Annotated in this window: 52 protein-coding genes and 1 pseudogene (1 of these 53 only partly in view); 31 read left to right on the top strand and 22 right to left on the bottom strand. The window is 72.8% G+C overall.

All coding sequences use genetic code 11. The features are described 5' to 3' along the window. Positions 1-404: the 3' portion of a TerD family protein gene (locus AC3ET4_RS07215; protein WP_431947126.1), read on the top strand. It extends 328 nt beyond the left edge of the window; only the last 404 of its 732 coding nucleotides appear in the window; its start codon lies off the left edge, out of view; its stop codon occupies positions 402-404. A gap of 27 nt (positions 405-431) precedes the next feature. Here AC3ET4_RS07215 and AC3ET4_RS07210 read toward each other — a convergent pair whose 3' ends face one another. Further along, positions 432-1,346, bottom strand: coding sequence for a TerD family protein (locus AC3ET4_RS07210; protein ID WP_431947124.1), 915 nt, complete (start codon positions 1,344-1,346; stop codon positions 432-434). 223 nt (positions 1,347-1,569) lie between these two features. On the opposite strand from AC3ET4_RS07210, the gene AC3ET4_RS07205 reads away from it, so the two are divergent. From AC3ET4_RS07205 to AC3ET4_RS07195, 3 genes are read left to right on the top strand one after another with little or no spacing between them, the layout of a single operon-like run. After that, a complete protein-coding gene (locus tag AC3ET4_RS07205) occupies positions 1,570-2,736 on the top strand; it encodes an HpcH/HpaI aldolase/citrate lyase family protein (RefSeq protein ID WP_431947122.1) in 1,167 nt (388 codons plus the stop codon). After that, positions 2,733-5,222, top strand: a complete 2,490-nt coding sequence (locus AC3ET4_RS07200; protein ID WP_431947120.1) for a phosphoribosyltransferase — start codon at positions 2,733-2,735, stop codon at positions 5,220-5,222. Before AC3ET4_RS07205 ends, AC3ET4_RS07200 begins: the two co-directional genes overlap by 4 nt. Beyond that, positions 5,219-6,046: an HAD family hydrolase gene (locus AC3ET4_RS07195; protein WP_431947118.1), complete on the top strand. Its 828-nt coding sequence runs from the start codon at positions 5,219-5,221 to the stop codon at positions 6,044-6,046. The genes AC3ET4_RS07200 and AC3ET4_RS07195 overlap by 4 nt, the downstream gene beginning before the upstream one ends. Here AC3ET4_RS07195 and AC3ET4_RS07190 read toward each other — a convergent pair. Beyond that, on the bottom strand, positions 6,027-6,671 hold the full coding sequence (locus AC3ET4_RS07190) for a nucleoside/nucleotide kinase family protein (protein WP_431947116.1): 645 nt from the start codon (positions 6,669-6,671) through the stop codon (positions 6,027-6,029). The genes AC3ET4_RS07195 and AC3ET4_RS07190 overlap by 20 nt on opposite strands. Before the next feature lie 22 nt (positions 6,672-6,693). Between AC3ET4_RS07190 and AC3ET4_RS07185 the strand changes: the two genes are divergently transcribed. Together AC3ET4_RS07185 and AC3ET4_RS07180 are read left to right on the top strand one after the other, a co-directional pair. Then, positions 6,694-7,353 (top strand): O-methyltransferase, encoded by a 660-nt coding sequence (locus tag AC3ET4_RS07185; protein WP_431947114.1) that lies wholly within the window; start codon positions 6,694-6,696, stop codon positions 7,351-7,353. A gap of 20 nt (positions 7,354-7,373) precedes the next feature. After that, positions 7,374-7,595 carry an FmdB family zinc ribbon protein gene (locus AC3ET4_RS07180; RefSeq protein WP_431947112.1) on the top strand — a complete coding sequence of 74 codons (222 nt, stop codon included), beginning with the start codon at positions 7,374-7,376 and terminating at the stop codon, positions 7,593-7,595. 92 nt (positions 7,596-7,687) lie between these two features. Here AC3ET4_RS07180 and AC3ET4_RS07175 read toward each other — a convergent pair whose 3' ends face one another. From AC3ET4_RS07175 to AC3ET4_RS07165, 3 genes are all read right to left on the bottom strand, one after another. Then, positions 7,688-8,932 carry a hypothetical protein gene (locus AC3ET4_RS07175; RefSeq protein ID WP_431947110.1) on the bottom strand — a complete coding sequence of 415 codons (1,245 nt, stop codon included), beginning with the start codon at positions 8,930-8,932 and terminating at the stop codon, positions 7,688-7,690. Between the two features lie 90 nt (positions 8,933-9,022). After that, complete coding sequence (locus tag AC3ET4_RS07170) at positions 9,023-9,790, bottom strand: DUF4097 family beta strand repeat-containing protein (RefSeq protein ID WP_431947108.1); 768 nt, start codon at positions 9,788-9,790, stop codon at positions 9,023-9,025. Between the two features lie 136 nt (positions 9,791-9,926). Continuing rightward, positions 9,927-11,348, bottom strand: coding sequence for a family 2B encapsulin nanocompartment shell protein (locus AC3ET4_RS07165; protein WP_431947106.1), 1,422 nt, complete (start codon positions 11,346-11,348; stop codon positions 9,927-9,929). 531 nt (positions 11,349-11,879) lie between these two features. Between AC3ET4_RS07165 and AC3ET4_RS07160 the strand changes: the two genes are divergently transcribed. Together AC3ET4_RS07160 and AC3ET4_RS07155 are read left to right on the top strand one after the other, a co-directional pair. After that, a complete protein-coding gene (locus AC3ET4_RS07160; protein ID WP_431947105.1) occupies positions 11,880-12,551 on the top strand; it encodes a DedA family protein in 672 nt (223 codons plus the stop codon). A 117-nt stretch (positions 12,552-12,668) separates the two neighbouring features. Next, positions 12,669-13,331 carry a hypothetical protein gene (locus AC3ET4_RS07155; protein ID WP_431947103.1) on the top strand — a complete coding sequence of 221 codons (663 nt, stop codon included), beginning with the start codon at positions 12,669-12,671 and terminating at the stop codon, positions 13,329-13,331. A 142-nt stretch (positions 13,332-13,473) separates the two neighbouring features. Here AC3ET4_RS07155 and AC3ET4_RS07150 read toward each other — a convergent pair whose 3' ends face one another. Then, entirely contained in the window at positions 13,474-13,740 is a 267-nt protein-coding gene (locus tag AC3ET4_RS07150) for a DUF2087 domain-containing protein (RefSeq protein WP_431947101.1), read from the bottom strand. A 97-nt stretch (positions 13,741-13,837) separates the two neighbouring features. On the opposite strand from AC3ET4_RS07150, the gene AC3ET4_RS07145 reads away from it, so the two are divergent. Continuing rightward, positions 13,838-14,167, top strand: a complete 330-nt coding sequence (locus tag AC3ET4_RS07145; protein WP_431947099.1) for an antibiotic biosynthesis monooxygenase family protein — start codon at positions 13,838-13,840, stop codon at positions 14,165-14,167. A gap of 95 nt (positions 14,168-14,262) precedes the next feature. Next, positions 14,263-14,778 (top strand): HAD domain-containing protein, encoded by a 516-nt coding sequence (locus tag AC3ET4_RS07140; protein WP_431947097.1) that lies wholly within the window; start codon positions 14,263-14,265, stop codon positions 14,776-14,778. Between the two features lie 24 nt (positions 14,779-14,802). Here AC3ET4_RS07140 and AC3ET4_RS07135 read toward each other — a convergent pair whose 3' ends face one another. Beyond that, positions 14,803-16,848, bottom strand: coding sequence for an MFS transporter (locus AC3ET4_RS07135; protein WP_431947095.1), 2,046 nt, complete (start codon positions 16,846-16,848; stop codon positions 14,803-14,805). A gap of 185 nt (positions 16,849-17,033) precedes the next feature. Between AC3ET4_RS07135 and AC3ET4_RS07130 the strand changes: the two genes are divergently transcribed. The 3 genes from AC3ET4_RS07130 to AC3ET4_RS07120 all read left to right on the top strand — a co-directional run bounded on the left by AC3ET4_RS07130 (position 17,034) and on the right by AC3ET4_RS07120 (position 19,672). Beyond that, positions 17,034-18,140 carry a peptidoglycan-binding domain-containing protein gene (locus AC3ET4_RS07130; protein WP_431947093.1) on the top strand — a complete coding sequence of 369 codons (1,107 nt, stop codon included), beginning with the start codon at positions 17,034-17,036 and terminating at the stop codon, positions 18,138-18,140. 94 nt (positions 18,141-18,234) lie between these two features. Beyond that, positions 18,235-18,837: a hypothetical protein gene (locus AC3ET4_RS07125; protein ID WP_431947089.1), complete on the top strand. Its 603-nt coding sequence runs from the start codon at positions 18,235-18,237 to the stop codon at positions 18,835-18,837. 169 nt (positions 18,838-19,006) lie between these two features. Beyond that, positions 19,007-19,672 (top strand): HAD-IA family hydrolase, encoded by a 666-nt coding sequence (locus AC3ET4_RS07120; RefSeq protein WP_431947087.1) that lies wholly within the window; start codon positions 19,007-19,009, stop codon positions 19,670-19,672. A gap of 125 nt (positions 19,673-19,797) precedes the next feature. On the opposite strand, the gene AC3ET4_RS07115 is transcribed toward AC3ET4_RS07120, so the two are convergent. Next, positions 19,798-20,583, bottom strand: a complete 786-nt coding sequence (locus AC3ET4_RS07115) for an alpha/beta fold hydrolase (protein ID WP_431947085.1) — start codon at positions 20,581-20,583, stop codon at positions 19,798-19,800. 303 nt (positions 20,584-20,886) lie between these two features. On the opposite strand from AC3ET4_RS07115, the gene AC3ET4_RS07110 reads away from it, so the two are divergent. From AC3ET4_RS07110 to AC3ET4_RS07100, 3 genes are all read left to right on the top strand, one after another. Beyond that, positions 20,887-21,633: a Mut7-C RNAse domain-containing protein gene (locus AC3ET4_RS07110; RefSeq protein ID WP_431947222.1), complete on the top strand. Its 747-nt coding sequence runs from the start codon at positions 20,887-20,889 to the stop codon at positions 21,631-21,633. Between the two features lie 265 nt (positions 21,634-21,898). Further along, positions 21,899-23,572, top strand: coding sequence for an alkaline phosphatase D family protein (locus tag AC3ET4_RS07105; RefSeq protein WP_431947083.1), 1,674 nt, complete (start codon positions 21,899-21,901; stop codon positions 23,570-23,572). Between the two features lie 320 nt (positions 23,573-23,892). After that, the gene (locus AC3ET4_RS07100; RefSeq protein ID WP_431947081.1) at positions 23,893-24,525 is read left to right on the top strand and encodes a GNAT family N-acetyltransferase; all 633 of its coding nucleotides are present in this window, start codon (positions 23,893-23,895) and stop codon (positions 24,523-24,525) included. 135 nt (positions 24,526-24,660) lie between these two features. Here AC3ET4_RS07100 and AC3ET4_RS07095 read toward each other — a convergent pair whose 3' ends face one another. From AC3ET4_RS07095 to AC3ET4_RS07060, 8 genes are all read right to left on the bottom strand, one after another. After that, on the bottom strand, positions 24,661-25,914 hold the full coding sequence (locus tag AC3ET4_RS07095; protein ID WP_431947079.1) for a Tn3 family transposase: 1,254 nt from the start codon (positions 25,912-25,914) through the stop codon (positions 24,661-24,663). Next, the gene (locus AC3ET4_RS07090; protein ID WP_431947077.1) at positions 25,830-26,519 is read right to left on the bottom strand and encodes a hypothetical protein; all 690 of its coding nucleotides are present in this window, start codon (positions 26,517-26,519) and stop codon (positions 25,830-25,832) included. The genes AC3ET4_RS07095 and AC3ET4_RS07090 overlap by 85 nt, the downstream gene beginning before the upstream one ends. 148 nt (positions 26,520-26,667) lie before the next feature. Beyond that, positions 26,668-27,726 carry a DUF4158 domain-containing protein gene (locus AC3ET4_RS07085; protein ID WP_431947076.1) on the bottom strand — a complete coding sequence of 353 codons (1,059 nt, stop codon included), beginning with the start codon at positions 27,724-27,726 and terminating at the stop codon, positions 26,668-26,670. Positions 27,727-27,958: 232 nt separating this feature from the next. Beyond that, a complete protein-coding gene (locus AC3ET4_RS07080; protein ID WP_431947074.1) occupies positions 27,959-28,759 on the bottom strand; it encodes an ABC transporter permease in 801 nt (266 codons plus the stop codon). Next, positions 28,756-29,757, bottom strand: coding sequence for an ATP-binding cassette domain-containing protein (locus AC3ET4_RS07075; RefSeq protein ID WP_431947072.1), 1,002 nt, complete (start codon positions 29,755-29,757; stop codon positions 28,756-28,758). Before AC3ET4_RS07075 ends, AC3ET4_RS07080 begins: the two co-directional genes overlap by 4 nt. A 66-nt stretch (positions 29,758-29,823) precedes the next feature. Continuing rightward, positions 29,824-30,666, bottom strand: a complete 843-nt coding sequence (locus tag AC3ET4_RS07070; RefSeq protein ID WP_431947070.1) for a DUF4097 family beta strand repeat-containing protein — start codon at positions 30,664-30,666, stop codon at positions 29,824-29,826. Positions 30,667-30,749: 83 nt separating this feature from the next. Then, the gene (locus AC3ET4_RS07065; RefSeq protein ID WP_431947068.1) at positions 30,750-31,268 is read right to left on the bottom strand and encodes a hypothetical protein; all 519 of its coding nucleotides are present in this window, start codon (positions 31,266-31,268) and stop codon (positions 30,750-30,752) included. A gap of 245 nt (positions 31,269-31,513) precedes the next feature. Continuing rightward, a complete protein-coding gene (locus tag AC3ET4_RS07060) occupies positions 31,514-32,191 on the bottom strand; it encodes a type 1 periplasmic-binding domain-containing protein (RefSeq protein WP_431947066.1) in 678 nt (225 codons plus the stop codon). A gap of 173 nt (positions 32,192-32,364) precedes the next feature. Here AC3ET4_RS07060 and AC3ET4_RS07055 point away from each other — a divergent pair, with 173 nt between their 5' ends. Together AC3ET4_RS07055 and AC3ET4_RS07050 are read left to right on the top strand one after the other, a co-directional pair. Then, positions 32,365-33,573 carry a HupE/UreJ family protein gene (locus AC3ET4_RS07055; RefSeq protein WP_431947064.1) on the top strand — a complete coding sequence of 403 codons (1,209 nt, stop codon included), beginning with the start codon at positions 32,365-32,367 and terminating at the stop codon, positions 33,571-33,573. A 130-nt stretch (positions 33,574-33,703) separates the two neighbouring features. Continuing rightward, positions 33,704-35,677, top strand: coding sequence for a purple acid phosphatase family protein (locus tag AC3ET4_RS07050; protein ID WP_431947062.1), 1,974 nt, complete (start codon positions 33,704-33,706; stop codon positions 35,675-35,677). A gap of 271 nt (positions 35,678-35,948) precedes the next feature. Here the strand turns inward: AC3ET4_RS07050 and AC3ET4_RS07045 are convergent, their stop codons facing one another. Next, positions 35,949-36,395, bottom strand: coding sequence for a lamin tail domain-containing protein (locus tag AC3ET4_RS07045; RefSeq protein ID WP_431947060.1), 447 nt, complete (start codon positions 36,393-36,395; stop codon positions 35,949-35,951). Between the two features lie 999 nt (positions 36,396-37,394). Between AC3ET4_RS07045 and AC3ET4_RS07040 the strand changes: the two genes are divergently transcribed. Both AC3ET4_RS07040 and AC3ET4_RS07035 read left to right on the top strand, forming a co-directional pair. Further along, positions 37,395-39,830, top strand: a complete 2,436-nt coding sequence (locus tag AC3ET4_RS07040; RefSeq protein WP_431947058.1) for a SpoIIE family protein phosphatase — start codon at positions 37,395-37,397, stop codon at positions 39,828-39,830. Positions 39,831-40,026: 196 nt separating this feature from the next. Then, positions 40,027-40,257 (top strand): hypothetical protein, encoded by a 231-nt coding sequence (locus AC3ET4_RS07035; RefSeq protein WP_431947057.1) that lies wholly within the window; start codon positions 40,027-40,029, stop codon positions 40,255-40,257. Positions 40,258-40,301: 44 nt separating this feature from the next. Here AC3ET4_RS07035 and AC3ET4_RS07030 read toward each other — a convergent pair whose 3' ends face one another. Beyond that, positions 40,302-42,491 (bottom strand): protein kinase domain-containing protein, encoded by a 2,190-nt coding sequence (locus tag AC3ET4_RS07030; protein WP_431947055.1) that lies wholly within the window; start codon positions 42,489-42,491, stop codon positions 40,302-40,304. 473 nt (positions 42,492-42,964) lie between these two features. On the opposite strand from AC3ET4_RS07030, the gene AC3ET4_RS07025 reads away from it, so the two are divergent. Both AC3ET4_RS07025 and AC3ET4_RS07020 read left to right on the top strand, forming a co-directional pair. Continuing rightward, the gene (locus AC3ET4_RS07025) at positions 42,965-43,702 is read left to right on the top strand and encodes a dienelactone hydrolase family protein (RefSeq protein WP_431947053.1); all 738 of its coding nucleotides are present in this window, start codon (positions 42,965-42,967) and stop codon (positions 43,700-43,702) included. Continuing rightward, positions 43,702-43,989, top strand: coding sequence for a DUF6295 family protein (locus tag AC3ET4_RS07020; RefSeq protein WP_431947051.1), 288 nt, complete (start codon positions 43,702-43,704; stop codon positions 43,987-43,989). Before AC3ET4_RS07025 ends, AC3ET4_RS07020 begins: the two co-directional genes overlap by 1 nt. A gap of 60 nt (positions 43,990-44,049) precedes the next feature. Here the strand turns inward: AC3ET4_RS07020 and AC3ET4_RS07015 are convergent, their stop codons facing one another. Together AC3ET4_RS07015 and AC3ET4_RS07010 are read right to left on the bottom strand one after the other, a co-directional pair. Further along, positions 44,050-45,240, bottom strand: a complete 1,191-nt coding sequence (locus tag AC3ET4_RS07015) for a damage-control phosphatase ARMT1 family protein (protein ID WP_431947049.1) — start codon at positions 45,238-45,240, stop codon at positions 44,050-44,052. Between the two features lie 281 nt (positions 45,241-45,521). Further along, positions 45,522-45,845, bottom strand: a complete 324-nt coding sequence (locus tag AC3ET4_RS07010; protein ID WP_431947047.1) for a DUF3040 domain-containing protein — start codon at positions 45,843-45,845, stop codon at positions 45,522-45,524. 911 nt (positions 45,846-46,756) lie between these two features. Here AC3ET4_RS07010 and AC3ET4_RS07005 point away from each other — a divergent pair. From AC3ET4_RS07005 to AC3ET4_RS06995, 3 genes are all read left to right on the top strand, one after another. Next, positions 46,757-47,248: a GNAT family N-acetyltransferase gene (locus AC3ET4_RS07005; protein ID WP_431947045.1), complete on the top strand. Its 492-nt coding sequence runs from the start codon at positions 46,757-46,759 to the stop codon at positions 47,246-47,248. Between the two features lie 195 nt (positions 47,249-47,443). Next, the gene (locus AC3ET4_RS07000) at positions 47,444-48,010 is read left to right on the top strand and encodes an isochorismatase family protein (protein WP_431947043.1); all 567 of its coding nucleotides are present in this window, start codon (positions 47,444-47,446) and stop codon (positions 48,008-48,010) included. Positions 48,011-48,273: 263 nt separating this feature from the next. Then, a complete protein-coding gene (locus AC3ET4_RS06995) occupies positions 48,274-49,164 on the top strand; it encodes an FAD binding domain-containing protein (protein WP_431947041.1) in 891 nt (296 codons plus the stop codon). A 560-nt stretch (positions 49,165-49,724) separates the two neighbouring features. On the opposite strand, the gene AC3ET4_RS06990 is transcribed toward AC3ET4_RS06995, so the two are convergent. Then, the gene (locus AC3ET4_RS06990) at positions 49,725-50,936 is read right to left on the bottom strand and encodes a PP2C family protein-serine/threonine phosphatase (protein WP_431947039.1); all 1,212 of its coding nucleotides are present in this window, start codon (positions 50,934-50,936) and stop codon (positions 49,725-49,727) included. Positions 50,937-51,205: 269 nt separating this feature from the next. Between AC3ET4_RS06990 and AC3ET4_RS06985 the strand changes: the two genes are divergently transcribed. From AC3ET4_RS06985 to AC3ET4_RS06960, 6 genes are all read left to right on the top strand, one after another. Further along, positions 51,206-51,439: a hypothetical protein gene (locus AC3ET4_RS06985; RefSeq protein ID WP_431947037.1), complete on the top strand. Its 234-nt coding sequence runs from the start codon at positions 51,206-51,208 to the stop codon at positions 51,437-51,439. Between the two features lie 201 nt (positions 51,440-51,640). Beyond that, positions 51,641-51,763 carry a type B 50S ribosomal protein L36 gene (gene ykgO / locus AC3ET4_RS06980; protein ID WP_319140616.1) on the top strand — a complete coding sequence of 41 codons (123 nt, stop codon included), beginning with the start codon at positions 51,641-51,643 and terminating at the stop codon, positions 51,761-51,763. Positions 51,764-52,106: 343 nt separating this feature from the next. Further along, positions 52,107-52,886, top strand: a complete 780-nt coding sequence (locus AC3ET4_RS06975; RefSeq protein WP_431947220.1) for a chitosanase — start codon at positions 52,107-52,109, stop codon at positions 52,884-52,886. Between the two features lie 242 nt (positions 52,887-53,128). Next, positions 53,129-54,520 carry an L-lactate MFS transporter gene (locus AC3ET4_RS06970; protein WP_431947035.1) on the top strand — a complete coding sequence of 464 codons (1,392 nt, stop codon included), beginning with the start codon at positions 53,129-53,131 and terminating at the stop codon, positions 54,518-54,520. Beyond that, positions 54,517-54,666 carry an MFS transporter small subunit gene (locus AC3ET4_RS06965; protein ID WP_431947033.1) on the top strand — a complete coding sequence of 50 codons (150 nt, stop codon included), beginning with the start codon at positions 54,517-54,519 and terminating at the stop codon, positions 54,664-54,666. Before AC3ET4_RS06970 ends, AC3ET4_RS06965 begins: the two co-directional genes overlap by 4 nt. 174 nt (positions 54,667-54,840) lie before the next feature. Next, positions 54,841-55,107, top strand: a complete 267-nt coding sequence (locus AC3ET4_RS06960; protein ID WP_431947031.1) for a hypothetical protein — start codon at positions 54,841-54,843, stop codon at positions 55,105-55,107. Positions 55,108-55,141: 34 nt separating this feature from the next. Here AC3ET4_RS06960 and AC3ET4_RS06955 read toward each other — a convergent pair. Then, a pseudogene (locus AC3ET4_RS06955) lies at positions 55,142-55,308 on the bottom strand (RNA-guided endonuclease TnpB family protein); the annotation flags it as partial.

The raw sequence follows: 55,308 nt of genomic DNA, 5'->3' as shown, positions 1-55,308 counted from the left end.
CGCTCGGCGGCTTCCTCGGCGACCTCGACGCCCCGCCGTACATCCAGATGACCGGGGACGACCGCTTCGGCGGCTCATCCGGCGAGACGCTCTACATCAACCTCGACAAGCACGACGAGTTCAAGCGCATGCTCGTCTTCGTCTACATCTACGACGGCACGCCCGCCTTTGATCGGACCCACGCCAAGGTGGAGATCTTCCCCAGTTCCGGCCCGCGGATCGAGATCCTGCTCGACGAGCGCGAGCCGCAGGCCCGCTCCTGTGCCGTGGTGCTCATCGAGAACAAGAAGGGCGACCTGACCGTGCGCCGCGAGGTGAAGTACGTCTACGGCTTCCAGGCCGAGATCGACCGGCTCTACGGCTGGGGCCTGCAGTGGGGCCGCGGCTACAAGACCAAGGCCTGAGGAGCGCGCGGCCCCCGTCGGGCAGGCTCAGCGGCCTTCCTGGAACTGCGGGCCCATCGGCGGCAGCCGGAACGCCTGCACCGGCTGCGGGTAGCCGTAGCCGTAGGCGGGGGCCGGCTGCTCGTGCGGGTAGCCGTACGCGGGGGCGGGAGCCGGGGCCGGGGCGGCCACGGTGGGCTGCGGCTCCTGCGGGTAGCCGTAGGCGGGGGCGGCCACGGTGGGCTGCGGCTCCTGCGGGTAGCCGTAGGCGGGCGGCGCGGCGGGCTGCGGCGGCACCGGCGCCGGGGCCTGCAGGGTGTACTCGTCCGGCTCGGCGGCCAGGACGGTCGGCGGCACGGGCTGCGGGGGCGGGGCCGACTCGTCCTCCGTTCGCTGCGGAGGCGCCTCGTCGAGGTCGCCCTCCTCCACGGTGACGCCGAACTCGGTGGCCAGCGCCTCCAGCCCCGAGGCGTAGCCCTGTCCCAGCGCGCGGAACTTCCAGCCGCCCGCCCTGCGGTACAGCTCGCCGCAGATCAGCGCGGACTCGTCGCCGGTGTCCGGGACGACGTGGAAGAGCGCCAAGGGCTCCCCCTCGGGCTCCGCGGCCGTGTCGTAGAGCAGCACCGTCAGGTCGGAGACCAGGGCGAAGGGGCCGCCGTCCGAGGAGGCCGCGACGACCACCCGTTCCACGCCCTCGTCGAGAGCGGTGAGGTCCACCTCGACGGCGTCCGTCAGCCCGGCTGGTTCGCTGCGCTTGGGCAGGTGCCGGGCGGCGCCCCCGGGGTGCCGCGGCTGGTTGTAGAAGACGAAGTCCTCGTCCGAGCGCACGCGGTCGTCCGCGCCCAGCAGCAGCGCCGAGGCGTCGACGTCCGGCACACCCGCCCCCGGGCTCCAGCGGAGCACCGCCCGCACGCCCGAAGCCGTCACCGGGATGTTGGAGCCCTTCACCATCGCCTGCGTCATGCGCGTAATCCTGCCCTCCCGACGCCCGTGCCCACAACGCGGGGGCTGCGGTGGGCGGGCCGTGCGGGAGCGGCACGGCGGACCGGCGGTCACACGCCGGACCGGAAGCGGTTACCTGATTTTCACGTACGCCGGGAACGTCCGCGCGACCCCGCACGTACGATAATCGGCCACGGCGTCGGGGGACGCTTCCCACCTTTCCACCAACAGCCACGGGGGACGCATGCGCCACTTCGGGCACCTCGCACCCGACGTACGGAACGAGCTCTTCCACCGGGAGCCCGCCGAGTTCTCGGCGGCCTCACCTGCCGCCACGCTGGCCGTCGCGCTCGGCGCCACCCTCTACTGCCCGGCCACCCGGCCGAGGCTCGCCGACGACGTGCTCAAGCAGGGCGCGCGCGGCGTCGTGTCGATGGTGCTCTGCCTGGAGGACTCCATCGACGACCGCGAGGTCGAGGCCGGGGAGGAGAACCTCGTCCGCCAGCTCGGCGAACTCTCCCACCGGCTCCAGGACGGTGACCCCCCGCTGCTCTTCATACGCGTCCGCACCCCCGAGCAGATCACCGACCTCGTGCGCCGGCTCGGCGCCGCCGCCTCCCTGCTCTCCGGGTTCGTGCTCCCCAAGTTCACCGAGGAGTCCGGGGTCCCCTTCCTGGAGGCCCTCGCCGCCGCCGAGGCGGACTGCGGGCAGCGGCTGTTCGCGATGCCGGTCCTGGAGTCCCCGCAGCTGCTCCACCTCGAGACCCGCACCGAGACCCTGTACGGCATCTCCCGCACCGTCGACAAGTACCGCGACCGCGTCCTCGCGCTGCGGCTCGGCGTCACCGACTTCTGCTCCGCCTACGGGCTGCGCCGCTCACCCGACATGACGGCCTACGACGTCCGCATCGTCGCCTCGGTCATCGCCGACGTCGTCAACGTCCTCGGGCGCGCCGACGGCACCGGCTTCACCATCACCGGACCGGTCTGGGAGTACTTCAAGCACTCCGAGCGCATGTTCAAGCCACTGCTGCGGCAGAGCCCCTTCGTCCCCGAGGCCGTCGACCTGCGCGACGCCCTCATCCAGCGGGACATGGACGGACTGCTGCGCGAGATCGAACTGGACCGGACCAACGGCCTGCAGGGCAAGACCTGCATCCACCCCTCCCACGTCCAGCCCGTGCACGCGCTCAGCGTTGTCAGCCACGAGGAGTGGAGCGACGCCGTCGACATCCTCCACGAGGACCGCAGCGGCGGAGGCGTGCTGCGCTCGGCCTACACCAACAAGATGAACGAGGTGAAGCCGCACCGCGCCTGGGCCGAGCGCACCGTACGGCGCGCCGAGGTCTTCGGCGTGGCGCGGGAGGAGATCGGCTTCGTCGAGCTGCTCGCCGCGTGCGTGCCGTCATGACCCGCGGCGAGAGGGAGAGTGCCCCGCACGTGGCGGACGGGCATGTCTGGTCCGGGCAGTGGGTCGCCGACCGGCTCGGCGTCACCCTGCGGGGCGACGGGCTGAGGGATCTGCTCGGCCTCGCTCTGCGCCGCAACCCCAAGCGGGCGCACCTGCTGGTCTCCAACGTGCTGGGCAAGCATGTGCCCCAGCGCCCCCGGATCGTCTACGAGGCCGGATACGGCCTCGGGGCGCGCGTGCAGGAGCTGCTGGGCGAGGAGGAGGCGGCCCGGGCCGTGGTGCTCGGCTACGCCGAGACCGCGACCGGTCTCGGGCACGCCGTCGCCGACGGTATGGGGACCGCCCCCTACCTGCACTCCACGCGGCGCCCGGTCCCCGGGGTCGAGCCGGTCGGCGGCTTCGAGGAGGAGCACAGCCACGCGACCTCGCACCTGCTGCTGCCCGAAAACCCCGGCCTGCTGGCCGGGGACGGGCCGCTGGTGCTGGTCGACGACGAGTTCTCCACCGGCCGGACGGTGCTCAACACGGTGCGGGCGCTGCACACCCGCTATCCGCGCCGCCGCTACGTGGTGGTCGCCCTGGTCGACATGCGCTCGGAGGCCGACCGCGCGCTGCTCGCCGGATTCGCGGCCGAGCTGGGCGCCGGCGTCGACGTCATCGCGCTGGCCTCCGGCACGGTCGTCCTCCCCGACGGGGTGCTGGAGCGCGGACAGGCGCTGGTCGCCGCGCACAGCGCCACCGCCCGCCCTGAGCCCGCCCGACCCGCCCCGGCCGCGGCGCCGCACCGGGTGCACCTCGACTGGCCCGCCGGGCTGCCCGACGGAGGCCGGCACGGCTTCACACCGGCGCACCGCGCGCAGCTGGAGGCGGAGCTGCCGGCGATGGCGGCACGCCTGGCCGAAGGGCTGGCGGGAAGCCGTGCCGAGGGCTCGCGCGCCCGCGGCGACGGCCACCCGGCGCCCCGCGTCCTCGTCCTCGGCGCCGAGGAGCTGATGTACGCCCCGCTGCGGCTGGCGCAGGCCCTGCAGGACGCCCTGCCCGCCGCGGAGGTGCGGTTCTCCACGACGACCCGTTCGCCGGTCCTGGCCGTGGACGATCCGGGGTACGCGATACGTACCCGGATCGCCTTCCCCGACCACGACGGCCCGGCCGACGGCCCCGGCGAACGCTACGCGTACAACGTGGCGGGCGCGGGCTTCGACGCCGTCGTCGCGGTCGTGGACAGCGTGGGCGACACACCCGCCCTGCACGCCCCCGGAGGGCTGCTCGCGCAGCTCCCCGCCCATACCGAAAGGCTCCTGCTGGCCGTGGTGCCCTCGTACGAACCCCGCCCGCCCGCCCCGACGCTCCCGGAACCGCTGCGCGGGCCCGCGTTCTCCTCGTACGCGCCCGACGAGGTCGGCTGGCTGCTGAAGGACCTCTCCGACGTCGAACTGGAGGCGCCCACCGAGGAGCGCGAGGAGGCCATCCAGAGCGGCGGGGCGCACTACGCGGAATCGCTGCCCGTGGAGTACCAGCCCAGCGCGGAGTACCAGGAGCTGTTCCGGACCGCGCTGACCGACTCCGCCGCCCGGATCGCCCGCGCCGTCGGCGCCGTGACCGAGCTGGTGCTCGCCGAACGCGGCCCGGACGCCGTCCTGGTGTCGCTGGCCCGCGCCGGCACCCCGGTCGGCGTGCTGATGCGCCGCTGGGCCCGGCACGCGCACAACCTGGACCTGCCGCACTACGCCGTGTCCATCGTCCGCGGCCGGGGCATCGACACCACCGCCCTGCGCTGGCTGGCCGAGCACCACGACCCCGCCCGGGCGGTGTTCGTCGACGGCTGGACCGGCAAGGGCGCCATCACCCGCGAACTGGCCGACGCCGTGGCCCCCTTCGCAGGCTTCGACCCGGAGATCGCGGTGCTCGCCGACCCCGGGTCGTGCGTGCGCACCTTCGGCACCCGCGACGACTTCCTCATCCCCTCCGCGTGCCTGAACTCCACCGTCTCCGGCCTGGTCTCGCGCACCGTGCTGCGTGCCGACCTGATCGGCCCCGGCGACTTCCACGGCGCCAAGTTCTACCGAGAGCTGGCCGGCGCGGACGTCTCCCGCCTCTTCGTGGACGAGGTCTCGGCCCGCTTCGCCGCCGTGGCCGACGAGGTCGCCCGGGACGTCAAGGAGCTCCGGTCCGGCGACCGCACGCCCACCTGGGAGGGGTGGGCCGCGGTCGAGCGGATCAGCGAGGAGTACGGCATCGGCGACGTCAACCTGGTCAAGCCCGGCGTCGGCGAGACCACCCGGGTGCTGCTGCGCCGCGTGCCCTGGCGGGTGCTCGCCCGGCGGGGCGCGGGCAGCGATCTGGCGCACATCAGGCTGCTCGCCGAGCAGCGCGGAGTCCCGGTGGAGGAGGTGGACGACCTGCCGTACTCGTGCGTCGGGCTGATCCACCCGCGCTTCACCCGGGGCGCGACCGGAACGGACGGCAAGGCGGTGGACGCCAAGTGAAGCAGCGCCCGGAGATCGTGAGGTCCCTCGTCGCCAGCGACCTGGACCGCACCCTCATCTACTCGCCGTCGGCCCTCGCCCTTTCCGTGGCCGACGAGGAGGCCCCGAGGCTGCTGTGCGTCGAGGTGCACGAGGGCCGGCCGCTGTCCTTCATGACGGAGACCGCAGCGGCGCTCATCCAGCGCCTCGCGGCCGCCGCCGAGTTCGTCCCGACGACCACCCGCACCCGCAAGCAGTACCGGCGCATCAACCTGCCGGGCCCGGTGCCCCGGTACGCGATCTGCGCCAACGGCGGGCACATCCTGGTCAAGGGCCACACCGACCACGACTGGAACGCCGAGATGCGCCGCCGCCTCGCCGAGGGCTGCGCGCCGCTGGAAGAGGTCCGCGCACACCTGGCCCGCACCGCCGACGCCACCTGGCTGCGCAAGGAGCGCGTCGCCGAGGACCTGTTCGTCTACCTGGTCGTGGAGCGGTCGCTGCTGCCCGAGAGCTGGGTGAAGGACTTCGCCGAATGGGCGCGCGAGCGGGGCTGGACGGTCTCGCTGCAGGGCCGCAAGGTCTACGCCGTGCCGGGGCCGCTCACCAAGTCCGCGGCCCTGGCCGAGGTCGTCCGCCGCACCGGCGCCGACCACGTGCTCGCCGCGGGGGACTCCCTCCTCGACGCCGAACTGCTGCTCGCCGCCCACACCGCCTGGCGTCCCGGCCACGGCGAACTCGCCGACACCGGGTGGGGCGCGCCGCACGTCGACGCGCTGACCCTGCCGGGTGTCGCGGCGGGTGAGGAGATCCTGCGCCGGATGCTCAGCGTGGCGCGCCGCTGATCAGGCCGGGGCGCACGACCCGTGTGCACGCGCTGCGCGCCGCCTCGACGCGCAGCGCGTTCGGCCGTTCGCTGGCCTCGATGAAGGCGCGGGCCTCCGCCTGCGTACGACCGCCCGTCACATGCCGTGCCAGCAACCGCTCCTCGCGGACGGCCGCGTCGGCCTCGACGTACCACAGCTCGTCCAGCAGCTCCCTGACCTCCTGCCAGCCGTCGGCCCCGTCGGCCAGGTAGTTCCCCTCCGTCACCACCAGCCGGGCCTGGGGCGGGACGGCGATCCCCGCGGCGACCGGCTTGTCCAGGGCCCGGTCGAAGTCCGGCGCGTAGACCGTGCGGCCCTGCGGCGAACGCAGCCGCCGCAGCAGATGGACGTAGCCGTCCACGTCGAAGGTCTCCGGCGCGCCCTTGCGGCCGCGGAGTCCGAGGCGGTCCAACTGGGCGTTGGAGAGGTGGAAGCCGTCCATGGGCACATACGCCGCCGTGCCCGCGCCGAGCCGCGCGTCGACCTCCGCCACCAGCGAACGGGCCAGCGTCGACTTGCCCGCGGCCGGCGCGCCCGCCAACCCCAGCAGCACCCGCCTGCCTGCCATGCTGGGCACCAGGGCGAGGACGTCATCCACGTACATGCCGCCACCTTAAGGAGCAGCCGTGCCCGAGACCAAGAACCCGCAGCTCACACCCGAACTGTATGCCTACGTCCTCGAGCACAACCCGCCCCTGGACCCGGTGCGGGAGGAGCTGGTCGAGATCACGCGGGCCCGTTTCGGCGCCGCGGCGGCCATGCAGTCGGCGCGCGAACAGGGCCCCCTGCTGGCCTTCCTGGTACGGCTGACCGGTGCGCGGCACGTGGTCGAGGTCGGCACCTTCACCGGCTTCTCGGCGCTGTCGATGGCGCAGGCGCTGCCCGCGGACGGACGGCTGATCGCCTGCGACATCTCCGAGGAGTGGACCGCGGTCGCCCGCGAGGCGTGGGAGAAGGCCGGTGTCGCCGACCGGATCGACCTGCGGATCGCGCCCGCGCTCGACACACTGCGGGCCCTGCCGCGCGATCCGTGGATCGACCTCGTCTACCTCGACGCGGACAAGGGCAACTACGTCCCCTACTGGGAGGAACTGGTCCCGCGGATGCGGCCCGGCGGGATCATCGCCGCCGACAACACGCTCTACCACGGGCGGGTGGTGGACCCGCACGCCACCGGGGACACGGCCGCGATCCGGGCCTTCAACGACCGGGTCGCGTCCGACGGGCGCGTCGAGGCGCTGCTGCTGACCGTGGCGGACGGGCTGACCCTGGCGCGCACGCTGTGAGCCGTGGTTAATCTGTGCCCATGCCCCGTTACGAGTACCGCTGCCGCTCCTGCGGCACCACGTTCGAGCTGAGCCGGCCGATGGCCGAGTCCTCCGCGCCGGCGGAGTGCCCCGCCGGGCACGACGACACCGTCAAGCTCCTGTCGACGGTCGCGGTCGGCGGTACCGCCTCCGCCGCCGCGGCCCCCCGGCCGGCCGCGGGCGGCGGCGGTGGCTGCTGCGGGGGCGGCTGCTGCGGCTGACGGGCCCCGGGAACCGTCCGCTCCGGGAGCGGTGCCTCGCGCCGCACGACCAGGTAGGGCGGGAGGGCCCGACAGCGCACGACCAGGTGACGCTAGGCCCGCCCGGAGGCGCGGTCCTCGCGGATCGCGGCGACGACCCGGGCCGCCGTGTCGCGCACCGCCGCCGTCTCGGTGAGGAAGTGCCACCAGTCGGGGTGCCGGCCCTGGAGGCCTTCGACCGCGCGGTCCAGCCGGGCCACAGCCTCGTCGAGGGGGCGGGCGTGCCGCTGCTCCGGTGTCGTACGGCCCTGCATGGCGAGCCGCTGGGCGTCCCGGACGGCGAACCGCGTGCGCTCGATCTCGCCCTGCGGGTCCTTGCTGACCTCGTTCAGCCGCCGCAGGCGGTCGCCGGCGGCGGACACCGCCGCGTCGGCGTCGTCGAGCAGCGCCCGCACCGTGCCGAGCAGGGCTGTCGCGTCCGGCCAGCGCTGCTCGTCCCGGGCCTTCGCCGCCTCCGAGAGCTTCCGCTCCGCGCTTCCCACGGCCTTCGTCGCCCGCTCCGGCACGTCCTGCAGGTCCTGCCAGCACGCCATGCTGAAGCGCCGGCGCAGCTCGCTGAGGACCGGATCGACGCCCTCCGTGCGGGTGGCCAGGGCCTGGCTCCGCGTGCGCAGCGACACGATCCGCTTGCCGGTCTCGTGGGCCCGCTCGGGCAGCCGCTCGGCCTCCGCTCGGATGGCCTCGGCGGCGCGCAGCACCTCGTCCGCGCGCCGGATGGTCTCCTGCACGCCGTGTGTCCCGGCGCCCTGGTTGAGCTTGGTCAGCTCCGGTCCGAGGGCGGCCAGCCGGGCCGCGAGGTCGTCCGCGCGCAGGCCGGAGGCCCGTACGGCGTCCAGTGCGTCGGACGCGGCGAGCAGGGCCTGCCGCGCCCTTTCGACCGCGGGGGCGAGGCGGGCCAGCTGGGTCTCGGCCTTGTCCAGCAGCGGGCCGAGCCCCCGGGCGAAGGCGTCCAGGTCCTTCCTGGCACGGACCAGGTCGTCCTTCGCCTTGGTGAGCTCGGTGCGGGCGCGGGCCGCGGTGGCTGCCTCCAACTCGTCGCGGTCCAGGTCGTGGGCGTCGACTGCGGCGATGTAGGCGGCGCTGACCTGGTCGATGCGTTCGCCCAGGGCACGGAAGTCCTCGCTCGCGCGCCGTGCGGCGGGGGAGCTGTCGACCGCGGTGATGGTCTCTATCGAGATCACCAGGTCGCGCTGCGCCGTGTCGAGCTCATAGAAGGCCTCGGCGGCGGCGTCCTTCGCGGCCTGGGCGTCGGCGCGCAGATTGTCCCCGCGCCGCCACCACGAGCGTGCCGTCGTCACAGTCGCCCTCTCCCGCTGGTCCGCCGCCGGTGGTTGTCCGCTCCAGTCTCCCACCTGGCTGGGACGAATACACGGGTCGGGCGGTTGCGGTCAGCGGCCGGCTTCCGTGACGCTCACCGAGCCGTCCCCCGTACGGACCGTCACGACATGGCCGCTGGCCGCGTCACGGGGAACGTCGACGCTGACGTGCCCGTCGCCCGAGTGCGCGGACACCTTGTAGCTCTGGTGGGGCAGCGCGACCCGGACCCGGCCGTCACCGCTCGTCGCCTCGACGAGGTCGGGCACCCCGTCGAAGGCCAGGGTGACCGAGCCGTCCGCGGTGTGGACCCTGACCTCGCGGGAGCCGATGCCGCCGGCGTCGATCCGGCCGTCCCCGCTGGAGAGCCGGAGCGGACCGGTCACGTCCCGGACGACGACCGAGCCGTCGCGGGTGGTGAGCCGCAGCGGCGTATGGAAACCGCTCGCCTCCACACGGCCGTCACCGCTCACCACCGTCAGGCCGACCCCACGCGGCACCAGGACCTCGTGGCGCACCGCGCAGTCCTGCACCACACCCTGGCACTTGGTGCGCAGGGACAGCGTGTTCCCGCGCATCGCCCAGGTGGCCTCGGGAGCGTGACCGAGCACGGCCCAGCCGTCGAGCCACCGGGTGACCCGCACCTCGGCCACGTCGGCGGGCTTCACCACAATCGCGCTGTCGGAGGAGTCGATGGTCAGCTCGCCACCGGCGAGCGCGAAGCTCCTGCGCTCCGGCTCCCTGTCGTCGGAGGCGTTCGCGCAGGCGGACGCCGTACCGATCAGTGCCACGACGGCCGCGACGGCGGCGGCGGTCCTCGATGTGCGGGTGGTCTTCGTCATACCCGGGACGCTACGGAGTGCCCGGCGCGCCCGGAATCAGGCCGCCCACCGGAACCGGGGTGGGGAAAATCCCCACCCCGTCCGGGGGTTGCGCGGTCCGGGTCCGGGGGCCCGGGTCCGCTTGCCGTGGCGGTGGTCAGTCCCCGGGGCGCGCGATCTCCACGTTCTCCAGGACGCCGAGGGCGTCGGGGACGAGGACGGCTGCCGAATAGTAGGTGCTGACGAGGTAGGAGATGATCGCCTTTTCGTCGATCCCCATGAAACGCACCGAGAGCCCGGGCTCGAACTCGTCGGGGATTCCCGTCTGGTGCAGACCGATCACGCCCTGGTTGTCCTCGCCCGTGCGCATCACCAGGATCGAGGTGGTGTTCTCACGGGTGATCGGGATCTTGTTGCAGGGGAGGATCGGGATTCCGCGCCAGGACGGGATGTGGTGGCCGTGGAAGTCGATGTTCTGCGGCACCAGACCGCGGCTGTTGAACTCCCTTCCGATGGCAGCGATCGCCCGCGGATGCGCCAGCAGGTACTGGGCGTTGCGGCGCCGGCTGATCAGCTCGTCGAGGTCGTCCGGAGTGGGCGGGCCGGAGTGCGTGGTGATGCGCTGCCGGTAGTCGGCGTTGTGCAGCAGGCCGAACTCCCGGTTGTTGACCAGTTCGTGCTCCTGCCGTTCCCGCAGTGCCTCGATGGTCAGCTTCACCTGCTGCTCGACCTGGTTGTAGGGCTTGTTGTAGAGGTCGGCGACGCGGCTGTGCACCTTCAGCACGGTCTGCGCGACGCTCAGTTCGTACTCGCGCGGAGAGAGCTCGTAGTCCACGAAGGTGCCGGGCAGGTCCGGTTCCCCGACGTGGCCCGAGGAGAGTTCGATGGCCTTCTCGCCGTAGGGGTTCTGGGCCTGCTGGGTGCCGCTGACGAAGCCCGCGACGTGCTCGCGCAGCCCGTCGGCCTGCTGCATGACGTTCTGGAACGCCTGGCGCGGCAGGGCGAGCAGGGTGACCGCGGTGGCCGCCCTGGCGGTGAACTCCCACGGCCCGTCGGGGCCGGCCAGGCTCTCGGAGCCGAAGTGGCCGCCGTCGGTGATGCTGCCGATCACGCCCTGGCCGTCCCACTTGGCCGGGGCCAGCTTGTTGATCTTGCCGTGCGCGATCAGGAAGACGTGGTCGGCCGGCTGCCCGGCGGTCACGATCGTCTCGCCGGGCGCGTACTCGCGTTGCTCGAACTGCCCGGCGAGGGCGGTCAGCACCGCGTCGTCGGAGAAGCCGCGCAGCACCGGCAGTTCGCCGAGCTCCGCCGGGATCACCCGGACCTCGGAACCGGTCTGGACGAAGTCCACCCTCCCGTCGCCCACCGAATAGCTGAGCCTCCGGTTGACCCGGTAGGCGCCGCCGGCGGCCTCGACCCACGGCAGCACCCGCAGCAGCCACCGTGATGTGATTCCCTGCATCTGTGGCGCGGATTTGGTGGTCGTCGCCAAATTCCGCGCCGCAGCGGTGCTCAGACTCCGCTGAGACTGGCCGTTCCCCGTCGCAGCCTCCGACGCGACACCCGGCTCAACCGTCATGGATGGTCCTTCCCCTTGCGGCCTGATGGCCCACGCGCACAAAAGCGTGGTTATGGCAAACAATTCACGGTGGAACAAGGCGTGTTGTGCGGTGGTCCCCCTGCCTTCGGCCGCTTTCCCCTCGGTAACTACCCACCGGGCGGAGCGTCTTGCACTCACTCATTCGGGTGGGCGTGGCTTTCCCGGAGCGGAGAGGGTGTGCGGGCCGGCGGGGTGAGCGCGTGTGCGATTCCGAGTGGCGGCGGACGGCGGGGAAGCGCATGGCATGTCCATGACGTGCACATGGTCTTCACCGTAAGGGCGGCGGAGCGCCTCGTTCCGGGGAAGCCTCCCTGTTCCGCCCGGTAAATCAGGTGCTATTCCCCACTCCCGCCATCGAAAATGAGGAAAACATCACGCGCCCCGAGGGGAAGGCTGAAGCTTGGCTGGCGTACGCTGTACGGCTGAGAGCGGATCGCAGGAGAACCGCTTCTGCGTGATACCGCCGCACTCCCCGCAGGCGCCGCGCACTCGCCAGGAGAGGAGGACGCGGTGTTCGTCGGGCCAGGTTCCCTGTTGGATTCACCGTGGATCTACGCCCTGGTAGCCGCCTCCATCGTGCTCGACGTCTTCCTTCCGGTGGTGCCGAGCGGCGTCCTGCTGATCTCCGCGGCCACGGCCGCCACGGCCGCCGGTCATGGCAGCAGCCTCCTGGACGTGCTCGCCCTCCTGCTCTGCGCGGCTGTCGCCTCCACCCTCGGCGACCTCGCCGCGTACCGCCTCGCGCGGCGCGGCGGCGACTGGATCGACCACCACGTGGCGCACTCCCGCCGGCTCTCCACCGCCCAGGAGATCCTCGGCGCCGTCCTGACCCGCGGCGGCGGCGCGCTCGTCGTCCTCGCCCGCTTCGCCCCGGCCGGCCGCTCCGTCGTCAGCCTCACCGCGGGCGCGGCGCAGCGCCGGGTCCGCGAGTTCCTGCCCTGGTCGGCGCTCGCCGGCCTGGCCTGGGCCGCGTACAGCGTGGGCCTGGGCTACGCGGGCGGCCAGTGGCTGGGCGCCGGCTGGTTCGGCACCGCCACGTCCGCCGTCGCCCTGATCGGCTCCGGCTCCCTGGCCGCGTACGTCTTCCGCCGTGAGCGCCGCGCCCACACGGTCGTCCCGGTGACGGTGCCCGCACAGACCGCGGCCGCGCCCGAGCGGGCCGTCGCCGAGGCGGCTCGCTGAGCCGTTCCTGGACGGCCCGGGTGGGTGCCGCCGATGGGCGGCCCGCCACGAGCCGTGACAGCATCGGTACGGACATCCACCGGTCTGGGGGGCCAACGGACGGATCGGAGACCCCCGATGCGACTCGGACCGCTCACGGGCCTCGTGGCCGTGATCCTCGCCGCCGTCTCCTACGCACTCCAGGGAGACACCCCGGGGATCGGCAGTTCCGGGGTCGCGGTCAGGGCGTTCTACCTCGCCCATGGCACCCGGCAGGGCGTCGGGCTGTATCTGCTGCTCGTCGCCGGGCTCTTCCTGACGTTCTTCGCCGGCTACCTGCGGCACGTCCTGGCCGGTTCCGACCGCACCGGCTGGCTTCCCCAGGTCTCCTTCGCCGGCGGCATCCTGGCCGCCCTCGGCTTCTGGATCAGCGCCGGGCTCACCCTCAGTCTTGTGGAGGCCGCCGACCAGGTCCTGGTCGGCGGTGGGGCACTGCAGGCCCTCAACGCCCTGAGCAGTGACCTGTTCATGCCCGTCCTGGCAGGGATCGGCGTCATGCTCCTCGGAGCCGGGACGGTCGTCTCCCTCAGCACGGGCGGGCCGCTGCCGCAGTGGCTGGGGTGGGCGGGCTTCGTCCTGGGCGTGCTGATGTTCATCCCGTACGCCGGCTTCATCGGCCTGGGGCTCGCCGGGCTCTGGGTCATCGCCGTGTGCGTGCTGCTGCTCGTCCAGGGGCGGCGGGAGCCCGGCCCGGACGGCCCTGTGGGCCCGGACCGGCCCCGGGGCGGGGCCACCGGCTGACGCGCCCGCGGCGTCCTGTTCGGGAGACGGAGCACGGGCCGCGACAGCACGGGCCCGCGGTGCCCCGCGGTGCGGCGCCCACTCCACCCGGACGGCGTCCTCCCGCCCGCGGGCCGGCCCCGGCCGCCCGTCCGGCGCCGGTTCAGCCCCTCACGCGGTAGGCGGTGCCGTCGGCAGTCCGCTCCAGCCAGCCGCCCTCCACCAGGTAGCGGCGCAGGGCGGCGCAATCGTCGTGCACCGTGCGCAGCGCCTCGTTGACCTCGCGCTCGTGGTAGTCCTGCCCCGGCTGGAAGAGCGTCTCGGTCAGATGCCGCAGCAACTGCTCGCGCCGCGCCGCCCGGCGCGGGATGACCGTGAGCCGCCCCTGTGAGAACAGGGCCGACACCGCGTGCGCACCACTCTCGGACACCACGTACTCCTCCGCGTTCGCGACGACAGACCTCGCCAGGCAGCGTGACACGCGGCGCCGACCAGGGCACGCGAATATCACCTGGCACGATGGGGGAATGAGCGTCGTCAAGATCAACGTACTGACCGTCCCAGCCGAGCAGCGCGAGGTCCTGGAGCAGCGGTTCGCCTCGCGGGCGGGCGCCGTCGAGAGTTCGGACGGCTTCGAGTGGTTCGAACTGCTGCGCCCGGTCGAGGGCACCGACCAGTACCTCGTGTACACGCGCTGGCGCAGCGAGGAGGACTTCCGCAACTGGATGTCCGGCCCGATGCAGGCCGCCCACCGCGAGGGCGGCGAGGGCGGCGGCGAGCGCCCCCGGCCGGCCGCCACCGGTTCCACGCTGTGGTCCTTCGAGGTCGTCCAGCAGGCCGCGCCGAAGCAGCCCTGACCCCTGGCGGCGCCCCGCCCCTCCGGGGCGCCGCCACCCGCCGTGCCCTGGAAACCGCCTTGCCGTGCGCCGTCACCGGACGTCAGGGTGGGGCCATGGAAAGGCCCCTGCTCTTCCTCGACGTCGACGGCCCGCTCAACCCGTACGCGGCCGAGCCCACCCGGCGACCTCAGGGTTACACCACGCTGCGCGTGCCGGCGTCCGGTGTCTCGGCGCGTCCGTTGCGGGTGTGGCTCCATCCCGCGCACGGTGAGGCGCTGCTCGGGCTGGGGTTCGAACTGTGCTGGGCCACGACGTGGATGGCGGAGGCCAACCACTGGATCGGCCCCGTCATCGGGCTGCCCGAGTTGCCGTACGTCGACTTCGGCGACGCGCTGTTCGCGCACCGCCCCGATCTCGTGCACTGGAAGACCGAAACACTCATAGCCCACGCCGCCGGCCGCCCGTTCGCCTGGGTCGACGACGAGCAGAGCCCCGCCGACGCGGACTGGGTGGCCGCGCATCACCGCGGGCCGGCCCTCCTGCACCATGTCGATCCCCGCGTCGGTCTGCGCGAGCCCGACTTCGCGGCGCTCGCCGCCTTTGCCGCGTCACCGCGGGCGCCGCTGTGACGCGGTGACCGCGGCGCGGCCGACTCAGGCCGGGGGCCGCTGGGGGCCGGGGCGGTCCTGGTCCTGGCCGCACAGCTCGGTGGTCAGCCGGGTGAGCAGGGCCGCCAGCTCGGCGTGGCGGTCGGGGTCCCAGTCGCCGAGGAGGTCGGCCAGCACCTTGCGGCGGGCCTCGGTCAGCAGGGCCACGATCTCCTGACCTCGTTCGGTGAGATGGAGCGGGTTGCCGCGCCGCACGGCGTAGCGGTGTTCCTCGACCTCGAAGGCGGCGCGCTCGATGACGTTGTACGGCACCGTGGTCTGCACGGACAGGTCGACCGGGTCGGCGGAGCCGGTGCGGGCGATGTAGAGCAGCAGCCAGGCGGCGGCGGGCTGGAGGTCGAGGCCGGCCAGCGCGGTGATCCGCGCGTACAGGTCGCGGCGGGCCTCCCGGCTGCCGAGGAGGCTCAGACCGCGGGCGATCTCGTCGAGGGAGGAGCGGTCGACGGGGTTGGCACCCAGCGTCTCGCTCGCGTCGGGCACGGTGACCGAGCGCCGCAGCGGCTGCTCCTTCAGGAACCAGGCCAGCACGAAGGCGAGCACGCAGATCGGCACCGCCCACAGGAAGACGCCGGTGATGGCGGTCGAGTACGCGTGCAGCACCGGTTCGCGCACGGACGGCGGGAGCTGCCGCACCCCGCGCGGATCGGACTGGATCATGGCCGGGTCGAATCCGGGCGGCAGGCTCAGTCCGGTGAGCGCGGCGGTGATCGCGCGGGCGAGGCCGGTCGCGAAGATCGTGCCGAAGATGGAGACGCCGAAAGCGGCCCCGACCGAGCGGAAGAAGGTGGCGCCGGAGGTGGCGGCTCCCAGGTCGGAGTAGTCCACGGCGTTCTGCACGGCGAGGATCAGGATCTGCAGGACCAGGCCGAGCCCGAGCCCGAAGACGAGCAGGTAGGTGCTCAGCACCCACACCGGGGTGGTCTCGTCGAGCTGGTGCAGCAGGAACAGCCCGAGGATCGTCACGGCGGTCCCCGCGATCGGGAAGACCTTGTAGTGGCCGGTGCGCGAGACGATCTGACCGGAGCCCGTGGAGGCCACCAGCATGCCGACCACCATGGGGATCATGTGCACGCCCGACCAGGTCGGCGAGTAGCCGTGAACGACCTGGAGGAAGGTCGGCAGGAAGGTCAGCGAGCCGAACATGGCGAAGCCGACGACGAAGGAGATCACCGAGCACAGCCAGAAGGTGCGGACGCGGAACAGCCGCAGCGGCAGCACCGCTTCCTGCGCCCGCCGCTCGACGAGGACGAAGGCCGCGATCAGCACGACGCCCAGCACCGCGAGCCCGACGACCTGCCAGGAGCCCCAGGCCCACGTCGTGCCGCCCAGCGACGTCATCAGCACCAGACAGGTGGCGGCGGCCGCCACCAGCACCATGCCCCAGTAGTCGATGCGGTGCGTGGTCCGCCGGACCGGGATGTGCAGCACGGTGGCGATGACGGCGAGTGCGAGGATGCCGAGGGGGAGGTTGACGTAGAACACCCAGCGCCAGCTCAGGGTGTCGACGAACAGCCCGCCCAGCAGCGGTCCGAGCACGCTGCTCGCCCCGAACACCGCCCCGAACGCGCCCTGGTAGCGCCCCCGCTCGCGCGGCGGCACGATGTCGCCCACGATCGCCATGGACAGCACGATCAGCCCGCCGCCGCCCAGGCCCTGCAGCGCACGGAAGGCGATGAGCTCGCCCAGGCTCCGGGAGAGGCCGCACAGCGCGGAACCGATCAGGAAGAGCACGATGACGGCCTGGAAGAGCTTCTTCCGCCCGTACATGTCACCGAGCTTGCCCCACAGCGGGGTGGCGGCGGTCGAGGCCAGAAGATAGGCGGTGACCACCCAGGACAGGTGCTTCAGGCCGCCCAGGTCGCTGACGATCGTCGGCAGCGCGGTGGAGACGATCGTCTGGTCGAGAGCGGCCAGCAGCAGACCGAGCGCGAGCGCGCCGATCGCGAGGTACACCGACCGCTTGTCGGTCACTGCCGAGGGGCCGCCCGCTGTCGTCTGCCCTGCCGGGGCAGTGGTCTCGTCCTGCGCCATTGGCACTCGTTCCGCTCGGGCACCGGGGCTCGGTACCGCGTTCACGCTATTTCCCTGTAAATATTCACACCCTTTCCACAGGATTGGCGTGTTTGTGCGACCGTCGGGACCGAAGACGCCTGGGCACCGGGTCCGCGCGGTCTGCATAATCACTGCGTCTGTCAGGACGTGGGGAGGGGGCGCCGGTGGCGTCGGACGCGCCGGGATCGCCGGCTTCGCAGGAGGAACAGCTGTACGAGTCGCTCCGGGTGCGGCCGTATGTGCCGGGGCCCGAGGGCTACGCGGACCTCGAGGAACCCGTCCCGGCCGCCGTGGCGGCGGGGGCCGCCGAGGCCTTCCCGGAGCGGCAGGACGACCCGCCGACGGCGCCTCTGCCGCCCGTGCCGCCGAACGCTCCCGTGCCGCCGAACGCTCCGGGGCCGTCCGCGGCGGCGGGGCAGGAGGAGGACACCGACATCATCGACCTCGGCACCGTCTCCTCGGAACGGCTGCCGGAGCCGGCGGCCGCCACGTCCGGGGAACCCGCGCCCCACCCCTCCCGCGTCGGGGGCAGACGCCGCCCCGGGGTTCGGCGCCGCCGTGGCGCGCTCGTCGCGGGCGCGGGCATCGCGGCCCTCGGCCTCGCCGTCGGGGCGGTCCTCGTCACCGCCCAGCTGACCGGCAGCCCCGACCGTACCGAGGCCGCCCCAGACCAGGGCGCCTCCGAGGCGGCCGTGGAACTGCCGTCCTCCGCAACGGCTTCGGCCTCCGCCGGGCGTTCGGCCTCGCCCACCGCCTCGCCTTCCGCGCCGGCCTCCGCGAGTGCCTCGGCCTCCGTGACGGCCTCCGCCCCCGCCCCCGCCTCCGCCTCGGCGTCGGCGTCCTCGTCCTCTGAGACGACCGGCGGGCCGACGCCCGGCACCACCGCGTCCCGCCCGACGTCCCCCGACGGCGGTGAGACCTCCCAGCCGCCCGGCTCGGCACCGCCGGCCGTGCCCGCGACGCTGCAGCGCGGCGACACCGGCCCCGCCGTCGTGGACCTCCAGAACCGTCTCAAGGCGGTGCGGCTCTACTACGGCCCCGCCGACGGCGACTACAGCCGGCAGGTCGGTGACGCGGTGGCCCGCTTCCAGTTCTTCTACAAGGTCGAGGGCGACCCGCAGGGCGTCTACGGACCCCACACCCGGGCCGCCCTGGAGGCGCGGACCGGGTCCTCACCGGACCAGGGCACGGACTCCGGCGAGATCGACGCCGACGGAACCGGCGGTGGGACCGGCAACGGGACGGGAAACGCGAACGGCGGCCGCAACTGACGGTCGGCCGACCTGACGGCCACGTCCCGCGCGCAGCGCCGGCCCAGGGGACCTCGTCCCCCGGCGGGCGCCGTCGTATCGGTGCCGGTCGCTCATGCAGGATGGGGGCGTGGCGATCGACGACTTCGGGCTGAGGGGCTTCCAGCTCGTCCTGCTGCGGCGCATGGCCGACCACCGGCCGGAACTGGTGGAGGAGGCGCTGCGCACGCTCGGGGCGAGCCGTACCGAGATGCGCGAGGCCAACCGCCGCTGGCAGGCATGGGGGCACGCCAGGGGCTTCCCGCGCGGCGAGCGCCGCTATCGGACGGTGCTCGGACCGCCCGAGGCGGTGCTCCGGCGCCGGGTGGGCGACCTGACCTGTACGGCGCTGCTCTGGCCGGTCCCGCTGTGGCCGTCGCTGCGTTTCGAGGTGCTGTGCGCACCGGGCGGCAGGGCGGTCTGGAACGAGTGGCTGGTCCGCGCGCCGGGGGAGCCGGGGCCGAGGCTGTCCGGAGTGGACGACCTCGCGCCCTGGTCCTGCACCGTCGACGAGGTGGCCCGGGCGTTCCCGCCCGCACGCCCCATGGAAGGCGACGCCCCCACCCGCTGGCGACTGGAGTTCACCGATCCTCAGGCCCCGCCCGGGGCGGCTCGCCGGACCGCCGGCTTCACCTACGGACTGCTGCAGTACGTGGACGGGACGGCCGCCGCTTTGTGAGGAGGGCGAGCGCGGACGGCGCCCGGTGCCGGACGCGCTCGCCCGGGTACGCCCGGCACCCCCCCTGGCGGAACCGCGGCGCGATTTTGTATCGTGTAGGAACAAAGTGGTTCCGCCCGTTTCCCCTGACCGGCGGGCGGGCCACTTGCCTGTGCCCCCGAGGAGTTTCATGCTGCCGCCGTCCACCGTCGTCCCCGCCCGCGCGCTGCTGCTGGACATGGACGGAACGCTGGTCAACTCCGACGCCGTGGTCGAGCGCTGCTGGCGCCGGTGGGCCGCGGGGCACGGACTCGACGGCGATGCCGTGATGAAGACCGTCCACGGCCGCCAGGGCTACGCCACGATGGCGGTGCTGCTCCCGGACCGCCCGATGGCGGAGAACCACGCCGACAACGCGCGCATGCTCGCCGAGGAGACCGCCGACCTCGACGGCGTCGTCCCCGTCGAGGGCGCCCCGGCCTTCATGGCCGCGCTGCAGGGCCGGCCGCACGCCCTGGTGACCTCCGCGGACGAGGGCCTCGCCCGGGCCCGCATGGGCGCCGCCCGTCTCCCGCTGCCCGCCGTCATGGTCACCGCTGAGAGCGTCAGCGCCAGCAAGCCGGACCCGGAGGGCTTCCTCAAGGGCGCCGCCGAGCTGGGCTTCGCCCCGGAGGACTGCGTGGTCTTCGAGGACTCCGAGGTCGGCATCGCGGCCGCCAAGGCCGCCGGAATGCGCGTGGTCGGCGTGGGCCCCCGCGCGGCGGTCCACCAGCCCACCGTCCACGTCGACACCCTCGCCGACATCCGCGTCCAGGCCACCGCCGACGGGGCTTTCCTGCTGCATGTCGGCGGCTGACCCCGGCCGGTTGGGCCCTCGACGGGCGCCCCTCGACGACATCGGCGCGTCGACGGGCGGTCAGGCGCCAGGGACCAGGTGGTGACGGCTCTCGCCCACGAGGAGCCGGCGCGGGCGACGGCCGGTCACAGGGCGTCGAGGAACGTGCGGACTGCCGCGGCGAAGCCGGCGGGATCGGTCTCGTGCACGGTGTGTCCCGTCGCGAGAGCGACGAGCCGGGTGTTCGGACGGCGGGCTGCCATGGCTTGGGCGTGGTCCAGGGTGAGCGTGTCGCTGCGGGTGCCGTGGACGAGCAGGGCCGGGCACTCGGTGGCGAGCCAGTCGTCCCAGTGGTTGCCGTTGACCTGGCCGACGGACGTGACCATGTCCTGTGGCCGGAAGGCCAGGCCCCAGCCGTCGGGATGTTCACGGATGGCGTCCGTCAGGTATCGAACCGCCGCTCCGAGTTGTTCGACCAGTGCCGTGCGGGTGGGTGCCCGATGCGGCCATGCCAGGCAGAAGGAGAGGTCGTCGTCGATCTCGGCGCCGATGTCCTCGATGACGAGCGCACTGACCACGTCGGGGTGGCGCGCGGCCAACTGGTAGGCGTTGACCCCGCCGAGGGAGTGGCCGAGCACCACCACCTGCCGCAGGCCGAGGTGGGCGATGAGCGCGGCCGCATCCTGAACGTAGCCTTCGCGAGAGAAGTCCGGGGGCCTGTCGGAGAAGCCGTGTCCGCGCTGGTCGAGCGCGACCACTCGCCAGGCGGGAGCCAGGGCGTGCGCCAGGCCGGTGAAGGTGCGGGCCTCGTTGAAGTGCCCGTGCAGGGCGAGCAGGGGCCGTCCCGGGCCCCCGAAGTCGAGGTAGGACAGGCGGCGTCCGTCCACCGTCAGTGCCGCGCGCGTCGGTTCGGGCTGGGATGTCGGCTGCATGAAGATCAGACTGCCATGGGAACGGCCCATCCGAACGGCTGTTCTCATGAAAGGTCCCGCCCGCGCATGTCTCGGAACCGGCCCGTCGCATATCGTCGCCAGGCGCACAGGCGCACAGGCGCACAGGCGCACAGGCGCACAGGCGCACAGGCGCACAGGCGCACAGGCGCACAGGCGCACAGGCGCACAGGCGCACTGCGACGTGGGCCGGCGCGGCGCCGGACCGCGGCGCGGAGCGCACCGACCGGGGGAAATGGCATGTGCCCCACGCCGCAGGAGTGACATCCTGGCGGGGTGAGCGGCCTGAACGGACCTGAGATCGGCATCAGCTTCGCCTCCCCGCTGCGGCTCTTCACCGCTGCGGTACGACGGGAGGGGCGGACCATCGTCGTCACCGACGGCGTGTCCTCCCTGGGGCACGTCGTGGAGTCACTCGGGGTCCCGCTCACCGAGGTCGGCCGGCTGCTGGTGGACGGCCGGGAGGTCCCCACCTCCTATGTGCCGATGTCCGGCGAGTACGTGGAGGTCGAGCCGGTCACCCGACCGCAGCGCGTTCCGGGTGCGCCGCTGCGCTTCCTGCTCGACGTGCACCTGGGCACCCTCGCGCGGCGCTTGCGGCTGCTGGGCGTCGACGCCGCGTACGAGAGCGAGGACATCGGCGACCCCGCCCTGGCCACCCGGTCGGCCGCCGAGCGGCGGGTGATGCTCTCCCGTGACCGCGGCCTGCTGCGCCGCCGGGAGCTGTGGGCGGGCGCGTACGTCTACAGCGACCAGCCCGACGAGCAACTGCGCGACGTGCTCGGCCGGTTCGCCCCGGCCCTGGAGCCCTGGACGCGCTGCGCGGCGTGCAACGGGCCGCTGCGGGAGGCCGACAAGGACGCGGTCTGGGAGAAGCTGGAGCACGGCACCCGACGCAGCTACGACGTGTTCGCGCAGTGCGCCGACTGCGAACGCCCGTACTGGCGCGGCGCGCACCATGCCCGCCTCGAGGCGATCGTCCGCGACGCGGTTCTCGAGTTCGGCGCGGCCCCCGCCGCCCCGTCGGCCTGAGGGCGCGGCCGGCCTCGGGGCGGCCTCGTCGTCCTGACCGCCGCGGGGGCGCGGGTCCGGTGATGTCCCGCACGGCGCGGGCGGCCGGGTCGCCGCGGGATGCCGCGCGTCGGCGGGCGAAAGCTCAGCAGCGTGCTCAGAGGCTGCTGACCCCGCGTCCCGGCCCCGCCCGGCCGTCGGGACCGCGGCCGGGACCGCGGCCGGGAACTCACGCCTTCCCCTCCGACGTCCACACCTCACGACGACGGAGGGAAGGCCGACCGCCATGGCAGAACTGCGCCTGGGCCCGCTGCTGAGGTACGTGGACGAGGACACGGCCACCGTGTGGGTCGAGGCCGACCGCCCCGCCACCGTGAGCGTCGCGTGCGACGACGGGGCCGGCGGCACCGAGCACACCTGGCAGATCGCCGGTCACCACTACGCGATCGTCACCGTGGGCGGGCTGCGCCCCGGCACCACCACGCCGTACCGCGTGCTCCTCGACGGGCAGCAGGTCTGGCCGCTGCCGGGCTCCCCGTACCCGCCGAGCACCATCCGCACCGCCCGGCACGGCGGCTACGGCGAAGGGGACGGGGAGGGGGACGGACGGCCGCTGCGGGTCGCCTTCGGCTCCTGCCGCTGGGCGGCACCGCCCCCGGACGAACCCGACCCCATCGGCCCGGACGCGCTGGACACCCTGGCCCACCACATCGCCTCCGGCGAGGCGCCCCGCCCCGACCTCCTGCTGCTGCTCGGCGACCAGATCTACGCCGACGAGACATCCGCGGCCACCCGCCGCTGGCTCGCCCGGCGCCGCGACCTGAACGACGCGCCCTGGGACCAGGTCGCCGACTACGAGGAATACGCTCACCTCTACTACGAGTCCTGGCTCGACCCGGACATCCGCTGGCTGCTGTCCACCGTGCCCAGCTGCATGATCTTCGACGACCACGACGTCGTGGACGACTGGAACACCTCCCACTCGTGGCGCGCCTCCATGCGGGAGACGGCCTGGTGGCACGAACGCGTCACCAGCGGCCTCACCTCGTACTGGGTCCACCAGCACCTCGGCAACCTCACCCCCGCCGAACTCGCCGCCGACGAACTCCTCGCGGCGGTGCGCGCCGCCGACGACGGCACCGAGACCCTGCGCGCCTTCGCCGCCCGTGTGGAGGCCGACCCGGCGCACACCCGCTGGAGCTACCGCCGTGACCTCGGGCGCACCCGCCTGCTCATGGTCGACTCACGTGCCGTCCGCGTCCTGGACGAACACGAACGCGCCATGCTCGACCCGGCGGAACTCGACTGGCTGCGCCGCAACGCCCGCCCCGACGGCAGCTTCGACCACCTGCTCATCGGCACCTCCCTGCCCTGGCTCCTCCCGCACGCCGTCCACGCCACCGAGGCCTGGAGCGCCGCCCTGTGCGGCGGCAGCCGCGGCCACCGCTGGACCCACCGCGGCGAACGCCTGCGCCGGGCCGGCGACCTCGAACACTGGTCGGCCTTCCCCGACTCCTTCGAGGACCTCGCCGGGATCCTCACCGACGCCGCCTGCGACGCCGAGGCCCCCGCCACGATCTGCGTCCTGTCCGGCGACGTCCACCACGCCTACACCGCCGAGGCCCACCGACCCGGCGCACCCCTGCGCTCCAGGCTGCTGCAACTCACCTGCTCCCCGGTGCACAACACGATCCCCGGGTACATGCGCCTGGCCTTCCGCTTCGCCTGGACCTGGCCCGCCCGCCTCGTCGGCCGCGCCCTCACCCGTCACGGCCGGGCCGCCACCCCCTCGCTGCGCTGGCGCAAACTGGACGGCCCGTGGTTCGGCAACCAGCTCATGACCCTGACCCTGCGCGGCCGTGCCGCGGAGCTCCGCCTCGACCAGACCCGTGCGCCGAAGGGGATCTCGCAGCGGGCAGCGCTGGTGACCGTGATGGACACGCGCCTCACGACCGGCTGACCCGACGACCGCGCCCGCTCGCCGCCGCCGGGAAGTCTTTGGAGGAGATACGCCCGAAGGGCGCCCCCGCGAGGGCGCCCTTCGGGCGTATCTCCTCCAAAGACCAGAAGCCTGTGGTTGGGGCACACCGCTCGGCTAGTGAATACGTAGAGTGATGACCGAGAAGAGGATCAGACCGACTGGCTTGGAGGGCGGCGTCGCCCTGGCGGCGGCCGACGGGGGATGGTTATTCGCCCGTCCACCGGTTGCGGTCATGCTCTAATCGCCGGATGACGAAGATTGAATCAGAGCTGATACGACGTTGGCTGAACGGTTGGACCGTGGCTCGCTCCCTGCCCGAGGCCGAGCCGGTCGAGTCCGCAGGGGACGGCCTGCGGTCCAAGTGCGACCAACCCGGCCGCGAGGTCGAGGTGTTCGCGCTGCGTGCGGACGAGGAGCCCGAGTCCTTGGCACGGCTGGCGGCAGCCGTCGCCGCCGCGAGGCAGACCACCTGGCTCACGGTGCCTACGCTGCGTCCAGGCACCGTCGAATCCGTCGTCGACGCCGCCGGACTGGAAGTGCTCCACCGGTCAGAGTGGTTCATGACGACCGATCTGACCGGGCACCCGCAGCACGCGCCCGCCGCGCCGTACGAGCGCGAGGTTCGCACGGAGGGACCAGTCACGGTCGTCTCCCTCCATGACTCCTCTGGAGAGGTGGCGGCGCGCGGCACCATCGCCGTGGTCGGCGCCGATGCGATCGCCGATCGCATCGAGACGGACGCGGCGCACCGGCGGCGCGGCCTGGGCCGCGCCATGATGAGCGCTCTGGCGGAGGCCGCCGTGGCCCAGGGCGCCCGTACCGGTCTTCTCATCGCCAGTGAGGACGGCCAGCACCTCTACTCCTCCCTCGGCTGGCGCCACGAAGCCGACGTCCTGATCGCCCGGGGGCCGGTGGTTGCCCTCAACCGGTAGGACTGGCTCACGCTGACCGATCCGGCCTTACGCACGGCGCACTCCGGCGGATCCCACCGAGCGAAGATGCCCGGATTTCCTTTAATTGCCTGTTCCGGCTGTATTCCGGTTGGCCGTCATTCTCGGCTGCCCCTGTCAGCGACCATCAGCAGGAAGGCGAAGCGCGCTGACGTACGGGCCGGGCGGGATGTGGAGGGTGGCGGTGTCGTAGTCGCCGAAGCGGAGCACGTTGTCCCTGCGGTGCGGACTGAGCGCGGCGATGTCGTCGGGGTTCACCTCCCGGCCTTGGGCGGCCATCTGGCGCAGTGTCTCGGTCATGTCGACGGTGGTGGAGAAGATGATGCTGTTGGCCATCAGGTCGAGGAACTTGACGGCCTTCTCGTGGAGTTCGGGATCGCGGGAGCGCAGGTAGCCCTCCCCGCCGAAGTGCAGCCACTTCGTGCACCCGTTGTATGCCTCGGCCTTGTTCGTCGCTCTGGTGATCTGCTCCCGCAGCTGCGGGTCCGACAGGTAGCGGTGCAGGACGATCGTCCGGACGGCGCGGCCGACCTCGCGGAAGACCCGGTAGATCTGGTTCTTGCGGGAATGGTTGTTCAGGCGCCGCAGGAGGGTGACGGAGGACACGGTGCCTTCCCGTACCGACAGGCCGACCTGCATGAGGTCCTTCCAGCCGCTCTCGATGAGGCGCCAGTCGATGCAGGTACGCGGATCAGCGGAGAACAGCGCGTCGATATGCCGGTAGCGCACCTGGGGATCGGGGCGGTGGAAGGTGAGGTCCTGGAAGTTCCGGATCCGCGGCAGCAGGTCGATGCAGAGCAGGTGGGCGAGCCCGAAGACCGGGAAGGACTGTCCCTGGGTGTCGGCGTGTACGGTGTCCGGCCTGACCTCCGACTCGTTCGCAAGGAGCGAGTCGATGAGGTAGACGGCCTCCCACACCCCACAAGGGATGAACCGGGAGAAAAGCGCAACGTACGTGTCGGAGACCAGGTGGTGGGCGATCCCGCCGTAGCCGCCGTAGCGGATCGAGGTCTCGGCGAGGAGGTTGTCGATGACGGTGTCCATCATGGTGCCGTCCACCGCCGCCACCGACCCATCCCCCCACGCCGCCGTCAGGTCCAGGCCGGCGTGGGCGTTGACGACATCGGCCCCGCACCGGTTGAGAACCGGGATGGTGAAGTGGCGCTTCGCGATCGCGCCGAGTTCGTGCGCGGCCACGCTGCCCCGCATGTGGCGCACCGCCTGGGCGGGGCCGAGCCCGGAGCCGTAGACGAACGCGGTGGTCACGTAGCGCGGCAGGGGTTCCTTCAGCTTCGGCTCGCTGCCCGAGCGTGGGCCGGGCCGTTTCCACCAGTCCGTCCAGTGCGCCGCTCGCGCCAGATGTTCCAGCACGCTGCGGGCGGGAAGCCGCTCGGAGAGCCTTCCTCCAGCTTCTCCGCGGAGGCGGTGCGCTCGCCTGCTATGCGTAGAGCAAGGGAGGGGACGCCGGTGACCGGGTCGATGGTGAGGTCCTTGTTGTCCGGATACCCGGCGTCCACGGTCTCGGCGATCGTGGTGAGCCGCTCGCGCAGCTGAACGGTGAACTCGCTCGCGGTGGCCGGGATGCCGGCCTGCTCGCAGAAGCCGGTGAGCTTGGGCTCGCACTGCTCCCAGGGCAGGAGCATGCGGGTCCAGTCACCGTAGTCCTCGGCGCCGATCACGGCGACGTCGCCGCAGCGCAGCTCTTCCACGAGGCGGGCGAACACCATTGCCTCGAAATGGCGGCGGACCAGCATCCCCGGCTGCTGGCGGGAGTAGACGGTCTTCAGCCACATCTTCGGCGCGAACGACAGGTCCAGCCGTATCAACTCCCCGTTCTCGTCCTTGCGGGTGGGATGCGTGTCCGCCACGAGGGGCCGGGTGAGGTGCTGGTGAGCGAGGACGTGGTCCATCGCGTCCAGCACGCTGCGGTCGGTCGAGGTCGCGGTGAACGACAGACGGCGGGCGATCTTGAACATGGTCGGCCGGTCCGGCTTGAAGAAGCGCTCTACCAGTGCCGTGTAGTTGCTGCCCCGGTAGGCGTCCAGAGCCTCCAGCTCCGCCAGCTGGGCGTCGAACCCTCCCGCCGTCTCGATCGCGGCCCGGGCGTTCTTCAGCGCCAGCAGGTCATCCAGCCACGCCTCCCCCTCCCACGCGCCGGGAGCTGCCTCGCCACTGCCGCGCAGGGCGGAGCACGTCCCGGAGGGTGGCCAGGAGCTGCTCGGTGGTCTCCTTCTGCCGTTTCTCGATCTCCAGCAGCTCTTCCTGGGCCCGCTTGAGGTGCCGGGACATGCGCTTGGAGAGCATCACCACGGTCTCGTCCCGCACCGCCGCCTGCACCTGCGCGAGCAGGCACACGGTCATCGCGGTACGGCGGGGCTCGGCAATGTCCTTCATCTCGCCCACCGACAGCACCCTCGCCTGCTCGGCCAGCGCGGCCACCTTCGCCGGCGGTGTCTTCCCCACCCAGAAGACGGCATCCCCCAGCCCGTCCACCCTCTCCATCCGCTCCGCATGGGCCCTGAACCGCGACCAGGTCGCCCGCCGGGCGGGCTGCTTGATCCACGCGAACAGGCTCTGGTACTCGCCCTCGACGACCTCCAACATGCCCGCGACCCGCTCCCGCGCCGCGTCACTCATGCGCGCGACGATCGCCTCGCACTGCGAGGCTTCCACCTCGAAGCGGATACGGGCGGCCATCCGGTCCAGGGTGGAAAACGCAGGCAGCTCCAGCCGCTCCTTCTGTCGGACCAGCTCCTCCAGCGCCACGTTCACCAGGTCCGCGGTATGCGCCTTCACCGGCGCCGCCGCCCGCATCGCCGCCTCCGCGACCGCGCGGGCCTCGCCCGGCCTGTGCTTCAGCTCCAGACGGTCACGTACGGCCGACCGGTAGCGCTCCTCGCTCCGTTCGGAATCCGCCTCTGGCACCGTCCCCGCAGTGAGCCTCGCCTGATCGCGCACGTGAGCCACGACCACCTCGGGTATCTCCCCGAGGTTGGGGACACGGCCCAGCCGCGCCGCGGACTTCAGCATCACCAGCAGCGCCAAGAGCCGGCTTGGGCGGTCATGCGTACGCTCACGCGCCCAAACCACATCCTCCGCCGACGTCGTGAGAAACTCCCGCAACTCCCGTTCCGAGATCAGCCTCTTGAACCTCGGATACGCCGTCCGCTCCAGCGACGCCACACCAACCGCCCCACACCCGACCGACTGACAGCGGCCACCATAAGCAGCGACCAGCGGCGTGGCGGAGGCCAGGGCTGGATCACGGAGCGTATGCACACTCACCGTATTCGATCGTCACGCTCTGCCATGAAGTGGCGGCTATTTTGCGTATCTCCTCCGCCCACCCGGGAAGCACGACGCGGGCGGAGGGCCCGCGTTGGCGCGGGCCCTCCGCCGTGGTGCGGGTACCGGATCAGAAGCGGGTGGTGCTGTTGAACCTGGCGGTCGACCAGAGGTAGCCCAGGACGGTGAGCCCGACGCACCAGGCGGCGGCGATCCAGCCGTCGTCGCCGATCCCGGTGCCGAGGAGGAGGCCGCGGAGGGTCTCGATGGCGGGGGTGAACGGCTGGAACTGGGCGATGGGCTGGAACCAGCCGGGCATGGAGTGGAGGGGGACGAAGGCGCTGGACAGCAGCGGCAGCAGGATCAGGGGCGTCGCGTTGTTGCTGGCGGCCTCGGCGTTGGGGCTGACCAGGCCCATGCCGACGGCGATCCAGGTCAGTGCGGTGGCGAAGCCGACGAGGAGGGCGAGGGCGGCGAGCCATTCCAGGGGAGTGGCGCCGGTGGAGCGGAAGCCGATGGCGACGGCGACGGCGACGGCGCCGACGAGGACGACGCTGATGACGGACTGCAGGACGCTGCCGATGACGTGTCCGACGATCACGGAGCCGCGGTGGATGGCCATGGTGCGGAACCGGGCGATGATGCCCTCGGTCATGTCGTTGGAGACGGAGACGGCGGTGCCGACGGTCGTGCTGCCGATGGTCATCAGGAGCAGGCCCGGGACGAGGTAGGCGATGTAGGCGGAGCGGTCGGGGGCGCCGCCGCCGATCCCGGCGCTCATGGTGTCGCCGAAGACGTAGACGAACAGCAGGAGCAGCATGATCGGGGTGAGCAGGAGGTTGAGGGTGAGGGAGGGGTAGCGGCGGGCGTGCAGGAGGTTGCGGCGGAGCATGGTGGTGCAGTCGCGCAGGGCGAGGGCCGGGGTACTCATCGCAGGGCCTCCGTGGGCTGGTGGGGGAGGGTGGTGTCGCCGGTGAGGGCGAAGAAGACGTCGTCGAGGTCGGGCGTGTGGACGGTCAGTTCGTCGGCGTGGACGGCGGCGGCCTCGAGTCGGTCCAGCAGATTGCGCAGCGCGCGCTGACTGCCGTCGCTGGGGATCCGCAGCGTCAGGGTGTCGTCGTCGCCGACGGCGGCCGCCAGGGCGGTGGCGGCCTCGCGGTAGGCCGCGGGGTCGGTGAAGCGGAGGCGGACGTGTCCGCCGGGGATGAGCCGCTTGAGTTCCTCGGCGGTGCCCTCGGCGACGATGGTGCCGTTGTTCAGCACCGCTATGCGGTCGGCGAGTTCGTCGGCCTCCTCCAGGTACTGGGTGGTGAGGAAGACGGTGACGCCGGCGCGGACGAGGTCGCGGATGATCTGCCACATGGTGTGCCGGGAGCGGGGGTCGAGGCCGGTGGTGGGCTCGTCGAGGAAGATGACACGGGGGTCGCCGACCAGGGTCATGGCGATGTCCAGGCGGCGCTTCATGCCGCCCGAGTAGGTGGAGGCCGGCTTCTTCGCGGCATCCACCAGGTCGAACCGCTCCAGCAGTTCGGCGGCGACCCGGCGCCCCTCGCGCTTGGACAGGTGGTGCAGGTCGGCCATGAGGAGCATGTTCTCCTCGCCGGTGATCAGTCCGTCGACGGCGGAGAACTGCCCGGTGACGCCGATCGCCGCGCGCACCGCCTGCGGCTCGCTCGCGAGGTCGTGGCCCGCGACCTGGGCCTGCCCGCCGTCGGCCGTGATGAGGGTGGACAGGATCTTCACGGCGGTGGTCTTGCCGGCGCCGTTCGGACCCAGCAGCGCGAAGACGGAACCGGCGGGGATGCGCAGGTCGATGCCGTCGAGCACGGTCTTGTCGCCGAAGGACTTGCGAAGACCGATGGCGGAGACGGCGGCCGGTGGCGCGTGGCCGTCCGACTGGTTGGACGTGGGCATGACAGATGCAGCCATGGGACCCTCCGATCGAAGGCTCAAGTGAGTGGGGTCGGGGGCGCGGGCGCCCGAAGGTCGTGCTGGTCAGGGCCGGGCGCGGTGGATCTCGATGTTGCCCCAGCGGGTCCGGGCGTGGACCTCGACGGAGTCCTCGGTCTTCTGCGGGGGCTCGGAGCCGGCGAGCGTGTTGCGCACCTGCCCGCGCTCGGAGCTGACGTCGAGCCAGGCGGCCGTGCCCTCGCGGACGCCGACCTCGATGGCGCCGTAGGAGGTCTCCAGCCGGACGGTGCCGCGCGCGACGTCGGCGACCCGCAGGTTGCCGTGGGCGACGGTGGCCGTGACCGAGCTCTCCGCGCGCGCGATGTCGACGTTGCCGTGTGCTCCGCGCACCCGCAGTTCGCCGAGCGCGGCGCCGACGGTCGTGGTGCCGTGCGAGTTCTTCATGTCGGCGGGGCCGTGGACCGTGCCGACGCGCAGGCTGCCGGAGCTGGTGGTGATCTCGGCCGAGCCCTCGATCCGGTCGACGGCGACCGCGCCGTGCGAGGCGGTCAGCTGCAGCGGGCCGGTCGTGTCGAAGCGGACGTCGTTGGACGAGGTCTTGACCCGGACCTCGCCCAGCCGGCCCTCGCCGAGCACCTGGGTCCAGGAGCCGGTCACGTCGACGTGCGAGCCCGCGGGCAGTTCGACCGTCACGTCGACGACGCCGCTGGGACCGATGAGGAAGCGCTCCTTCGTCCTGACGGTCAGGGCGCCGCCCGCGAACGCGACCTCGGTCTGCTCGGCGGCCCGTACGTCCTTGTCCCGCTTCGGCTCGCGGGGCCGCACCTCGACCACGGTGTCGGAGCGGTCGCCCGCGGTGAACCGGATGGAGCCGGCGCCCACATGGGCGGTGACGGTGATCGGTTCGGGAGTGTCGAAAGAAGGCATGGCTGTCCCGTCCTCCTGAGTCCTGGGGTCGTCCCCGCTGGTGGGACGTGGTGTGGGCGAAGTGGGTCGGGGCGCGGGCGCGGCTAGCGCACCCAGCCCCGGAAGCTCTGTCCGGTGGTGCGGGTCCTCTCCGTCGCACGGGCCTGCGGGGCGCCGCCGACCGCGGTCGACACGGCGCGCACCAGCCACGCGTTGACCGACAGGCCCTCGCGGTTCGCGGCCTCCTCGGCGCGGGCCTTGAGGTGGGCCGGAAGGCGGAGGTTGACGCGGGCGGTGGCCCCCTCGTCGCCTTCGGCCGGGACAGCGGCCCGGGGCGGTTCGACGGGCACGAGGCCCCCGTCCGCCGGGTCGCCGCCGGTGGGCGGCAGCGTCACCACGAAGTCGGGGTCCAGGCCGCGCAGCCGTACGTCGACCGAGCCGGGGGCGAGTTCGCGGGTGATCTCGTCCATCGCGGCGGAGAGCACGTTGAGCATGGTCAGGCGGGTCGCCGACTCCAGGGGAGCGGTGAGCCGCTCGGCCAGCGCACGCGCGTCCTCCCCGCCGGCTGCGGCGGCCACCGCGAGCTCGCGGCGGAGGGTGTCGACATACGGGGTGAGGTCCATGACGCCATGGTGGCACCACAATGGCGCAAGCGCAAGCCCCTGGTGGTGCCCCGCGGGGCGGTTGAGTGGTCGCGGGTGGCCTGACCTGGGGAAATGTAACGCTGGCTGATCGGGTGGCGATGGTGCCATGGGTGCCAGATGCGTCATCCGCGGTGGGGTGTGGCACTGGGTGGCGTCAGGTGGTGCCATGCGGTGCCAGTTGATGCCAGTCGATGCCGCCGTGCCTGCCGATGGTGCCGTGGACGCTATCCCCCGTGCTCGTCGAGCCAGAGGACGATCCCGGTCACGCCGCCCAGGACGGACGCGACGCCCGCGCGGATCGCCGCGGCGCAGCGGGCGGGGGTGAAGGACGCGGGATCGTACGTCGAGGACATGCCCAGGCCCTCGCCGCGGAAGGACGCGCCGGACCAGTCCACGGCGGTGACGTTGCCGGTGGGCTCCGCCAACTCCGCGCCCACCACGAGGAACTGCTGGGACAGGTGGTTCGGGGTGACCGTGGCCATGGGGTCGATCAGGTCGTTGCCGGCGCTGACGATGAGGTCCGGGTGCATGTCGAGGGCCCGGGTGATGCCGGGCAGGAGGTCGGCGGGGTGGTCGATGGCGACCTTCCTGAGGTCGACGTGTTCGGCCCGGGCCCATTCCTCGACCGCGGTCACCAGCTCCTTGGTCGGGCGGTCGTCGCCCGAGGTCACCAGGGCGACGCGGTAGCCCTCGGAGGGGTGGACCCGGGACCATGAGCCCGGGCTCGGGGTGGCGGTGGCCTCGGGGGCGGGTGGGTCGGCGCGGTCGACGAATCCCGGTCCGGGGGTGCCGATGGCACTGGGTCGCGGGTGCGGTTTCGACCAGTCGTCGCCGGAGCCGCATCCGGTGAGCAGCGCGGCGGCCGCTGCCAGGGTGGCGGCGGCGCGGAGCGGGGGGCGCAAGGCGATCGACCTCCGGGTGGTGACAGGTGGTGCTGTCCCATCCTGCATTCCGCTTCCGGCCCGCTCCATCCACGAGGGGCCGTCATCGCGGTTGTTCGCGCAGGATTCGCCGAACGGCCGGTTCCGGTTCACCCATGGCGTGCACCGTGCAGGGGCAACCTCAAGGAGCCACCATGTCACAACGCGTCCGCCGCAGCTTTCTCTGGATCATCGCGGCGGTGATCGCGATCCTCGGCCTCGGGCAGCAGCCCGCACTCGCGCACGGTTTCACCTCGACCGTGTACGCGGACGTCGCCTCCACCGACGGGGGTCGCCTCCGTACGACGCTGCAACTCGAGTACGACCTCTTCGTCGTGTCGGCCGCCGACGCCGGGCACGACGACGCCCTCTTCCGCGCAGGGACCGCAGCTTTCGACGCCGGTGACTCCCACGCCCAGGCCGCGGCGCTGGAGGCGCACGCGAAGTCCGCCGTCGCGTACGCGAGTCGGCGCTTCACGGTGACCTCGGACGGCGCCGCCTGCACGGCGGCCCGGGCCGGCGGTTTCACGATGGGCATGCGGGAGGGCGTGCCGTACACCACCCTCCGGCTGGACTGGCGCTGCCCGCAGGGCGACGACCGCGCGGTGCGCAGCGGCCTGTTCCCGGACGCCGAGGGGTACGTCAAGGGGACCAAGACCATCGTCACGTACGCCGTCGACGGCAGGTCGGGCAGTGCCGCCCTCGACGCCGAGCACCCCTCCTTCTCCCTCGGGCAGGCGTGGTACGAGCGGTTCTGGGAGTTCTTCCGCCTGGGCGCGGAGCACCTGCTGAGCGGGATCGACCACATCCTGTTCCTCCTCGCCCTGATCGCCGGTTCGCGGCGGCCGCGCGAGATCGTGCTGGCGGCGACCAGCTTCACGCTGGCGCACTCGGTCACCTTCATGCTGGCCGCGCTCGGCGTGGTCGACGTGCCGTCGCGGATCGTGGAGCCGGTCATCGCGCTGTCGATCGCCGTGGTCGCCGGCTGGTACCTGTGGCGCGTCTGGCGGCGCGGTGACCACGCCACCGAGCTCGAGGCCCCCGGCCAGGGGCACTTCAGCCTGGACAGGGCCGGATGGACCCGCCTTGGTGTCGTGTTCTGCTTCGGCCTTGTGCACGGCCTCGGCTTCGCGGGCGCGCTGGGCATCGACGAGGCGTGGTCGTGGACGCTGCTGTGGTCCCTGCTGGTGTTCAACGTGGGCATCGAGGTCGTCCAGTTGGCCATCATCGCCGTCGTCTTCCCGCTGCTGGTCGTGCTGCGCCGCCGTTCGCCGCGGGCGGGCCTGTGGGCGACGGGCGCGCTGTCCGCGGGGGTGGCCGTGATGGGGCTGGTGTGGTTCGTGCAGCGCGTGGCCGGAGTCTGAGATTCCGTTCAGCGCTCGTGCGATGTTCAACTGCCACGCAGCTCGTATTTATGTTCGCTTTACCTGCCGCGGTGAGCGTGGGCATCTCCACTCGCTGCACACCATGTGTGCACAGAAGGAAAAGACAGAGATGAGATCGAGCAACTCCCCGCGGACCTCCGGGTCCGCGCGGCGCCGTGTGGCCACCGGGGCCACCGCGGCGTTCCTCGGCCTGACGGTCGCCCTCGGCAACGGCCTGGTCAGCACGGCCTCCGCCGCCGACTCCGCCACCCTGAGCGGCATCGTCCTCGGCGTCGGCGCGAACGAGACGCAGCGCACCGTGACGTGGTACTCCTCGGCCGACACGGCGCAGAAGATCCAGGTCGCCCCGACCGCGCAGCTGGTGAACAACGAGTTCCCGGCCGACGCCGCCGTCTTCGACGCCACCGGCACGGCGAACATCGCCACCAGCGGCGGCTACAACCGCCACGCGACGATCACCGGTCTGAAGGAGAACACCCAGTACTCCTACCGGGTCGGCAGCGAGGGCAACTGGTCCACCGCGTACTCCTTCAAGACCCAGGACTTCGAGGGCGAGTACGACTTCCTGTTCTACGGCGACCCGCAGATCGGCTCCTCCGGCAACCTGGCGAAGGACCAGGCCGGCTGGCAGGACACGGTCGACGTCTCGCTGAAGGCCAACCCGAACGCCGAGCTCCTGGTGTCCGGCGGCGACCAGGTCGAGAGCGCCAACAACGAGGACCACTGGAAGTCGTTCCTGGCTCCCGACGGTCTGCGCCAGTACCCGTGGGCGGCCACCATCGGCAACCACGACGTCGGCGGCAAGGCCTACGAGCAGCACTTCACCACCCCGAACACCGACCGCTCGGCCCCGTACTACGACAACGGGAACCCCGACGGCACCAAGTCCGGCGGTGACTACTGGTACATCTACAAGGACGTGCTGTTCATCGACCTGAACAGCAACAGCTACAACTCCGCCAACGGCGGCGGTGACGCGGCGCACATCAACTACGTGACCGACGTCATCAACAAGCACGGCAACGAGGCCAAGTGGAAGGTCCTCGTCTACCACCACGCGATCTACTCGCCGGCCTCGCACGCCAAGGACGGCGACAACAAGCTGCGTCGTACGGACTTCCCGACCACGTTCTCCAAGCTCGGCGTGGACCTCGTCCTGCAGGGCCACGACCACAGCTACTCCCGCAGCTACCTGATCAAGAACGGTGAGAAGGCGAACCCGGCCGAGCAGCCCGGTGCCGCCGACGTGTACCCCGGCCCCGGCGGCGTCCTCTACGTGACGGCCAACTCCGCCTCCGGCTCGAAGTACTACGACATCACCAAGCCGGACAGCAGCGGCACCAGCGGCGCGGGCAACGGCGCCGACCCGCTGAACCCGGGCAACTACTGGTACAACTCGGTCCAGAACCAGGAGCACGTCCGCACCTACGTCAAGGTCCAGGTGCGCAACGACAAGCTCGTGGTCGAGAACGTCCGCAGCGGCACCTGCGCGGCCCCGAACTCCGAGGTGGAGAACGGCGAGTGGTGCAACAACACCCCCGAGGGCCAGCCCGTCGGCTCGCTCGTCGACAAGGTGACGGTGCACCCGTACCACGGTGACAAGCAGGACCTGCAGGTCAACGTCCCGAACCCGGCTCCGGGCGAGTTCGGCTGGACGATCGACGGCTACAACGGCCTGGTGGACCTCGGTACCGCCAAGGAGCAGAACGGCGACCACTTCGTCGCGGGCGGCAAGATCAACCCGATCCTCGTCTCCGACAGCCGCCGTTCGCTCGCCCCGTGGTCGATCTCGGCCAACGTCGGCGACTTCAAGGACGCCGACAAGACGTTCTCCGGCTCCTACCTCGGCTGGACCCCGTACGTCCTCGACGGCGGCGCCGGTGCCGTGGCCGGTGACCCGGTGGCCTCCGGTTACGACGACCAGGGCAAGGGCCTGTCCGACTCGCGTGGCCTCGGCTCCGCCGAGCAGGGCCACCCGCGCGGCTCCGCCAAGCTCGGCGCCGACCTGGACCTGAAGATCCCGGACAGCGTCACCAAGGGCGGCTACCGCGCCACCCTCACGATCACTGCGCTGAGCAGCTGACCGTACCCGTTTGACGGGGGGGGGGGGGGGGGGGGGGGGGGGGGGGGGGGGGGGTGCCTCCTGGGCCCATAGACACCCCACCCCCCCCCCACCCCCCCCCCCCACCCACCCCCCCCCTCCCCCCCCCCCCCCCCCCCCCCCCCCCCCCCCCCCCCCCCCACCCCCCCCCCCCCTCCCCCCCCCTCCCCCCCCCCCCCCCCACGCCGTGGACGAGGGTGGGGGGGCCGCACCGGCCACGGGATGCGCGGCACGGCCGGGATCGGGCGTTCGGTCAGCGGCGGCCGCTCCAGGACTTCACGTCCACGATCCGGCGGTGGTCGTTGCGCAGGGTCGCGGTGTCGCGGCGGTCCCACACGGAGTTGCGGCGGTCCTGGAAGACGTCGCGCCGGCTGTCACGGCCGAAGCCGGTGTGCACGCGGAGCTTCGAGTGACCGACGAGGCGCACGTTGCCGAAGCGGTAGCGGTTGCCGTCGCGGTCCGACAGGGTCCAGCCGCGCAGGTTCACCGAGCCGCGGCTGGTGTTCACCACTTCGATCCACTCGCCGCCGCCGCGGCCGAAGCGGCCGTGGCCGTCGCGGGTGTTGACGTCGCCGATGACCACCGGGGACCGGCCGTGGTCCCGGTGGTCCACCGCGGTGGCCGGCAGGGCGGCGGCGGCCACGACCGCTCCGGAGGCGAGGACGGTGGTGATGACACGACGGGTGATACGAGCAGACATGATGCCCCCTCAACAAGGTTGCGTTCCCGGCCCCTTCGGGCCGTTCCCGCGGTGCGGATGCTTCGGCGGTTGCCGATGGCCTCACTCTGGCCCAGCGGCGGCGCACACAACCGGAACAATCGCTTCGCGTTACAGAATGCGGACATATCCGTAACTGTTAGCTGTAAGCCTCATCTGTCAGCCTGAAGTGCCTCAGCACCTACCTGCATCACGCATGCACCCGCTCGGCACCGCTGTCCCGGCTTTCTGGGGTCACCCGGACGAGGGCCCTGATCGCCGGGCGGTCCCCGGCGCCCCGAGCCGCGCCTCGGTAACGGAGAATCGCACCGTGGCGGCACACGGCGCGGGCCACGAGGGCGGCCCGGCACAGGACCACGGCTATCTGCTGGACACGCGGGTCGGGGCGGGGACCCGGGGAGGTCGACCGCCACCTGACGAACGTCGCCACCGGCACGCTCGACCTGGCCACGGCGCCCAATGGTCTCCGCCTGGGGCCGCCGGCCACTGAGCGCGGCGGGTCACGTCACGGCCCCCCGCCGGTGAGCCGGGGCGACCGGTCCGGCGCGGGTACCCGGTCCGGGCCGTCCGCAGGTCCTCGAGCTGTCGCCGGGCGAGGCCCGGAAACCGGTGAGCGGCAGGTCCCGGCCTCCAGGGAAGAAGGCGGCAGGACGGGCGCCGAGGCGGACGGGCCCGAAGGGGTCCGCCGTGCGGCGGGGACCCCATGCGCGGGCACCGCCCCCGCCGCGACACGCCCGGCCCGATCGGGGACGCCATGCGTCGGGACAGGGTGCGGCAACGCCTGGGGGTCGGCCGCGGCCCCGCACCGGCGGTGCGCCGGCGGGCCGGCAGCCGGGAAGCCGCGGCGCCCGATCAGTCGCGTCCTGGCAGGGCACGCGGTAGGGGGACCACGCACCGCGTGCCCCAGATCTTGACGGCGGGCAGTATTGGTCTGTGGGAATCCATGGGCGGGCCAGGACCGGGCGGGCGTGACGGGTGGACATGCGCGGCACGCCCTTCGCCGACGCCCCTGACGGTTTCCCCCGCTCCAGAGGCGACGCCTTCGCTGTCGTGGACGCCCGGGGCAGCGTGCGGAGCTGGACCCCCGGCGCGGAACGGCTGCTCGGCTGGACGGCCGCCGAAGCCCGCGGGCCGGTGTCCCGGCTGCTGTGGTCCCGCGCCGACGGCAACCGCGTCGCGGGCATGATGCCCCTTGACCGCTCGGTCTTCCTCGGCCCCTTGCTGCTGCGGCACCGTAAGGGCGTGCCTGTCGGGGCGGTGCTGTGGGGGCACCCCCTGGCGCCGGACCAGTGGCTGCTCCAGGCGGAGGGCGCCGATGTGATGCGGCAGGACGACCTGCTCGGTGCGCTGCTGCGCGGCCTGTTCACCGAATCGCCGTTCATCATCGACGTCTTCGACACGGATCTGCGCTTCCTGGCCCGCAACGACTCCCGCATCCGCACGACGAGCTTCCCCGACGACTTCGTGGGGCGCACCATGCGCGAGGTGGCGCCGCCCGGCCTGCTGGACCACGATGCCTTCGAGGCGCGCCAGCGGCTGGTGCTCACTTCGGGCCGGGCCATGATCGGCAGCGAGGTGCACGGCCGCGACCCCCGCGACCCGGACCGGGACACGGTCTGGTCGGAGACGATCCTGCCCCTGCGCGGCTCCGACGGCGACGTGGTGGCCCTGGCCCACATGGTCTTCGACCTCACCACCGAGGCGCGGGCCCGGGAGCGGCTCGACCTCGTCAACGAGGCCAGCGCGCGCATCGGCAGCACCCTGGACGTGCTGCGCACGGCCCAGGAGCTCACGGACGTGGCCGTGCCGCGGTTCGCCGACTTCAGCTCCGTCAGCCTCCTGGACTCGGTGCTCCGAGGGGCGGAACCGCCGCCCTGGCCGGTCTCCGAGCCGGTGCTCCTGCGCCGCGCGGTGGCGACGATGATCCCCGGCGGGCCGGCGCGGAACACCCTCGATCAGGGGGATGTCGACCGTTTCGCGTCCGCACCCGGTTCCCCGGCCGCCAGAGCCCTGGCCAACGGGAAGCCGGTCCTGCTGACGGGCGAGGAGATGCAGGTCGAGCTCGAGGCCGCCGATGCCGCCCGGGCGGAGGAGATCCGCGCCTTCGGCGTGCGGTCGTGGCTGCTGGTGCCGATGTTCGCACGGGGGGCGGCGCTGGGCGTGGCGCTCTTCGTACGGTTCTCCCGGGCCCACGCCTTCGAGGCCGACGACGTCCGGCTCGCCCAGGAGTTCGTCGCGCGTGCCGCCGTGTGCATCGACAACGCCAGCCGGTACACCCGGGAACGGGCCACGGCACTGGCTCTGCGGCGCAGCCTCATGCCCGAGCGGCTGCCGGCGCTGGCGACGGTGGAGACCGCGGCGCGGCGCCTGTCCCGCGGAGGCGACGCCGAGCCCGGCGGCACCTGGTTCGACGTCATCCCGCTCTCCGGGGCGCGGACCGCCCTGGTCATCGGCGAGGCGGGCGGGCACGGGCTGTACTCGGCGGTGGAGATGGGCCGGCTGCGAACGGCGGTCCGGACACTGGCCGACCTGGACATGGCGCCGGTGGAACTGCTCACGCATCTGAGCGACCAGGTCAAGCGCTTCCAGGACGAGCAGGGCGGGCCCACCCCCGGAACCACCGCCCCCACCTGCCTCTGCATGGTCTTCGACCCCATCAGCATGCACTCCGCCGTGGCGAGCGCCGGGCACCCGCTGCCGGCCCATGTGAGCCCCAACGGCGTGGTGTCGGTGAGCCGGTCCCCGGCGACATCTCCGTTGGGAAGCGGCGGCGAGCCGTTCGAGTGCCTGGAGGTGGTCCACAGGGACGGCGAACTGCTCGTCCTCCACACCCAGGGGCTGCTCGCCGCCGGGCCCGAGGAGGAGGCCGCCCTCCGGCTGAGCAGGGCGCTGACCGAGGCCACGGCCTCTTCCGGGAACACGCCCGGCGAGATCGCCGACGCGGCCCTGCGCCTGCTCGTGCCCGACGGGCCTCCCACGGAGGACATGTCGCTCCTGGTGGCCCGGCTGCACCGGCTGCCGCCGGACCGCCACGCCCTGTGGGAGCTGCGGGACGCTCCGGAGTCGGTCGGCCGGGCGCGCGGACTGGTGCTGGCGAAGCTGGCCGAGTGGCACCTGGAGGAGCTCGGGTTCACCACCGAGCTGCTGGTCAGCGAGCTCGTCACCAACGCGATCCGCTACGGCTCACCGCCGGTGCGGCTGCGGCTGATCCGCGACCGCCGGCTGATCTGCGAGGTCGGCGACGGCAGCAGTACCTCCCCGCACGTGCGGCGGGCCCTGGAGACCGACGAGGGCGGCCGGGGGCTCTACCTGGTCTCGCAGCTCGCGTCGCTCTGGGGCACGCGCTACCACGCCCGCGGCAAGACCAACTGGGCCGAGCAGCCGCTGCCCGCGGAACCCGCGGCCGACGGCGGCTGACGGAGCCGGCGGCGTCCGGCGGGGCGGGCGGGCGGCCGGCTGCGCGTCGGCACCCTCGTGCGGCGGCCCGGGGTCGGCGAACTTCCCGATTCTGTAACCGCTGCGCGGATCGGCGTCGGCGGCGTTGACACCGTCGTCGACCGACTCCCACCCTGAAGACATACCAAGCGGACATTACATCCCAACGAGGTCAAAAATGCCGATAGCTATCGAGAAGCGTGCCCGCATCCGGCACCTCGTCGGCGCGTCGTGCGCCGCCGCCGTGCTCGCCGGAGCGGTGGGCGTGGCGGGTGCCCAGGCGGCGTCCCAGGCGGCGGAGGGCGCGACGCAGAGCTCACGTATGGCGCCCAGCGAGGACTGCACGAGCTACCACAACGACAGCGACGGCAACCCGGTGTGGGAGCCGCCGGGCTGCACTCCCCCCTGAGGCCGGCGGGCCGGGCCGAACGGACCCGCAGGGCCGACGGACGCTCACGGGAACGTGATCACCGACACCGCGCCGGAGGCGGCGTCGGCGACGTAGACGCGGTGCTCGTCCGGCGAGACGGCCAGGCCCTCCGGGCGGGAGCCCACGGAGATGGGCTCGCCCACCGTGCGGTTCTCCGCGGTGTCGATCACCGACACCGAACCGGAGGGCCCGTCGGCCACATAGACATGCCGCCCGTCGAGTGACATCGCCAGACCGGCGGGGCCGGAGCCGACGGGGATCGGATCGCCCTCCGTGTGCTGCTTCCTGGTGTCGATCACCGACACCGATCCCGACCCCTCGTTGGCCACGTAGAGGTTCCGACCGTCCGGCGACACCGCCAGCCCCTCCGGCCGGCGGCCCACCAGGATGGGATCGCCCACCGCGCGGCGTGCCACCGCGTCGATGACCGTGACCGAGGCCGAGGCCCTGTTGCGGCCGAAGCTGGTCACATACACGGTGCTCCCGTCGGGAGAGACGGCAACACCTCGCGGGAAGCGGCTGACGGGGATGGGCTCCCCCACCGTGCGGTTGTTCCTCGTGTCGATCACCGACACCGAACCGGAGGTCCCGTTGGCCACGTAGACCCGGCTCCCGTCGGGCGAGACCGCCAGCCCCTCCGGGCTGGAGCCCACGGAGACGGCCTTGCCCACGGTGCGCTGCTCGGCGGTGTCGATCACCGAGACCGAGCCCGCGTAGTTGTTGGTCACATAGACCTTGCGGCCGTCGGGCGACACCGCCACGCCCTTCGGGAAGCGGCCGACGGGGATGGGATCGCCCACGGTCCGGTTCAGCTCCGTGTCGATCATCGACACCGTCCCCGAGCTGTAGTTGGCCACGTATCCCCGGGCGCCGTCCGGTGACACCGCCACCCCGTGCGGGGAGTCGCCGACCTTGATCGACTCCACCGATGTCGGCGCGACATGGCCGGGACCCGGCGAAGGGGATCGTGTCAGGTAGACGCCGGCGACCACCAGGGCGAGCGCCGCCAGCACCGCGCCCGCGACGACACCGGCCCGACGGTGCCGGCGTCGGCGCGGGGCGGGCCGCGGCACGCCCTCGTCGGTCTGCGGCGGCAGCGGGCCGGGGGGCGGCCCGGAGAAGCGCGACGAGCCCTCCGGGAGCGGGAGTTCGGTCGTCGGTGCGACGGACGGCCTGGAGACGGACGGGGGACCGGGGGCGGGAAACGGTCCGGGCGGCGGACTAGTGGGCGGCGCGCTCGCCGATGGCGCACTCACCCGCGGATCGATGCCGGACGGACCGATGCCGGACGGTGCGCTCGCAGGCGGCTCCTCCGGTGCGTCGGGAGACACGGGCAGCGGCCGGGCGGCCACGGCCGACAGGCGCCGGGCGGCCTCCTCACCGCTCATCCGGTCCGCGGGGTCCTTGGCGAGCAGGCCGACGAGGACCGGCGTCAGCCGGGTCTCCCGCCCGGGCGGGGTGGGCGGCTCGAAGAGCAGGGCGCTCAGCGTCGCGAGGGCGGTGTCGCGGTCGAAGGGGCCGTAGCCCTCCAGCGCGTAGTACAGGGTGGCGCCGAGCGAGAACAGGTCGCCCGCCGCGGTGGGCGGTTGGTTGCCGGCGCGCTCCGGGGCCATGAAGCGCGGGGTTCCGAGGATCTCCAGGGTCGCGGTGAGCCGGGCCTCGTCCGAACTGGGTTCCAGGGCGATGCCGTAGTCGGTGAGCATGACGCGCCCGCCGCCCTCGGTGGGGCGGGAGGGCCGCCCGCCGGGGCGGGTCAGCAGGATGTTCGCCGGTTTCACGTCCCGGTGCAGGATGCCGAGGCGGTGCCCCTCGAGGAGGGCGTCGAGCACGGCCAGCCCGATCCTGGCGATCTCCGCGGGCGGCAGGGGCCCGCGCTCGCGCACCACCGCCTCCAGATCCATGGCTCCGGGGACGAACTCCATGACGATCCAGGGAAGGCCGTCCTCCTCCAGAATGTCGTGGACGGTGACGACGTGGGGGTGGTTCCGCAGCCGCGCCGCGTGCCGGGCCTCGCCGCGCGCCCTGGCGATGCGGGAGCTCACCTCGTGCTCCGGGAGGTCGGGCGGCAGGACGATCTCCTTGACGGCGACCTCGCAGGCCAGCTCCTGGTCGTAGGCGAGCCACACCCGTCCCATGCCGCCGACGCCGAGCCGGCGCAGAAGCCGGTAGCGTCCGGTGACCACGCGCCCGACGTCCTCGTGCGCTCCTGTCATGGCACTTCCTCGGCGAGCGGTGCGAGCCCCTCCTCCACGTATCGCACATCGCCTGAAGTGCGGCAAATCGCCGGACTGCAGCGCCACTCGTCCACCTTCGCGCGGCCCGGCGCGCGCCCCCGCCGGGGCCACGAGCGGCGCCGGACGCGCCGCCGGGCCCGGGCGGCAGCGCGGAAGCACCGGCCGCGCGACCCGGTCACGCGATGATCCGGCGGCGGCCGACTCGTCCCCGTCCGCCGCGGGCAGCCGAGAGCGAGGCCTCGGCGCCGCACCCACGGCGACAAGCACCCACCCAGGCGTTCACGGCGCGGCGCGCCGACCCGTCGCGGGCGGTCCCGGACGGCGTGCGTCGCGCCGGGCGTGCAGCGAAGCCGCGGGGCCGCGGAGGGGCCGCAGGGCACGGCCGGGGGGCGGGCGGGACACCGTGCGGCATAGAGTAATGATCATCCGTCCCTCCGGAAGGATGACCTCCCATGTATGACGCACTCCTCGCCGAGACCGTGACCGTCACCGGTCACGGCGGCGACCGTATCGAGGCGTACTCCGCCCGCCCCATGACGCCCGGTCCGTACGGCGGCGTCGTGGTGATCCACCACATGCCCGGCTATGACGACCCCACCAAGGAGATCACCCGCAGGTTCGCGGCGGAGGGCTTCGCGGCCGTCTGCCCGAACCTCTACAGCCGCGAGGCGCCCGGCGCGTCGCCGGACGACGCGGCCGCGGCGGCGCGCGCGCAGGGCGGCGTGCCGGACGAGCGGTTCCTCGGGGACGCCGCGGGGGCCGCCGCGTACCTGAGGGGCCTGCCGTCGTCCAACGGCCGGGTCGGTGTGATCGGTTACTGCTCCGGTGGGCGCCAGGCCTTCCTCGCGCTGGCCTCACTGGATCTGCAGGCGGGCGTCGACTGCTACGGCGCCTTCGTCACGGGCCGGCCGCCGGAGGACTTCCCCCTCCAGATCGAGCCGATCGTCCACCTGACGAAGGATCTGCACGGCCCCCTGCTGGGTCTGTTCGGAGCGGAGGACAGCTTCCCCTCCCCCGAGCACGTCGCCGAGCTGGAAGCGGAGCTCGAGGCGCACGGCAAGCCGTACGAGTTCCACACCTACGAGAACGCCGGCCACGCCTTCTTCGCCGTGAACCGCCCGAGTTACCGCCCCCAGGCAGCGGTCGACGGGTGGTCCAAGGTCCTGGCCTTCTTCAGGGAGCACCTCTGATGTGCACGTACCTCACCGAGAAGATCCGCATCGACGGCAGCGGCAAGGGCGCCCAGGGCTATTTCGGGCTGACCGAGGCCATGGTCTACGTCGACCACCCGCAGCACGCGCCGTACGAGCACACCGTCAACATCGACTTCCTCAACCCGGCGCTGGGCCCCTCGGCCCGGGTCGCCGTCGAGCTCACCGAGGAGGCGGCGCTGGCCCTGGTCGACGCGATCCGCTCCGCGCTGGCGGCCGCCCCGCCGGGGCTGGCCTCCTCCGGGCAGACCGCACCGGCGGGCTGACCGCACCGGCGGGCTGACCGCACCGGCGGGCTGACCGCGGCGCACCGGACGCGTGGGCCGTCACCCCGGGACCGCGACCTGGACCAAGGCGTGCGCGCCGCTGGTGCGCCACGAGGCGCCGTCGGCGTCCAGCCGGGCCGCGGTCTGCGGGGCGAGCCCCGCGACGGTGTCGGACTTGAGGGTGCGCAAGGTGGCGACCGGCCCCGGGAAGTACGCGGTGACGTCCGCGAACGGCACCGTCGCGGGCCAGTGCCGGTCGTCCACCAGACGCCGGTAGTTGAGGTCGCCCTTCATCACCGTCAACTGCGCCGCCGCGAAGCGTTCTCGCAGGTCGTCCGGCATGTCGCGATAGCCGAGCGGCGCGCAGGCGAAGGGGGGCGCGGTCAGGGCGAGCCGGCCCCCGCGCAGTGCCCCCAGCAGCCGTCCGGCGATGCGCGCGGCCTCTCCGGGGGCGGCGGCCATCCGGCGCAGGCAGGACAGGACGTCCTGGGTGGTGGCGTCGGAGACGTAGTACGGGCGCGGTTTGACGAGCAGGTGCACCTCACCGGCGCGGCCGCTCGCCAGGAGGTCGTCGACGAGAGCGAGGTCGGCCAGGACCTCGCGCGCGCTGTTGTCGGTGACGACGACGACCGTGCCGCCGTCCAGCAGCGGCCACAGCCGCTCCGACTCGTCCACGACGAGAGTGCCGGGGGCCGCGGAGCCGGCCTCGGCGACCATGGTGAAGCCGAGGTCCGCCTGGTTCCCCCACACCGCGGCCGTCAGCAGCGCGTGTTCGCGTTCGGCGGGGGCGAGGCCGGGCAGCGCGTCCAGGGCGGTGAGGTCGGCGGCGAAGCCGGGGCCGTCCAGCTCGGCGTCCTTGAAGGGCGCGAACAGGTCCACGCCGTGCCACGCCCCGGCGGCGAGGTACCCGGCGGGACCGAGCAGCCGGCGGTAGAAGTACGACTCCGACCACAGGAAGGGGAGTTCCAGCCAGGGCCGCCCGAAGCGGCCGCGCCCCCACTCCTCCCACGCGGCCCGGTCCGGCGCGTCTCCCGGCAGCTCGGCGACCGTGCCGGAGAGCGTCTCCTCCAGCAGCGCCTCGAAGCCCCGGCGGCGCTCCGGACCGTACGGGACGGCGTCCAGGATCCGGCGGACCAGGACGGGATGCCGCTCCGCGAAGACGCTGCGGGCGAAGGACCCGGGCTCCTCGCAGGTGATCGGCGGTGCCTGCGTGAGCGCGGGGCCGGTGGTGCCCTCGGGGTGTCCACCCATGCGTCGTCCTCCAGCGGTCGGGAGCGGGGCAGTCGTCGCGGCGATTCTCCCAGGCAGCGGGGGTCGAGTGGGCTCCGGGCCCTACGCGCGAGACGTGGCACGCACCGCACCGGGACGGTACCGACGCGGGCGGGTCCGCGGGCACCGCCGACGGCGGCGAGAGCGGCGGTGACACATCGCCTGCCACGCCGCAGGGTCGTGTGCGGCGTGCCACCGGCGGCCCTGCTCACCCCGAGGAACGGCCTTTGGCAGGCCGCAGCCGTACGGAGGCGGCGACCGGTTCAGCGGTGGCCGCCGCGGCGGCGTCCCGAGCCCGGGAGCCGGACGGCCACGACCAGGGTGAGCAGCCACGTCGCCACGAAGGCGCAGACGACCGCCAGCAGGGTCGTCACCGTCGAGGCGATCAGCAGCCCGAGGGAGACGACCGCCAGCAGTATGAGCAGCAGGGCGCGCGGCCGCCGCAACAGGTCGGCGGGGCCGGGACGCGGCTCCGGTTCCAGGCGTAGCGTACGCAATTGGCGTTCGAGCACGTCGTCGTCGCGCATCCGGGCCTCGATCTCCGCCAGCGCACGCCGTTCGTGCTCCGTGAGCCCTGAACCCTCCATCGCCACCACCTCCGCCAGCGGCCCAGCCGTCCCTACCGGTCCTTTACCCCGAATGGGGGAAGGGACGGCCGCTCTGCGGTCGCGAACCGGCCACATGTGCCGGGGCCGCGAAGGAGGGATCCGCACCGAGGTGGCGGGCCCCTCCCCTGGTGCTGCTCATGCCGGGCGGCGGTGCCGTGTGAGCGGCAGGCTCCCGGGTACACGCCCCTCAGCGGAAAAGGCCGAACGGGAGGCTCGATGACCACGAACGCCACTCAGCCCCACGATCCGGTGCCCCCGAGCCCCACACCCTCGCCCGGCCCGACGCCGCCTCCGGTCAGCCCCGACCCGCTGCCGCCCACCCCTCCTCCGCCGCCGGGTCCGGACCCTGTGCCCCCCGATCCCGCGCCGCCGGCCCCGGGACCCGAGCCGGGGCCGCTCCCCACCCCGGGACCCCGCCCCCAGCCCTCGACCAAGACCGCCGGCCGTGCGACCTCCCCGTCGGGTACGACCGCGCCGGTGTCCCGCGCAGCCCCGACAACCGCTCGAGCCACGTCATGGCGGACGTGAGCACCGGGCCGGCGTCCGGGCCGCGGACGTCATCCGGGGCGAAGGGGACGTTGCCGTAGCGGCGGCTGCGGTCGTCGAGCGGGCACGCCGTTCCGCACCTGCGGGCCGTGGGATCTCGGCGCCGCGCCTTCTCCGGACGGGCGCGGGACCATCCGCTCTGGGCCCTTCGTACGCCCGGCATCAGGGACGGTCCCACGGGAGCCGCGCCGTGGCCCGCCTCCGCTATCCCCGCACCCCCCGCCGCCGTACGACACGGCAAGCGCCGCCTCGCCCTCGTGGCAGGATCGGCTGGGCGAACTCGTCGAGTGGTACGACTGCTGCTCGAGCCGAGGGTCCGGCCGGACACGAGACGCGGAGGATCGATGGAACTGCTCCGGGCCGAAGGGCACGACAGGGCCGGCACGGCGTACGCCGACACGGTGGCGGGGTGGCCCGCCACGGCGCGCGAGGTCTCCTTGTGGTGCGGGCGTCAGGAGCACCCTCTGCCGGGCGCGGCGGTCGCGGAATGGCGGGACGCGGAGGACGTCGAGGCCCACCTGCTGTACGAGGGGCGGGAACTCGTCGGATACGGCGAACTCTGGGTCGACGCCGAGGAGGACGAGGTCGAGATCGCCCGCGTCATCGTCGCGCCCTCCGCCCGCGGGCGCGGCCTCGGGCGGCGTCTGATCACCGAGCTGACCGCCCGGGCGCGGCTGACCGGCCTGGCCGAGGTCTTCCTGCGGGTGCACCCCGACAACGATGGTGCGCTGCGCTGCTACCTCGGGGCCGGCTACGTCCCGGTCCCCGCGGAACTGGCCGCCGAGTGGAACCTGCCGCAGCCGGTCGCGTACGTCTGGCTGCGGCACGCGGGCTGAGGGGCGCAAGGCGAGGGCTTCGGCCGAACGCCGGCCGGGCGCGCCGTCGGCGGGCTCCTCGCCGCGGGCGTCAGGCGCGCCGCGTGGCGTGCTCCAACCGAGCGCGCGCCCGGGCCACCGCTGCCCCGGAGGGATTGTCAGTGGTCGTGCCTAGGATGCGGACGGCATACGCACGCGACGAGAAACGGAAGTTCCATGACAACGCTTTCCGACCGTCCGAAGACCGCGCTACTCGTCATCGACGTCCAGAACGGGGTGGTGAACGGCTCGCACAACCGTGACGCCGTCATCGCCAACATCACCACGCTGATCGGCCGGGCGCGGGCCGAGGACGTGCCGGTGGTCTGGGTGCAGCACTCGGACGAGGACCTCCCGAAGGGCAGTGACAGCTGGCAGTACGTGCCGGAGCTGGTGCGCGAGGAGAGCGAGCCGCTGATCCACAAGCTCTACGGAGACTCCTTCGAGGACACCGAGCTGGAATCGGTGCTCGCCGACCGCGGCGTGGGCCGGCTCGTCGTCGCGGGAGCCCAGACGGACGCCTGCATCCGCTCGACCCTGCACGGAGGGCTCGTCCGCGGCTACGACGTCACCCTCGTCGGCGACGCGCACACCACGGAGGACCTCAGTGCCTACGGGGCGCCCGGGCCGGAGCTGGTGATCGCGCACACCAACCTGTACTGGAAGTACCAGAGCGCTCCCGGGCGGCGCGGCGGCACCGTGGACACCGCGGACGTCTCCTTCACGCCTGCCGACGCCGGCTGAGCCGCCCCGGGCGGGCGCCCATGGCACCTTCCGGCGAGGGCGCCCGGCTCCGCCCGGAACCGGATCGCTCGCGATGGGAGCCGCCCCGAGACCGGAGCCGTCCTGAGACCACCAGATCTGTTCGGGCGCCAACTGTCGCAGGCGGTAAGGCCGTTCTCGTACAGTTGCCGTTGACCGCCCGTCCGACGGCGCGAGTGTTCACCGCATACGCCCCGGCGCAACGACCGACACCGTGCACCGTCCTGGCAGGGAAGGAGGGTGCCGTGCAGGTTCCCGCTTCGTTCGAGTACCAGCGGGCGCAGAGCGTCCAGGAGGCCCTGGAACTGCTGGCGCGTTTCGGCGGGGCGGCCAGCGTCCTCGCCGGAGGGCACAGCCTGCTCCCCATGATGAGATCGCGGCTGGCGGGGCCGGAGCTGCTCGTCGACATCAACGACTGCACCGAACTCGACCACATCGAGGAGGCCGGCGGCGAACTGCGGGTCGGCGCCCTCACCCGGCACCGCACCCTGCTGGGTTCGCCGCTGGTCGGTCGGCACTTCCCGATCATCCACGACGCCGAGCGGACGATCGCCGACCCGCCGGTGCGCAACCGGGGGACCATCGGCGGCTCGCTGTGCCGGGCCGACCCGTCCGAGGACCTGCCGGCCGTGTGCGCGGCACTGCGGGCGGTGGCGGTGATCCGCGGCGGCGCGGACGAACGGGCCGTGGCCATGGCCGACTTCCACCGCGGCCCGTACCGGACGGCGGTGGGCGCCGGGGAGATGCTCACCGAGGTGCGCTTCCCTATCCGGCCGAATTCCGGCAGTGCCTACGAGAAGTCACACGGCGCGGCCGGTGAGGGCGCGGTGGCGGCGGCCGGTGTGGCGCTCTGCCTGGAGGAGGGACGCATGACACATGTGGGCGTCGGCCTGGCGGTGGTCGGCGCCACCGGGCCGCATGCGGAGGCCGTGCAGGAGCTGTTGGAGGACCGTCCGCCGTCTCCGGCGCTCATCGAGGAAGCCGGGCGGGTGGCGTCGGCGAGTTGCTCCCCCGCCCCCGACAGCCGAGGGACGGCCGACGACAGACGGCGCCTGGCAGGAGAAGTGACCGCAAGGGCCCTTCGGCGCGCCCTCGCCAGGGCGGCCGCGCCGGCCGCCGCCGTACAGGAGCGGTGACACATCGGACGTGGCCTCCCGCATGGGCGGCCTTTTCCGCCTTCCTCGCTCGACCCTGGCGAGTCCCGGGCACGCGGACGACGGCTCGAGGGCCGGGCGCCGGTATGAGCGGGCCACCACCCCGCCGGTGGGCGCGTTCACGGTTCGACACGACCGCTCACCTTCCCACCGGCGCCGGGCAGTGGTCCCGCTCGGTCACGGAGGGCTCCGGGAGCCTAGTCCTCTCCCCTGACGATGTTCCAGTCCTTGCCGCTGTCGGGCTCCCTCGGCGGATTGCCCCGCCCCTCCTTCACCACAGCAGGCCTGCAGGTGCGTATCTGCTGGTCTCGAGGGATACGGGTGCTGGTTGGGTGGCCGTTGCGCGTGTCCACTGCCGGACGCCTCCTCAAGTCTTCACGACCTCGCATACCCATTCGAACATAATTCACACGACACACCATTCCACATATGGACGTACGCGGCGTAAAGCCGCGCAAAGCCCCGCTTCACAGGCCCCGTGCGCCCCTCCGGACGCCCAACGCGTCCGCCGAACCCCCGGGGGAACGCCTCGGCGGACGGGCTCAGCGGCCGGGGTGCCACTCGGCAAGCAGGAACGTGGCGTCGTCGTCGAGGCGGCCGTGGCGGTGCGCCAGGACAGCGCAGACGAGGCGCCGCAGCACTTCCGGGGCGGGATCGCCGGCCGCGGTGGCGTGCACGACGTACTCGGTGAGACGTTCCTCGCCGAACGTGTCACCGTTCTCGGCGTTCTCGGCGCGGGAGTCGATCGCACCGTCGGTGTGGATGAGCACCCGGTCGCCCGGCTCCAGCCGTGTGGAGTGGACGGAGCGCGGCCTACCGCCGTATGCGGGGCCGAGACCGAGGGGCAGTTCCGCCTCGCGCTCCAGGGCGCCGGTGACGACGCGCCGGGCGCGGATCAGCCGGGGCGGAGGGTGCCCGCAGTTCGCCCAGGAGAACTGCCCGCTGCGGACGTCGAGGTCGGCGAAGACGGCGGTGGCGTGCCGGTCCGGGACCCATTCGTACAGGGCCTCGTCCACGGTCTTGACGATCTCAGCCAGGTCGGCGCCGGCCCGCCGGGCCGCCCGGCAGCCGGCCAGCGCGACGGCCGCCGCGAGGCCCGAGGCCAGATCGTGGCCCATCGCGTCGACCAGCACCAGGTGCAGGTGGTGACCCATGAGCGTGTGGTCGAAGGCGTCACCGCCGACCTCGTAGGCGGGTTCCAGCACGGCGCTGGAGGTCACCTCGGCCGTACCGACCGTCCGCGGTGGCAGGAAGGCCCACACGAGCTCCGCGGCGGTGCTCATCGGGCGGCCGCGGACGAGCCGCGAAAGGTCGTCGCAGGACCTCGCCTTGGAGGCGAGCGTCAGGGCAGTGACGTCGGCGAGCGCCCTGCAGCGGGCCAGCAGGTCCGGGTCGATCCGGTGGGTGGCGACCTCCATGACGCCGATCCGCTCCCCACCGTCGAGGAGGGGGAGCCAGATCGTGATCCGGTCGTCCCGCTCACTCAGGCGCAAGGAGACCGAGCGGTAGGCGGCGCCCGCGGGCGTGCCGTCGACGGCCACGGCGTCGCGACCCGGGGAGTCGGCCGCGTCGCCGGGCAGCGGGACGAGCCTGGCCTGCTGGACCTCGGCCAGGAGCACTCGGACCTCGTCCACGCCGATCCTCTGCGCGGCGCCCGTGAGCTCGGCGCCCCATTCCTCGGGGGCGACCTCGTGCGCGCGCTGCAGGAGTCCGCTCAGCAGGGTGCCGAAGCCGGTGTCGTCCACCGTCACCATCGCCCGTCGTGGGTTGTCTCCTCGCGGGGCCGGGACTCGAAGCGCCTGCCCCGGCCTCGGCGGCGCAAACACGGCCGTACCCTCGCCGCACCGCCGCGGAGCCCTCCTCGTATCGCCTACAGACGCCGGTTCCGCAGAACGCCGTATTCCAGTAGATCGAGTGTCGATACGGGCGCGCCGCACCACGAAGGGCAGGCCGAGGACCCACGCTTCTCGTGTCCCACCCGATGCGGGTGCCGGTCGGCACCCGCGGAGAGAGGAGTCGTTCCATGCGCGTTCCCCGTTTCGTGACCGCGGCCGGTGTGGCCGTCGCCGTCGTCCTGGGCGGTGCGGCGGGCGCCGGCGCCGTCACGCCGGAGTCCGTCCGCAGCCACGGCACGCACGCCACGCACGGCGACCACGGCCGCGGGCACCACAGCCACCACGGCAAGCGTCACCACAACCGCTGGCACGGCCAGCGCCACCACCGTCACCACCACGTCCTCAGCCACCACCGCCGCTGACGCGGCATCGCTCCGCGACTCCGGGGGCGCTTTCCGTGAAGACGGAGGGCGCCCCCGGGCGCGCGTGCGGACGGGGCCGCCCTGCCGGCGCACACGGGGAGCGCGTCCCACGAGGGCCTGGCACAGGGGCGGGCGGGAAGAAACCGCGGCCTCCGTGCGTTGGCATGGTGGGTTCAGAAAATGCCCGAAAGGAGGCGCCCGGTGAAGGTACGTGCCTCGCTGCGCTCCCTCAAGAACACCCCCGGCTCGCAGATCGTCCGCCGTCGCGGCCGGGTCTACGTGATCAACAAGAGGGACCCCCGCTTCAAGGCCCGCCAGGGCTGACCCGCAGGAACGCCACGCGGGCGCCGTGCCGTCCGGACGGCACGGCGCCCGCGTGTGTCGCCCGCGGCGCGTCAGCCGTCCGGGCGAAGGCGCCCGGTGCCTGCCTCCGAGACGATCCCGACTCGCCGCGCGCGGGCGGTAGCGCTGCCGAGTTCGCGTTCGACCCCTTGGCGTTCGATCGGCCCGGTGCTTCAATGTGGCGCCGTTAGGAAGGTTTCCTAACCTCTGACCGACGGAGTCAGCCGTGCAGATCCCCCCACAGCGTCATGCACGCACCCTCCCGCGCCGGCGCGTCCTCGGGTACGCGACCGCCGCACTGACCGCGAGCGCCCTGGCGGTCGGCCTGCCGACCGCCGGCGCCGCGACACCGGACCCGGCAGCGCGCCGTCGACCGGCCGCCGCGGCGGCCGGTTCCGGGCTCGACGACCCGCACAAGAAGGACATCGCCATGCAGTTGGTGTCCAGCGCCGAGAACTCCACGCTCGATTGGAAGGCCCAGTACCGGTACATCGAGGACATCGGCGACGGCCGAGGCTACACGGCGGGCATCATCGGCTTCTGCTCCGGCACCGGTGACATGCTCGAGCTGGTCGAGCTGTACACCGACCGCGTGCCGGGCAACGCGCTCGCCGGCTACCTGCCCGCGCTGCGCCGCGTCAACGGAACCGACTCGCACAGCGGCCTCGGCTCGGGTTTCGAGAACGCCTGGCGCGCGGCGACCGCCGACCCGGCGTTCCAGCAGGCGCAGAACGACGAGCGCGACCGCGTGTACTTCGACCCCGCCGTCGCACGGGCCAAGGCCGACGGGCTGCGCGCACTGGGCCAGTTCGCGTACTACGACGCCATCGTGATGCACGGCCCCGGCGAGGACGCGGTCAGCTTCGGCGGCATCCGCAGGACGGCCCTGTCCAGGGCGGCGAGCCCCGCGCAGGGCGGCGACGAGACGGCGTACCTCAACGCCTTCCTCGACGCGCGCAAGGCGGCGATGAAGACCGAGGAGGCGCACAGCGACACCAGCCGGGTCGACACCGAGCAGCGCGTCTTCCTCGACGACGGCAACCTCGACCTCGACCCGCCGCTCACCTGGCACGTCTATGGGGACCGGTACACCATCGGCCAGTGACGCCCCACATGTCACACCGCGGGCGGTCCCCCTGGCTCGGGGGCCGCCCGTCGCGGTGCCGAACCGGCTCGGTCCGGTCCGCCCTCGCCGCGGACTCGCAGCCGTCGTTATCTCCCGCATCGAGCGCCTATGGTCTCGAACGCGCCCACCACCACTGCACATTGCCACTCGATCGCCCTATCCAGGGGTGGGTGAAAGTTGTACGGTCCCGTGGGTCACATCCCCTCAGAGAGGTACTCCCCATGGCGTCAATAGGCGTACCAGACGTCCTCACCCGTGCCAGAACGGTCGCACCGCCGGGTTGGAGCCGCTGGCTGGTACCGCCGGCCGCGCTCTCCATCCACCTCGCCATCGGGCAGGCGTACGCCTGGAGCGTGTTCAAGCCCCCGCTGGAGTCCTCGCTCGGTTTGAGCGGCACCCAGTCCGCGCTGCCTTTCCAGCTCGCGATCGTCATGCTCGGGCTGTCTGCCGCGTTCGGCGGCACGCTCGTCGAGCGCAACGGGCCTCGGTGGGCCATGTGCGTGTCGGCCCTCTGCTTCTCCTCCGGCTTCCTCATCTCGGCCCTCGGCGCCGCCACGCGCCAGTACTGGCTGATCGTCCTCGGCTACGGCCTCGTCGGCGGCATCGGGCTCGGCATCGGCTACATCTCACCGGTCTCCACACTCATCAAGTGGTTCCCCGACCGGCCGGGCCTCGCCACGGGCATCGCCATCATGGGCTTCGGCGGCGGGGCGCTCATCGCCTCGCCCTGGTCGACGGAACTGCTCTCCTCCTTCGGCGCAGGCTCCTCCGGCATCGCACAGACCTTCCTGGTGATGGGCCTCGTCTACGCGGTCTTCATGACCTTCGGAGTGCTGCTCATCCGGGTGCCCGCGGACGACTGGCGGCCCGCCGGCTGGAACCCGTCGGCCGAGGCCAGGCGCCCGCTCGTCACCACCGGCCAGGTGTCCGCGCGCAACGCGCTGCGGACACCGCAGTTCTGGTGCGTGTGGGTGGTGCTCTGCATGAACGTCACGGCGGGCATCGGCATCCTGGAGAAGGCCGCGCCGATGATCACCGACTTCTTCGCCGACACCTCCACCCCGGTGACGGCCACGGCCGCCGCTGGCTTCGTCGGACTGCTGTCGCTCGGCAACATGCTCGGCCGGCTCGGCTGGTCCGCCACCTCCGACCTGGTCGGGCGGAAGAACATGTACCGCCTCTACCTCGGCGCCGGAGCCCTGCTGTACCTGCTGATCGCCCTGCTCGGGGACGAGTCCAAGCCGCTGTTCATCGTCGCCGCCGCCGTCATCCTGTCCTTCTACGGCGGCGGGTTCTCCACCGTGCCCGCCTACCTCAAGGACCTCTTCGGAACGTACCAGGTGGGCGCCATCCACGGGCGGCTGCTCACCGCCTGGTCCACGGCAGGCGTGCTCGGGCCGCTGATCGTGAACGCGATCGCCGACCACGAGAAGTCGGCGGGCCGGACCGGCCCCGACCTCTACTCCACGTCGTTCATCATCATGATGGTGCTCCTGGTGATCGGTTTCGTCGCCAACGAGTTGGTACGCCCCGTCGACCCGCGGCATCATGACGGGCCGTCCGCCGAGACCAAGGCCGCGACCGAACCCACGTCGGAAGGAGCCGTCCGATGACCGCCCCGAACCCCACGCCCCCCGCCGCCTCTGCCGGGAGCGACCGGATGCCCTTGAAGGTCGTCGCCTGGCTGTGGGTCGGCGCGCCCTTCGCCTACGGCGTGTATGAACTCGGCCTTAAACTCAAGCAGTTGTTCACCGGCTGACCGGGCCGCGATCTCCGCCACGGGCCGCCCCGTCCGCACGGACCGGGCGGCCCGCGGTGGTCCCGCGTACGGCGGGCGCCCAGCGCGGGAGACGGGGCCCCTGATCACGTCGGAACCGCCCGCTTCACGGCCCGGGACGCGGACCCGAGCCGTGAAGGCAAGGAAGAAGAAGACATGTCAGACAGCAGCGATACGCGTACCGGCGCGCGCCCCGGCACCCTGGTCTCCCTCGGCCTGGTCTGCGCGGTGGCCGGGTTCTTCGTTCTCGGCATCGTCCTCGGGCCGGTCGCGGTCGTGTGCGGCCGGCGCGCCATGAACCGCACACGCCGGGGCGCCAAGCCGGTGCTACCGCTGGTCGCCGTCGTCCTGGGCGCGCTCGACACCCTCATCGCGGTCCTGTGGATCGCCGGGGACCACTGGACCGGCAGCGGGCTCGTTTGACACCTCCCCTCCCTGAAGGGAGGGGATTCCTGGCTCAGGCTGCCTCCGGGAGCAGCGCCCCCGGAGGTCTTACGCCCTCGACGCCAGCCGGGTTGAGACCAGCCCGTACCAGCATCACGCGCGCGGAGTTCTTGTCCCTGGGGGATACGACTCCGCACGCGGTGCAGGTGTAGGTACGTTCCGAAAGAGGAAGTGCGTGCT

It is taken from the genome of Actinacidiphila sp. bgisy167 (genome assembly GCF_057707665.1).
The sequence above is the reverse complement of the archived record's forward strand: the minus strand, read 5'-3'. Positions and strand labels throughout refer to the sequence as shown.

What these genes read in the sequence shown, in the direction of transcription:
- AC3ET4_RS07210 (WP_431947124.1), bottom strand. Translation starts at nt 1,346, where the DNA reads ATGACGCAGGCGATGGTGAAGGGCTCCAACATCCCGGTGACGGCTTCG.
- AC3ET4_RS07205 (WP_431947122.1), top strand. Translation starts at nt 1,570, where the DNA reads ATGCGCCACTTCGGGCACCTCGCACCCGACGTACGGAACGAGCTCTTC.
- AC3ET4_RS07200 (WP_431947120.1), top strand. Translation starts at nt 2,733, where the DNA reads ATGACCCGCGGCGAGAGGGAGAGTGCCCCGCACGTGGCGGACGGGCAT.
- AC3ET4_RS07190 (WP_431947116.1), bottom strand. Translation starts at nt 6,671, where the DNA reads ATGTACGTGGATGACGTCCTCGCCCTGGTGCCCAGCATGGCAGGCAGG.
- AC3ET4_RS07180 (WP_431947112.1), top strand. Translation starts at nt 7,374, where the DNA reads ATGCCCCGTTACGAGTACCGCTGCCGCTCCTGCGGCACCACGTTCGAG.
- AC3ET4_RS07170 (WP_431947108.1), bottom strand. Translation starts at nt 9,790, where the DNA reads ATGACGAAGACCACCCGCACATCGAGGACCGCCGCCGCCGTCGCGGCC.
- AC3ET4_RS07165 (WP_431947106.1), bottom strand. Translation starts at nt 11,348, where the DNA reads ATGACGGTTGAGCCGGGTGTCGCGTCGGAGGCTGCGACGGGGAACGGC.
- AC3ET4_RS07155 (WP_431947103.1), top strand. Translation starts at nt 12,669, where the DNA reads ATGCGACTCGGACCGCTCACGGGCCTCGTGGCCGTGATCCTCGCCGCC.
- AC3ET4_RS07145 (WP_431947099.1), top strand. Translation starts at nt 13,838, where the DNA reads ATGAGCGTCGTCAAGATCAACGTACTGACCGTCCCAGCCGAGCAGCGC.
- AC3ET4_RS07140 (WP_431947097.1), top strand. Translation starts at nt 14,263, where the DNA reads ATGGAAAGGCCCCTGCTCTTCCTCGACGTCGACGGCCCGCTCAACCCG.
- AC3ET4_RS07135 (WP_431947095.1), bottom strand. Translation starts at nt 16,848, where the DNA reads ATGGCGCAGGACGAGACCACTGCCCCGGCAGGGCAGACGACAGCGGGC.
- AC3ET4_RS07125 (WP_431947089.1), top strand. Translation starts at nt 18,235, where the DNA reads ATGCAGGATGGGGGCGTGGCGATCGACGACTTCGGGCTGAGGGGCTTC.
- AC3ET4_RS07120 (WP_431947087.1), top strand. Translation starts at nt 19,007, where the DNA reads ATGCTGCCGCCGTCCACCGTCGTCCCCGCCCGCGCGCTGCTGCTGGAC.
- AC3ET4_RS07115 (WP_431947085.1), bottom strand. Translation starts at nt 20,583, where the DNA reads ATGCAGCCGACATCCCAGCCCGAACCGACGCGCGCGGCACTGACGGTG.
- AC3ET4_RS07105 (WP_431947083.1), top strand. Translation starts at nt 21,899, where the DNA reads ATGGCAGAACTGCGCCTGGGCCCGCTGCTGAGGTACGTGGACGAGGAC.
- AC3ET4_RS07090 (WP_431947077.1), bottom strand. Translation starts at nt 26,519, where the DNA reads ATGTTCAAGATCGCCCGCCGTCTGTCGTTCACCGCGACCTCGACCGAC.
- AC3ET4_RS07080 (WP_431947074.1), bottom strand. Translation starts at nt 28,759, where the DNA reads ATGAGTACCCCGGCCCTCGCCCTGCGCGACTGCACCACCATGCTCCGC.
- AC3ET4_RS07075 (WP_431947072.1), bottom strand. Translation starts at nt 29,757, where the DNA reads ATGGCTGCATCTGTCATGCCCACGTCCAACCAGTCGGACGGCCACGCG.
- AC3ET4_RS07070 (WP_431947070.1), bottom strand. Translation starts at nt 30,666, where the DNA reads ATGCCTTCTTTCGACACTCCCGAACCGATCACCGTCACCGCCCATGTG.
- AC3ET4_RS07065 (WP_431947068.1), bottom strand. Translation starts at nt 31,268, where the DNA reads ATGGACCTCACCCCGTATGTCGACACCCTCCGCCGCGAGCTCGCGGTG.
- AC3ET4_RS07055 (WP_431947064.1), top strand. Translation starts at nt 32,365, where the DNA reads ATGTCACAACGCGTCCGCCGCAGCTTTCTCTGGATCATCGCGGCGGTG.
- AC3ET4_RS07050 (WP_431947062.1), top strand. Translation starts at nt 33,704, where the DNA reads ATGAGATCGAGCAACTCCCCGCGGACCTCCGGGTCCGCGCGGCGCCGT.
- AC3ET4_RS07045 (WP_431947060.1), bottom strand. Translation starts at nt 36,395, where the DNA reads ATGTCTGCTCGTATCACCCGTCGTGTCATCACCACCGTCCTCGCCTCC.
- AC3ET4_RS07040 (WP_431947058.1), top strand. Translation starts at nt 37,395, where the DNA reads ATGCGCGGCACGCCCTTCGCCGACGCCCCTGACGGTTTCCCCCGCTCC.
- AC3ET4_RS07035 (WP_431947057.1), top strand. Translation starts at nt 40,027, where the DNA reads ATGCCGATAGCTATCGAGAAGCGTGCCCGCATCCGGCACCTCGTCGGC.
- AC3ET4_RS07030 (WP_431947055.1), bottom strand. Translation starts at nt 42,491, where the DNA reads ATGACAGGAGCGCACGAGGACGTCGGGCGCGTGGTCACCGGACGCTAC.
- AC3ET4_RS07025 (WP_431947053.1), top strand. Translation starts at nt 42,965, where the DNA reads ATGTATGACGCACTCCTCGCCGAGACCGTGACCGTCACCGGTCACGGC.
- AC3ET4_RS07020 (WP_431947051.1), top strand. Translation starts at nt 43,702, where the DNA reads ATGTGCACGTACCTCACCGAGAAGATCCGCATCGACGGCAGCGGCAAG.
- AC3ET4_RS07015 (WP_431947049.1), bottom strand. Translation starts at nt 45,240, where the DNA reads ATGGGTGGACACCCCGAGGGCACCACCGGCCCCGCGCTCACGCAGGCA.
- AC3ET4_RS07010 (WP_431947047.1), bottom strand. Translation starts at nt 45,845, where the DNA reads ATGGAGGGTTCAGGGCTCACGGAGCACGAACGGCGTGCGCTGGCGGAG.
- AC3ET4_RS07005 (WP_431947045.1), top strand. Translation starts at nt 46,757, where the DNA reads ATGGAACTGCTCCGGGCCGAAGGGCACGACAGGGCCGGCACGGCGTAC.
- AC3ET4_RS07000 (WP_431947043.1), top strand. Translation starts at nt 47,444, where the DNA reads ATGACAACGCTTTCCGACCGTCCGAAGACCGCGCTACTCGTCATCGAC.
- AC3ET4_RS06990 (WP_431947039.1), bottom strand. Translation starts at nt 50,936, where the DNA reads ATGGTGACGGTGGACGACACCGGCTTCGGCACCCTGCTGAGCGGACTC.
- AC3ET4_RS06985 (WP_431947037.1), top strand. Translation starts at nt 51,206, where the DNA reads ATGCGCGTTCCCCGTTTCGTGACCGCGGCCGGTGTGGCCGTCGCCGTC.
- AC3ET4_RS06970 (WP_431947035.1), top strand. Translation starts at nt 53,129, where the DNA reads ATGGCGTCAATAGGCGTACCAGACGTCCTCACCCGTGCCAGAACGGTC.
- AC3ET4_RS06965 (WP_431947033.1), top strand. Translation starts at nt 54,517, where the DNA reads ATGACCGCCCCGAACCCCACGCCCCCCGCCGCCTCTGCCGGGAGCGAC.
- AC3ET4_RS06960 (WP_431947031.1), top strand. Translation starts at nt 54,841, where the DNA reads ATGTCAGACAGCAGCGATACGCGTACCGGCGCGCGCCCCGGCACCCTG.